41 protein-coding genes (1 of these 41 cut by a window edge) are annotated in these 53,888 nt (G+C 38.1%); 23 read left to right on the top strand and 18 right to left on the bottom strand.

Features of this window, described 5'->3' with window-relative positions:
- Positions 1-567: 567 nt before the first annotated feature.
- From J2Z23_RS13975 to J2Z23_RS13955, 5 genes are all read left to right on the top strand, one after another.
- Positions 568-1,422: a 5'-methylthioadenosine/S-adenosylhomocysteine nucleosidase gene (locus tag J2Z23_RS13975; protein ID WP_057984729.1), complete on the top strand. Its 855-nt coding sequence runs from the start codon at positions 568-570 to the stop codon at positions 1,420-1,422.
- A 768-nt stretch (positions 1,423-2,190) separates the two neighbouring features.
- Positions 2,191-3,417 carry a hypothetical protein gene (locus J2Z23_RS13970; RefSeq protein WP_209974284.1) on the top strand — a complete coding sequence of 409 codons (1,227 nt, stop codon included), beginning with the start codon at positions 2,191-2,193 and terminating at the stop codon, positions 3,415-3,417.
- Positions 3,393-4,805, top strand: coding sequence for a hypothetical protein (locus J2Z23_RS13965; RefSeq protein WP_057984736.1), 1,413 nt, complete (start codon positions 3,393-3,395; stop codon positions 4,803-4,805). Before J2Z23_RS13970 ends, J2Z23_RS13965 begins: the two co-directional genes overlap by 25 nt.
- Positions 4,747-5,436, top strand: a complete 690-nt coding sequence (locus tag J2Z23_RS13960; protein WP_057984738.1) for a hypothetical protein — start codon at positions 4,747-4,749, stop codon at positions 5,434-5,436. The genes J2Z23_RS13965 and J2Z23_RS13960 overlap by 59 nt, the downstream gene beginning before the upstream one ends.
- On the top strand, positions 5,433-8,648 hold the full coding sequence (locus J2Z23_RS13955; protein WP_057984740.1) for a coiled-coil domain-containing protein: 3,216 nt from the start codon (positions 5,433-5,435) through the stop codon (positions 8,646-8,648). The genes J2Z23_RS13960 and J2Z23_RS13955 overlap by 4 nt, the downstream gene beginning before the upstream one ends.
- An 821-nt stretch (positions 8,649-9,469) precedes the next feature.
- On the opposite strand, the gene J2Z23_RS13950 is transcribed toward J2Z23_RS13955, so the two are convergent.
- On the bottom strand, positions 9,470-10,444 hold the full coding sequence (locus J2Z23_RS13950; protein ID WP_057984742.1) for an Abi family protein: 975 nt from the start codon (positions 10,442-10,444) through the stop codon (positions 9,470-9,472).
- 715 nt (positions 10,445-11,159) lie between these two features.
- Here J2Z23_RS13950 and J2Z23_RS22730 point away from each other — a divergent pair.
- The 4 genes from J2Z23_RS22730 (at position 11,160) to J2Z23_RS13930 (ending at position 17,799) form a co-directional block, all read left to right on the top strand.
- Positions 11,160-11,945, top strand: a complete 786-nt coding sequence (locus J2Z23_RS22730; protein ID WP_338018432.1) for a carbohydrate-binding protein — start codon at positions 11,160-11,162, stop codon at positions 11,943-11,945.
- A gap of 5 nt (positions 11,946-11,950) precedes the next feature.
- Positions 11,951-15,010 (top strand): pectate lyase, encoded by a 3,060-nt coding sequence (gene pelA, locus J2Z23_RS13940; RefSeq protein WP_209974280.1) that lies wholly within the window; start codon positions 11,951-11,953, stop codon positions 15,008-15,010.
- 701 nt (positions 15,011-15,711) lie between these two features.
- Entirely contained in the window at positions 15,712-16,776 is a 1,065-nt protein-coding gene (locus J2Z23_RS13935) for a hypothetical protein (protein ID WP_057984744.1), read from the top strand.
- Between the two features lie 456 nt (positions 16,777-17,232).
- Positions 17,233-17,799, top strand: a complete 567-nt coding sequence (locus tag J2Z23_RS13930) for an NADPH-dependent FMN reductase (RefSeq protein WP_083492373.1) — start codon at positions 17,233-17,235, stop codon at positions 17,797-17,799.
- A 343-nt stretch (positions 17,800-18,142) separates the two neighbouring features.
- On the opposite strand, the gene J2Z23_RS13925 is transcribed toward J2Z23_RS13930, so the two are convergent.
- On the bottom strand, positions 18,143-19,123 hold the full coding sequence (locus J2Z23_RS13925) for a LacI family DNA-binding transcriptional regulator (protein WP_057984746.1): 981 nt from the start codon (positions 19,121-19,123) through the stop codon (positions 18,143-18,145).
- Positions 19,124-19,695: 572 nt separating this feature from the next.
- On the opposite strand from J2Z23_RS13925, the gene J2Z23_RS13920 reads away from it, so the two are divergent.
- The 6 genes from J2Z23_RS13920 to J2Z23_RS13895 all read left to right on the top strand — a co-directional run bounded on the left by J2Z23_RS13920 (position 19,696) and on the right by J2Z23_RS13895 (position 27,237).
- Positions 19,696-20,946, top strand: coding sequence for a sugar ABC transporter substrate-binding protein (locus tag J2Z23_RS13920; RefSeq protein ID WP_057984748.1), 1,251 nt, complete (start codon positions 19,696-19,698; stop codon positions 20,944-20,946).
- A 65-nt stretch (positions 20,947-21,011) separates the two neighbouring features.
- Positions 21,012-21,899, top strand: coding sequence for a carbohydrate ABC transporter permease (locus J2Z23_RS13915; RefSeq protein WP_057984750.1), 888 nt, complete (start codon positions 21,012-21,014; stop codon positions 21,897-21,899).
- 10 nt (positions 21,900-21,909) lie between these two features.
- On the top strand, positions 21,910-22,731 hold the full coding sequence (locus J2Z23_RS13910) for a carbohydrate ABC transporter permease (protein ID WP_209974278.1): 822 nt from the start codon (positions 21,910-21,912) through the stop codon (positions 22,729-22,731).
- 78 nt (positions 22,732-22,809) lie between these two features.
- The gene (locus tag J2Z23_RS13905; protein WP_057984754.1) at positions 22,810-23,943 is read left to right on the top strand and encodes a Gfo/Idh/MocA family protein; all 1,134 of its coding nucleotides are present in this window, start codon (positions 22,810-22,812) and stop codon (positions 23,941-23,943) included.
- 31 nt (positions 23,944-23,974) lie between these two features.
- Entirely contained in the window at positions 23,975-24,799 is an 825-nt protein-coding gene (locus tag J2Z23_RS13900; RefSeq protein WP_057984756.1) for a sugar phosphate isomerase/epimerase family protein, read from the top strand.
- Positions 24,800-25,089: 290 nt separating this feature from the next.
- A complete protein-coding gene (locus tag J2Z23_RS13895) occupies positions 25,090-27,237 on the top strand; it encodes a glycoside hydrolase family 3 N-terminal domain-containing protein (protein ID WP_057984758.1) in 2,148 nt (715 codons plus the stop codon).
- A 210-nt stretch (positions 27,238-27,447) separates the two neighbouring features.
- Here J2Z23_RS13895 and J2Z23_RS13890 read toward each other — a convergent pair whose 3' ends face one another.
- The 6 genes from J2Z23_RS13890 to J2Z23_RS13865 all read right to left on the bottom strand — a co-directional run bounded on the left by J2Z23_RS13890 (position 27,448) and on the right by J2Z23_RS13865 (position 33,520).
- Positions 27,448-28,776 carry a GntT/GntP/DsdX family permease gene (locus J2Z23_RS13890; protein WP_057984760.1) on the bottom strand — a complete coding sequence of 443 codons (1,329 nt, stop codon included), beginning with the start codon at positions 28,774-28,776 and terminating at the stop codon, positions 27,448-27,450.
- A 71-nt stretch (positions 28,777-28,847) separates the two neighbouring features.
- Complete coding sequence (locus tag J2Z23_RS13885) at positions 28,848-29,558, bottom strand: GntR family transcriptional regulator (protein ID WP_209974275.1); 711 nt, start codon at positions 29,556-29,558, stop codon at positions 28,848-28,850.
- A 16-nt stretch (positions 29,559-29,574) separates the two neighbouring features.
- Positions 29,575-30,588: a sugar kinase gene (locus J2Z23_RS13880; protein ID WP_057984763.1), complete on the bottom strand. Its 1,014-nt coding sequence runs from the start codon at positions 30,586-30,588 to the stop codon at positions 29,575-29,577.
- Positions 30,581-31,336 carry a 2-dehydro-3-deoxy-phosphogluconate aldolase gene (dagF, locus tag J2Z23_RS13875; RefSeq protein ID WP_128738698.1) on the bottom strand — a complete coding sequence of 252 codons (756 nt, stop codon included), beginning with the start codon at positions 31,334-31,336 and terminating at the stop codon, positions 30,581-30,583. The genes J2Z23_RS13880 and dagF overlap by 8 nt, the downstream gene beginning before the upstream one ends.
- Positions 31,333-32,439, bottom strand: a complete 1,107-nt coding sequence (locus tag J2Z23_RS13870; protein WP_057984767.1) for a DgaE family pyridoxal phosphate-dependent ammonia lyase — start codon at positions 32,437-32,439, stop codon at positions 31,333-31,335. The genes dagF and J2Z23_RS13870 overlap by 4 nt, the downstream gene beginning before the upstream one ends.
- A complete protein-coding gene (locus J2Z23_RS13865; protein WP_209974273.1) occupies positions 32,417-33,520 on the bottom strand; it encodes an amidohydrolase/deacetylase family metallohydrolase in 1,104 nt (367 codons plus the stop codon). The genes J2Z23_RS13870 and J2Z23_RS13865 overlap by 23 nt, the downstream gene beginning before the upstream one ends.
- 768 nt (positions 33,521-34,288) lie before the next feature.
- On the opposite strand from J2Z23_RS13865, the gene J2Z23_RS13860 reads away from it, so the two are divergent.
- The 3 genes from J2Z23_RS13860 to J2Z23_RS13850 all read left to right on the top strand — a co-directional run bounded on the left by J2Z23_RS13860 (position 34,289) and on the right by J2Z23_RS13850 (position 39,968).
- Complete coding sequence (locus J2Z23_RS13860; RefSeq protein ID WP_057984771.1) at positions 34,289-36,205, top strand: PTS mannitol transporter subunit IICBA; 1,917 nt, start codon at positions 34,289-34,291, stop codon at positions 36,203-36,205.
- Positions 36,206-36,710: 505 nt separating this feature from the next.
- Positions 36,711-38,807: a BglG family transcription antiterminator gene (locus tag J2Z23_RS13855; RefSeq protein ID WP_209974271.1), complete on the top strand. Its 2,097-nt coding sequence runs from the start codon at positions 36,711-36,713 to the stop codon at positions 38,805-38,807.
- Positions 38,808-38,822: 15 nt separating this feature from the next.
- Positions 38,823-39,968, top strand: a complete 1,146-nt coding sequence (locus tag J2Z23_RS13850; RefSeq protein WP_057984775.1) for a mannitol-1-phosphate 5-dehydrogenase — start codon at positions 38,823-38,825, stop codon at positions 39,966-39,968.
- A 188-nt stretch (positions 39,969-40,156) separates the two neighbouring features.
- On the opposite strand, the gene J2Z23_RS13845 is transcribed toward J2Z23_RS13850, so the two are convergent.
- The 5 genes from J2Z23_RS13845 to J2Z23_RS13825 are packed head-to-tail and all read right to left on the bottom strand — an operon-like array spanning position 40,157 to position 45,908.
- Positions 40,157-41,332: an ABC transporter ATP-binding protein gene (locus tag J2Z23_RS13845; protein ID WP_057984777.1), complete on the bottom strand. Its 1,176-nt coding sequence runs from the start codon at positions 41,330-41,332 to the stop codon at positions 40,157-40,159.
- The gene (locus J2Z23_RS13840) at positions 41,333-43,096 is read right to left on the bottom strand and encodes an ABC transporter permease (protein WP_057984779.1); all 1,764 of its coding nucleotides are present in this window, start codon (positions 43,094-43,096) and stop codon (positions 41,333-41,335) included.
- A gap of 3 nt (positions 43,097-43,099) precedes the next feature.
- The gene (locus tag J2Z23_RS13835) at positions 43,100-43,990 is read right to left on the bottom strand and encodes a sugar phosphate isomerase/epimerase family protein (protein WP_057984781.1); all 891 of its coding nucleotides are present in this window, start codon (positions 43,988-43,990) and stop codon (positions 43,100-43,102) included.
- A gap of 14 nt (positions 43,991-44,004) precedes the next feature.
- Entirely contained in the window at positions 44,005-45,165 is a 1,161-nt protein-coding gene (locus J2Z23_RS13830) for an ABC transporter substrate-binding protein (RefSeq protein WP_057984783.1), read from the bottom strand.
- The gene (locus J2Z23_RS13825; protein WP_338018431.1) at positions 45,165-45,908 is read right to left on the bottom strand and encodes an HAD-IIB family hydrolase; all 744 of its coding nucleotides are present in this window, start codon (positions 45,906-45,908) and stop codon (positions 45,165-45,167) included. The genes J2Z23_RS13830 and J2Z23_RS13825 overlap by 1 nt, the downstream gene beginning before the upstream one ends.
- Between J2Z23_RS13825 and J2Z23_RS22330 the strand changes: the two genes are divergently transcribed.
- Positions 45,841-46,041: a hypothetical protein gene (locus tag J2Z23_RS22330; RefSeq protein WP_238482763.1), complete on the top strand. Its 201-nt coding sequence runs from the start codon at positions 45,841-45,843 to the stop codon at positions 46,039-46,041. The two genes, J2Z23_RS13825 and J2Z23_RS22330, sit on opposite strands and share 68 nt — an antisense overlap.
- Before the next feature lie 114 nt (positions 46,042-46,155).
- Positions 46,156-46,887: a GntR family transcriptional regulator gene (locus J2Z23_RS13820; protein WP_165602836.1), complete on the top strand. Its 732-nt coding sequence runs from the start codon at positions 46,156-46,158 to the stop codon at positions 46,885-46,887.
- 177 nt (positions 46,888-47,064) lie between these two features.
- Here the strand turns inward: J2Z23_RS13820 and J2Z23_RS13815 are convergent, their stop codons facing one another.
- The 4 genes from J2Z23_RS13815 to J2Z23_RS13800 all read right to left on the bottom strand — a co-directional run bounded on the left by J2Z23_RS13815 (position 47,065) and on the right by J2Z23_RS13800 (position 49,653).
- Positions 47,065-47,244 carry an anti-repressor SinI family protein gene (locus J2Z23_RS13815; protein WP_057984789.1) on the bottom strand — a complete coding sequence of 60 codons (180 nt, stop codon included), beginning with the start codon at positions 47,242-47,244 and terminating at the stop codon, positions 47,065-47,067.
- Positions 47,245-47,268: 24 nt separating this feature from the next.
- Positions 47,269-47,859, bottom strand: a complete 591-nt coding sequence (locus J2Z23_RS13810) for a TetR/AcrR family transcriptional regulator (protein WP_057984791.1) — start codon at positions 47,857-47,859, stop codon at positions 47,269-47,271.
- A 297-nt stretch (positions 47,860-48,156) separates the two neighbouring features.
- A complete protein-coding gene (locus tag J2Z23_RS13805; protein WP_057984814.1) occupies positions 48,157-48,618 on the bottom strand; it encodes a hypothetical protein in 462 nt (153 codons plus the stop codon).
- Between the two features lie 24 nt (positions 48,619-48,642).
- A complete protein-coding gene (locus tag J2Z23_RS13800; RefSeq protein ID WP_057984792.1) occupies positions 48,643-49,653 on the bottom strand; it encodes a DUF3231 family protein in 1,011 nt (336 codons plus the stop codon).
- Between the two features lie 413 nt (positions 49,654-50,066).
- On the opposite strand from J2Z23_RS13800, the gene J2Z23_RS13795 reads away from it, so the two are divergent.
- Positions 50,067-50,420 carry a hypothetical protein gene (locus tag J2Z23_RS13795; RefSeq protein ID WP_057984795.1) on the top strand — a complete coding sequence of 118 codons (354 nt, stop codon included), beginning with the start codon at positions 50,067-50,069 and terminating at the stop codon, positions 50,418-50,420.
- A 133-nt stretch (positions 50,421-50,553) separates the two neighbouring features.
- Here J2Z23_RS13795 and J2Z23_RS13790 read toward each other — a convergent pair whose 3' ends face one another.
- On the bottom strand, positions 50,554-51,792 hold the full coding sequence (locus J2Z23_RS13790; protein WP_209974269.1) for an ROK family transcriptional regulator: 1,239 nt from the start codon (positions 51,790-51,792) through the stop codon (positions 50,554-50,556).
- A 538-nt stretch (positions 51,793-52,330) separates the two neighbouring features.
- Here J2Z23_RS13790 and J2Z23_RS13785 point away from each other — a divergent pair.
- Both J2Z23_RS13785 and J2Z23_RS13780 read left to right on the top strand, forming a co-directional pair.
- On the top strand, positions 52,331-53,116 hold the full coding sequence (locus tag J2Z23_RS13785; RefSeq protein ID WP_057984799.1) for an SDR family NAD(P)-dependent oxidoreductase: 786 nt from the start codon (positions 52,331-52,333) through the stop codon (positions 53,114-53,116).
- A gap of 244 nt (positions 53,117-53,360) precedes the next feature.
- Positions 53,361-53,888 carry the start of a glycoside hydrolase family 2 protein gene (locus tag J2Z23_RS13780; RefSeq protein WP_209974266.1) on the top strand. Its footprint extends 2,301 nt past the window's final position, so only the first 528 of its 2,829 coding nucleotides appear in the window; its start codon is at positions 53,361-53,363; its stop codon lies off the right edge, out of view.

Genomic DNA, 53,888 nt, shown 5'->3' with positions numbered 1-53,888 from the left:
ACTGACTTTTCTCTCCAAAATTATGGAAGGATGGGTCGGTTTTATTTGTTGGGCAGTAAAAAAATCAAAAAATCGGCAGATTTTCAGTGCCCTCCGTAGGAAGCAAAAGGGTGGTTTTCAACAAAGTAAGTAATTTTTGACAACCACCACCCTAACGGTAGAGGTTGTGAGAGAAGTGTTCAAAGCACTTCTCTTTATTAGTATATTCTAATTATATAACAAATAAACCAAAAAATAAAGTAAGGCCTGTTTCTTTCTATTAGTGATATTATGTTCAAAAATTCCTTTTCTTGAAAATGAAGGAAAAGGAGTGGGTGGCTTTTTTTATATTTGCTCCTCTCATTCGCTGAAGTTTCTGATAATAGATGCTAAAAGCCATATAATTTCTTCGAGTCTAAGAATCTCTTACAATTCAGTATCTTTTGGATCTGACACTGATTCTATTACTTTTTCCAAACACATAGATCGTCCTATTGTGCTTTTCTTAAATATCTCCTATACTAAAACTGAACATTAAATACATAAACTTATTTAATGTTCGTATTTCACTTCGTTAGGGGGATCATAATGATAAAAAGTATGAAAGTATTTGCAATTTTAGCTATTTCTATGTTGATGCTAATGGGCTGTACATCGGCACAAGGAACATCAAGCGAAACAAATGAACAACCTGAAAAGAAGGAACCGATCGCTGTACAAGGGGCGATGGATGTGGAAGTTTCTGCATTGCTTGATGCAATGGGTGACTATAAAGAAGAAAAATATGGCAATTATTCATTTTATGTTGGGGAAATTGAAGAGATTCCTGTTGTTGTGTCAAGAACAGAGGTAGGTATGGTCAATGCCGCAGCATCCACTACACTTTTGATTGAGAAATATCAGCCAAAAGCGATTATTAACCAAGGAACAGCTGGTGGACATGATCCAAATATACATGTATTTGATACAGTTATTGGTACAGAGGTGATGAATATTGGCAGCTTCCGTTCTGAACATCTTGACGAAGGACAAGGGATGAAGCCAGAAAAATGGATTCATATGACAACGGACATAAGGGAAGCAGATGGAGAAACGAAAGAGTATGCGGCCCTTCCAAGTGATGAAAAGCTAGTGGAAGCTGCTTTAAGTGTAGCAGATCAATATGAATATGGTGAGGTCGTAGAAGGAAAAATCGGTAGTGGTGACTGGTGGAATAGAGAGATTGACCGAATTCAGTGGTTTCACGAAAACTTCGGAACAAGTGCCGAAGAAATGGAGGCTTTTGCCGTCGCTCAAGTCGCTCATGTACAAGATATACCTTTCTTATCGATACGTACCATCTCAAACTCTGAAGTCACAGATGATAATATTGAGGACTTAGAAAAGGCTGGACAATATGGCGCCGAGTTTTCGGTTGAAGTTGTCAAGGCAATCGGGAAATAATAGAACAAAAAGGCGGATCTGTCTTAGGGACGGATCCGCTTTTATCTTCTCTGGCATGGTTTCTGATCAGATCTACACTAATTTTTATTACTAAGCAGACATTTTTCCCCACACCTCTTCAGCTATTTCAAAAGTATGCTTCATTTTATTCCATATTTTTTCATCTGTTTGTTATTTGTTCTCTCTTCGGTACTTGAAAATCTACATTGTGGACTTAGGGCTAAAATTGATCTGAGAAGATGAATTGACTTGCTTCTTATATACGTTGGATAGTGAGATTTGATATAGAATTTTTAAAATAGAATCGCTTAATCAGAACTGATGAAATTGTCCTTGATTTTAAAGTCCTGATGATTTGCTGACCTGAGGAGACTTCTAAAATAACTTAAAGGATTCAATTTCGAATAGGGGACCAGAGTGACTAAACGGACTTAATCCTATGGAATACAGAGGGTCACTACTTAGGTCAGCCTTATTAATCGGCTGCCTATTCGCGGTAACTTTACCACATACGCATACAAAGCCTATAGTAAAAGACGGATAAGATAAAAACACAAATTCGGTATACAAGCCAGTTCTTCTTATATTCAAAACTACAATCAGTGCAACGGTCCGTTTGATGGTACTCAAAAAACTATTAAAATATAGCCAGCTTACCACATGTTTTTATATGGGTTTGATACGCCTACACATTTTTAAAAATGATATACTAAAGAAAGAATAAATGTGAGGGAAGTCCTAGTTCTCATGAAATGAATTAATATTAGTTTGCTGAAGGTGAGTCTATTGCACACAAAAGAATTTATCCAAAAATATATATGTAAGTCTGGGGAAACGATTGAACAGCTTAGTCAAAATGAATGGCAAATCCAAAAGTGGACGGCGCGGACTTTTAAAACAATGGGGAATGTTCTGGCGGAGGAACAGTACGATCAATCGCCAGTAGAGGAAATAAAAGGTTTAAAGCTAAAACCCCATTCTCGTAGAAATTCATTACCCTTATCAGAGAAGATAATACAAGAAGGGTTGTATAAAGGATGGATTATTCAAGAAATCCGCTTTAAGAAAGATGGTAGGACACCAGCAGATTCGGTGTATCGAATGGGGCCTGGATTATTTATATATGAAAGGCTGAGGTCAGAGAAAGTTGATTTAGAGGATAGAGAACTCAAACAAATTTTATTAAAAGAATTGGAAAACTCAAAGGGCACCTTACCAAATGATTTTCTAAATAAGATTAGTGAATTTACGATGGAAACAATAGATTCTGAGTCATGGGGCAAAGAGAGAGTTCGGAAGTTTTACCACTTTTTAATCGCTTACCTCCGTTTAAGAAGAAGGAAATCTCGGATGGAATTTAAAGAAATTGGGGCCACTTATTATAAAAAAGTGGGCGGCTCAAAAGCTTTTGATTCATATCAGGATGTTTTCATCGATCGCTTGGAAAAATGGCTGAATGCACCAGCATATGAATTAGGTATTATTAGCTTTGGTTCGATTGTACCCGTATTCTTTACAGGAAATTTGCATGGCCGTAGCTCTCGTTATTCTTTGGGAACTGTTCATGCTACGACAGATATTGCGATCGCAGGTGAGTTATTTCATACAAATGCAAAGAATTTGTGGCTTGTTGAAAATCGGGCTGTATTAACAAGAATGGCTGTCGAGGTTGATTTTCTGGAAACATCTCAATCATTTGTACTTGGTGTTGATGGTCAGATTCGAGGCGCGCATCGAAAAATGATTAAACAGTTATGTCTCAACTCTTCCATCGAAAAAGCCTTTATATGGGTGGATTATGACAAAGCAGGCCAAATCATTGCAAGGGATATCGCTCATTTGGCGGAGGAGACACCTTATCTAATAGTCGGAAATCTAGGTCATTTGTTTTCCTCCCACGAAGAATATGTAAAATCGTTGAGCGAGACTCAACCAGCAGAACAAGAGATGACGCTAGGAGGGCCAGAAGAATGGAGAAAATGGATCGAGAAGTAATTTCTATTTTTAAATCGGATCACGAATTACCCCAGATGTCGAGAGCTATGAGGGACATTATCTCTTTAGCTGGTGTCATGAAAGATCTCTCTTCAGAGTCAGCCTTTGCTTCTCCGTTAGAGATGTTACGTTTTTTAAGAATCATCGAATTAATCCATGAGGAAGCATATGGTCTAAGTGATCCAATTGATAGTGCAGAAACACTCTATTATCGTTACCAAGCACGGTATAAAGATGGGGAGCTACCCACAAAAGCAAGAGTCAATCAGATTGTGACAATTTTGGCAAAGAATAATTGGATAAGCAAACAGACGCATCAGATCAAAATGATGAGTGTAGGCAAGCGGATGATGGATGCTTTAACAAGGTTAGCCAATGATTCCCTGGCCTATTATTTGGAGGATGAAATTGGGCGCTCCTTGTTTCAAGCGCGGCGAGACGCGGAAATTAGTGAAGCATATGACGATAAAGGAATTTCCGGTGGGAATAGGATCGCCAGTTTAATTCATAATGTGCAAGGCGCCATTGATATGTTGAAGGAACGAGAGTTGGAGCTTCTTGCTGACCGTAATGCTTTGCCGCAACTTCAATTAATTCATACACTCATGGAGGAACTGGAAGGAAAACTGCAAGAAAGAATTAACCAATTTCAAACCATCGAAGACAGTCTCGTTCTCAGTAATTTGATGCAAAAAGGAGCAGGGGTGCTAGCTGAGGGGACAAGCTTATCGATTGGCTTGATTAATAAATATTTGCAATTTATGAATGTTCAACAGACACCACTTCAAACGGAAATTTCTCCAGAAAAAGTTCGTGTTTTTATTGAGAAAATGTTTAATCCTCCTCCTGAATCAGAAATCCCAAATGCGCACCAGCTTTTTAGTTTTATGGAGCAAGCCCAGTATGAAGGGGAAGAAAGAGACGGTATTTGGATGCCAGTTAAATATGCAACGCCACTGTCCTATTTAGACATTGAAAAGGGAATTGACTTTTTGGAAAACTATGAGCCTGTTGTGGCAGATCTTGAAGAAGTAAAAACCCTCGAATTTCACGAGGAAAATATCGAGGTAGATTCGGTGACAGAATTAGTCGAGGAAGCGAGTTGGCTGCTCACAAAGGCAAGTATTGATACAGAAAAAATTGAGAACTATTTACAACAGAAAAAAGAAGCAGATATAGAAGAGACGATTATTGAGACGAGTTCTCCATCATGGGGTGATGCGATTCGCCAACTCTTAGCTATAGCAGCTCTTGAAGCTAATAAAAACATTGAATTTCGACCGAAACAGGAAGTGAAGCAATATGAGAAAGAATGGGAGTGGATCGAAGATGAAGACAGAAAATCCGGCATTCGAAGAAGAGATCATGCAACATCAAAATTTAAATAGTTTTCATACATTACGAAGTGTATTAACAGATCGAGAAGAGCAGACATTTATGTCGATATTGTTTTCATCAAGTGCCACGATTCGGGCTAATAATTTTGGTCTCTCTCGTAAAGAAGTGGAAAAGTTATTAGGTGTCACGCGTAATGACCAATACTTCTTTTCCTTTTTGTCACGAGTGAATCAAGCTGTTGGGCGTTATTATCGACTTATATATGATGAACAACGAGATCAAGTTGTTGTTCTACTGCGCGTACCAGCTTGGTCTGCTCGCCATACCCTATCGGAAGAAGCTCTTGCGGTTTTGCTCTATATGTTTTATCAACAGGAAGTGCTGAAGCACGAATATACCCTTTTATCACAATTGCTAGAAGCGTTCGGACATGAAATGTTAAAAGGGGGCCGGCGGATTCAGCTTGCCTTAGATTCGTTAAGAAAAATAGGAGCGATCGAACATGATCCGGCAACAGAAAGAAAAGATTCCTATTGTTTAACAGCGATTGGTGTTCATATGTTTTCAGATTCCTTTTTACGTAGAGTGGTTGAATTCAGTCATTCTAATCAATTGTCTAAAGAAGACGTGATGAAATTTTTCAGTCGTTATAATCTTTACGAACAGGAGGGAATGATGTGATTCCCTGGCGATTACAATTTTCTGGGATCCGTGATTACGGGGTAGAGGAAATGAATTTAGAAAATGAACATGACCATGTGATCATTACGGGGCCAAACGGGACAGGTAAATCCACGATTTCCTTCTGTATGGGAGCCGTTTTGCGTTCAAGCAAAGTGGATATTGATGGATTGAAATCGCAAAACCTTCCAGTAGATCAAACATGGCATGCCCAAATTCGTTTTCTTTTTAAAAATGTAGGATATTCTCGAATTGATGCCCCTTTATATATTGAATTTCGTTTATATTGTGAACAACTTCCGAAACAGCCGATCAAGCTTCGTTATGAAATTCATGATGGGGATGAAATAGACCAATTAGAACTACGGCAAACGTATCGTTCCGGAGATGTAAATAAAAACAATTATTCTGCCTATAAACGAGAACTGCAGTTTAAATACAAAATTCATCCCGACTTGTACTATTTAATTTGGTATCAGCAAGAGGTCAATCAATTTGCTGAGATGGTGCCAGAGGAGCGGTTCCGGATATTTAGTGAAATGCATGGAATCCAAAAAATTCAGAAAGACTGGGAAACAAGTTTGGAAGTTGTGAAGGAAGCTCAGGAATCATTAGCGGTCACGACGAATCAACAAAAAGCATATGAATTTAATTTGTCGGTGGCGAGAAGTGCAAAAGATCGGTATGAAGCGAATAAGAAACGGTTGCACGAAAATGGTTATCTGTATGCCTGTATGACCTATCAGCTTCAAATCGGGGCTGAACAGGATCAAGTGAAAATGGAAAAGTATATAGAAGAACGTGAATTGGAGTTGGATTCATTAATTCATCAGCAAATTGAAAATGAAGAGAGAATTGCTCTAGAGAAGGATAAGAGAAAAGACCTAATCCAGGAACAAAATCAGAAACAAGCGAGTCGAAAACAGCAACTCGAGAATTTACGGATGAATGAAGATAGGCAAGCGGAAGTGGATACTGAAGTGAACCTACTTCAAAATGAACTAAGCGAGCTAAGGGAAGCCTATCAGAAACTATCTTATTCTGAAGAAGAAACGAAAGAAAAATGGCTACAAGCAACTGAACAAGCCGAACAGTTAAGGGGAAGAGACAAGAGTTTAAGGGAAAAGATTACAAGTATGAATGATGAAATGGAATCTACTCGTCAAAAGCAGGCAGATCTAAAATCGGCTATTAAACAATGGGAGGAAAATAGTCGATCTGCACATGATCTACTAACGCGTTATACCTCAAGTTATAAGTTAACCGAAGAGATCGCCTTACTCGACGATTCCATACAAACGAAAAAGGAACAGTTGGAAGAAAAGAATAAACAACTGCGTACTTCCAAAAAAGAGTTAGAAATGTTAGAACGAAATCAGATTGAGTCACCGCGCCAGCGTGAAGCGATTCGCGAGTTGAAAAAACAGGGAATTCAAGCTTATTCCTTCAGGTATTTTATCAGTATGATAGATCATGTAGACCTTAAAAAGGAAACCCTATTTGATACGATTAAATATACGGTCTTTTATGATGGTTCAACCTGTCAGCCTGTTAATGATCTGTATCATGTGTCCTTAAAAAAGATCATTCCGGATCGATCCCTTACTGAATTACCGCAATGGGGATTACGGATGCGTGAGGGTCTCTCAACGGAAGATCAAAATAAAGCAGCCCGAGTACTATGGTGGATTGAACGATTTTTTAGCAAGGAGACTCCACGTATTGAACATGGCTGGCTCGTGGATCAACAAGGGATGAGAGGGGCACAGGAACAGGATTCCTATATTTTAAGTAAAAAGGCTTTGGAAAATCGCAAACAGAATCTTGAACAGCAAATTGATTTTTTGCAAAAAGAGCTGGAACTTTTGAAGGAGAAAGTAACGAAGGAAAATGAAACATATCAGATTTGGAACGCAGATGTTCAGAAGATAAAAGAAGCAGAAGCGTTTTTATCCACAAAAGCAGAGCAAGACTACCGAATCAAACAATTAGAACAATACAGGATTTTGTATCAGCAGCTACTAGAAGATAAAACAAGATTGGAGGAAGAGTCACAAAACACTTGGAAGGAAAGTCATCGGTTGTCGGAAGAGGTTAAAAAACTCGAAACGGACTTACAGGTATATGAGAAATTCAGTCAGCAAACGGAGAGAATTGAGCGACTGCAAAAACTAGAACAGTCTTTGAAAGAACTTAAGAATGAAATAAAAGGTCTCCGCAGCTCTATAACGACATTGAATAATGAGCTAGATGATGTGCAACAACATCTCAGAACCAACCAGCGGACTATCGATGAGTTGGAAGATGAAGGGACTCAAAATAAACGGTCCATAAAACTAATTTCTAATCAAAAACAGGAAAAAGAAGAAGAAAGAATTGCTATGAGCAAGGTTGCTGTAGGTTATAAAGAGGAGTTAGAGGAGCTTCGACAGCTTATTCCTGATCTTGTAGAAAAGGCTGCTACAAATAAGCAAGCTGATGAATCTAAATTTGAACTTCAAAATCGACAAAACCAAGCGAAAGTAGAATTTTTTACTGCAAAAAATGAAAAAGATATTGATCCCAATGCAGTGGAAAACTTTTACACGTTAGAAAAGGAAGTTCTTCGTAAAAAGGATGAATTGCTTGCTGCTAAAAATCTTTTGGAAGAAAATGAGGAACGTGCCATCCAGAATGAAAAACGATTAGAAACAGCCATTACAATGCAAGTTCAACGGATCCACCTTCTTTTTGAACAGTATATGGGCTTATTTCAGTTTGAAGGTCAGATTAAATATGAGAAAACCTTGGATAAGAAAGGCCGTCCAGTCTTTAAATTGTTTATCTACGTTCGGAAAGAAGGGCATCGGGGAAAGGTTTGGGATGTAAGTTGGAAGGCTAGAGGAGGACGCGTCGGAAAAGGTGTTTCCGGTGGGGAGGAATCTCTAAGTTCTCTATTATTCGCTCTTTCTCTATTGCAAAACTTGGAAAACCGCGCTAGTTTTATCGTAATGGATGAATTCGATAGTGCTTTGGATGAAAACCGTAAAGCCAAAGTCTTTGAACTGTATGCGGAAGAACTCCAGCGAAAATTAATTATATTATCTCCTAAAGGGCATGAAGATGAGTATTATAATCGATTTTCTAAAGCTTTTATTGTCTCACATGATCCTACTGAATTGAGAAGTAAAGTAAAGGGAATCAAACTAAATTCTGCGAAAAATTTAGTTTAGAATAGTTCTAACAACACAAGCATTCATAACATCCGACAGAAGGTGAAATACGGGGACGTAACTACTTCTCTATAGAGAGACTGAGAACCGTCCCCCTTGAACGAAGCTCGAAGCGGCTGGAAGAATGTTCCATTCACTATCAAACTAAATATGTTCACCTACTTGAAGATCATTATCAACAAAAAACATTTGAATATTTAATGATCAATTTAATTCCAACCTAGACGATGGTCATATCAACGGGTTGTTTAGAAGTTAGTTGAGCTAAAAGATAAGTGACTTTCTATTTTTCATTATAACAAAGATAATCGAACAGAAGCACAGATTTCAAGATATTACCAAGAAGCAATGAATGCTCAAGTTTCCACATTGCTTTATGCAATGGATAAGACTATAAAGAAGAGAAAAATTCAGTTATTCATTTTATGTTGGGGAGATTGAAAAAATTTCTGTTGTTGTGTCAAGAACAGAGGTGGACATGATCCGAATATACATGTGTTTGATATAGGTATTAGTACAGAGGTTATGAATATTGGAAGCGGATGGAGAAACGAACAAGTGACGGCGTCCTATGCTAGCACAAGGCTTTAAGTTAATTATATGTCATTTGTCACATGTAGGTTTTGATGGTATCCTGAATTGTAGTTCCCGTGTATAAATGGGTATTTAGGTTTTTTGGGAGTGTAGCTGGGTGATTTGTTTTTAGACCAATTTAAAAGAGGACCAGACGCATCCAGTCCCCTTAAGTGTAAGCCGAAGCTGTACACCGCTATTAATTATATAGTATGATACTATAGTTTATTCTATTCGTAAAGTACCATTTAAAGATAATTTATTAAATTATTTACCTTATTTCTGAAGTCAGAGCCCATTATAGAGGTGTGAACCGGTATGGGTATTGTACTTCTGAGTTTTTCGGACTCAGTATAAAACATTCTGACAATTTGTTTTAACTCAATCTTTGTAACACCGAGCTGTTTAAGTAGAAAAATTAAGATAATAAAATAATCAACGATGGTGTCAAAAGTAATATTAGTAATTTTAGTTTCGCTTTGTAAGTATTCTTTTAAACGTGCCGGAGGATTCATCTTTTTGAATCTGCAATCAAAGACTACAGAGTTATGAGCCACAGCGTTTCGAAGCTCTTTTATAAGGAAAATGATATCTTCCACAATTCGCCCATTCTGATTATGATTAGTAGTATGCATATTTAAATCCCTAGCAATGGCTATTCTCGTGTCTTGATTTAAACATTGTAGGAAGAATCCAAATTCACCGAGATTAATCACCTCAAATATAGCCCAAAGTGGAATTGGTTTATTGTTATGGAAAAAGTGTGAAATTACGGCTTTTTGTTCAGAATAATTGTAACTAATCTGTTGATTAATTTTATTACGTAAATCAAGTCGCTTCTTCATTTTGTCCCTATACTTGCTATTACCTGTGTTTTCTTTCTTATAATCATTTAAAAGATGTGAAAACACGAAATCAAAATCCGCAGGTCCTATACCAATTAATGTATTAAGTGTGTAGTTCTTAAGAGCTGTTTCAATGAACATTATTCTTGGGTATAATATGGTTTTCAAGTTTGTGTCGAACTCATATACCCCGACAACCTCATTAAAGTTGGTATAGGCAATTTGGTGACTAGCTCGTCCGATAAAACGATACCCTTTGTATCCATGATAATATCCAATATTTAATAAATCTCTTTTCTGTTTGCTTCCGCTAATTTCAATACCGTGTTTATCCCTGAGGTGACGCATCAATCCATTGGTTGTTTTCCCTTTTACCAAAGTAAATCTCTCCCATTTATGACTATTATCCTAATTATAAAGAATTACTAATAAAAAACAATCAGATCTGCAAATATAATTGAAAGACTAGTATTATAATTTATAATATTTCTGTGATTTTACGTTGGATTAATATCCTATAAACTATTGGAAGAGTAGGAAAGTGTATTTCTTGAGTTCTTATCTGCAATTCGATTTAATTTTTCTCTTCCGAAATCAACCTAGATTTTGGAAAAAATATCGTGTTTTAAAATTAAGTGTTTTCCCCTTTTTATGCTGCAAAACAGGTACATATGAGCTTAACTAAGGAGAAGGAAGATATTATTGTCACAATGATGAGAGTGCATATTTTTATTAGTAAAAATACCGAGATTATGATAAACACGTTTCGAGTTTTGTGAATAAATCGACAAAAGATATTGATCTTACAATATTTAGAGGGATTAAACAGACTGATTTAGGTTCAGGAGAGTCTAAAATTTGTTATTGGATAAGTATGGTAAATATGATAAAATCCAAAATGAAAACGTTGTCATTGAGGAGGCGAGTGGAAAGTTATCATAGTTAATAATCCGAAAATCGAGAGGGGAAATGGGATATGAAAGGTAAACGGTTCAGAATAGTAACTGTCATATTCATGTTGATTTTTTCTATTATACTCCCGGTTATGGCACCTACGTCTGTGAAAGCTGAGTAAGAGAATGAAAACGTTGTTATTGAAGCGGGTACCTTAGTTGAAGAAGAGAAGGAAGCTAATTCAAATGAAGATGGTATAGGAGGAATTTATGAAGCTGAATATGCCGAATTAGAAGGTGCAATCGTAGATAATAAGCATATTGGTTTTACTGGAACAGGGTTCGTTGATTACGTTCCTAATAGGCCAGGAGGCTGGATTGAATGGACAGTGGATGTTCCAATAAAGGGGATATATAATCTGGATTTTCGTTACGCACATGGTGGTACTGATTTACGACCAGCTGAAATAAAGGTTAATGGCGAAACAGTTGAATCAGAGCTACCTTTTGACCCAACAGAAGCTTTTACCGAATGGAAATATACTTCTACAAAAGCGTCATTAAAAGCAGGGGAAAATAAAATAAGTGCAACCGGGATCGCTCCAAGTGGTGGCGCCAATATTGATCATTTAAAAGTATTGATGGAAGTCGACGAAATTTATGAAGCGGAAGAAGCTAAACTGGAAGAGGGAACCGTTATTATTGATGATAAGCATGCTGGGTTTAACGGCACAGGGTTTATCGATTTTAAGCCTAATCAGCCTGGTAGTTGGATAGAGTGGACGATTGATATACCAATAGAAGGAGAATATTCCTTAGACTTCCGTTATGCACATGGAGGAACAGATAAACGTCCCGCCGAAATAAAAATAAATGATGAGGTGGTAGCGCCTGAGTTAGCTTTTGATCCAACCGGAGACTTTACAGCATGGCAATATACATCGCTTAAAGCCAAGTTAACGGTTGGTAAAATCGAATTCGCTTAACAGGAGTGGCAACAAATGGCGGCGCAAACATTGATCATCTTCGTGTTCATAATAAGTCTGGAACTTCCGAGGAGGAAGCTGGAAACATAGACTATTCTGAAATGGAAGAGATCGTTTCTGGGATGCAATTAAAGAAACTAAAAGAAATAGGGATGATCGTTGAAAAGCAAGCAAATGATGACCAACCGATTACAAGAATCGAATTCATGTCATTAATGAATGATGCCTTTGGCTTTATCAAAACGGAAAAATTTAAAAATCTTAGCAATGAAACAGCTATATGGGAGATTTCCCTAGATGAGTGGGATGCTTATGTGCTTGAGGCAGCAAAACAAGCTGGATACACAGATATTCTTGTGGATAATGGACAAATAAAACCCCATCAACAAATAACAAAAGGTGAGGCTGAGCAAATTATTGCCTACTTAGAAGGAGAGTCTACTAGCTCTTCAGCTTCCACGGGATTGACGTGGGGAGAGGCTAAGAAACTGATTGATCCATTGAAAACCAAGCATATGTCTGATGCGGTTCAAATTGTAGATGTGCATGCAATTGCCGCCAATCTGTTAGCCATTACACTAAATGGTCATTTTGAGGAATTCGATTTTGCTGATATTGAGGTCATTGTGCCGACAAGTAGCTGGGAAGGACTATCACCAGGATTTAAAAGATTGAGAGCCGATAAAGCTGCAAGAGGAATGAATAAGTTTGGGCAGACAGTTTTAATTGTTCACAGTTTAGATGAGTGGGATGAGGATGGCGAATATGAACAAGAGGTCGATAACATGAGATTCTCTGGAGATCTAGATGCTGCTATACAAGAGGCAGACAATTTGCTAACTTGGCAAATGGAGCATGGTGGCTGGACAAAGAATTGGCCTCACATATACACACGACCATGGGATGGAGAGGAACCTCGTTCTGAATGGATAAAGGATGGTGTGGAGTTAGGAACAATTGATAATGATGCGACGATTTCAGAGATTTTATTTTTAGCGCAAATTTTTCAAGAAACGCAGGATCTAAGATATAAAGAAAGTATTATGAAGGGGATAGACTTTTTATTTAAAATGCAATATCCAACTGGTGGATTTGCACAAGTATATCCTGAACGAGGGAATTACTCTGATTATGTCACATTTAATGATGAAGCGATAATTAATGTTTTGGAGCTAATGGATCAAATAGTGAAAGAAAGTTATCCATTTGATTCCGATCTTATTGATGAAGTATATCGTACAAAAGTGAAGGAATCGATTGATTTAGCCGTTGATTATATCTTAAAATCGCAAATTGAGGTGGATGGGAAATTGTTGGCCTGGTGTGCCCAACATGACCCTGTCACCTATGAACCAAGGGAGGCACGTGCTTATGAACATCCATCCATTTCTGGTTCAGAATCAATCGGCGTTATTCGCTACTTGATGTCCAGACCCCAAACGGAGGAGATTAATCAAGCTGTGTTAGGGGCATTGGAATGGCTAGATGAAGTTAAATTAGAAAACACTCGTTATATAAGTGGTGACCCGGATAATCAGTACTTTGTTGAAGAGGCTAATTCCACCGCATGGTATCGATTTTATCAAATTGGCACCAATAAACCGATTTTCTCTGGCCGAGATGGGATTATAAGGCATGATATTATGGAAATTGAAGAGGAACGTAGAAATGGATATGCATGGGGAGGAAGTTGGGGGACAAAGTTGTTAGATGTTGCTAAGCAAACTGGCTATTTTACGAATAAAGTATTTGTACAGGTTAGTGAAACGAATTCTATTGATTCATTTGGGAGAACGCTTGTCCAAGGGGATATTAAGAAGTTAAAAGGACAGATCAAACAGATGGAAAACCTTGATGAAAAACTTATTGTCGCTCAAGATGGCAGTGGGGATTATGACACCGTACAGGCAGCCATTGATGCAATTCCGGAAAATAACACAAAACCTGTGACGCTCTATGTGAAAAATGGAATATATAAAGAAGTCGTGAAAGTGCCCAAAAACAAGCCTTATATTACCATGGTCGGTGAAAGCACGGAGGATACAATGATCACGTATGACAATTATGCGGGCAAAGACAATGGCCAAGGTGGAACTATCGGGACAAGTGGAAGTGCAAGTGTCTTTCTGCAAGCAGACGATTTTCGAGCAGAAAATCTTACCTTTGAAAATGCATTTGACGAATCAGCAGATGTCGATGGAAAACAAGCGGTTGCTGTGAATGCTAGTGGGGATCGGATGTATTTTAAAAATATCCGATTTCTTGGAAATCAAGACACATTATTAACCCACTCAGGTACACAATATTATAACCAGGTATATGTAGAAGGAGATGTTGATTTCATTTTCGGAGCCGCAAGAGTGGTGTTCGAGGATTCTATCATTCACTCTTTGGACCGTGGATCTAAAACAAACAATGGCTATATTACGGCTGCTAGTACATTGCTGTCAGATGAGTTTGGCATGTTATTCTTAAATAGTAAATTTACTAGTGATGCAGCTCCTGGAACGGTCTACCTAGGGAGACCATGGCCAGCAGGTGGAAACCCCGAGGCAATGGGTAGTGTTGTGATAATGAAAAGCGAACTAGGGGAGCATATTCACAAGGATGGTTGGACATCTATGAGCGGGTTAGAACCTGAGAATGCGCGATTATTTGAATATCAAAACTACGGACTAGGTGCCATTGTGAATGAATCGCGGCGACAATTAATGGATGAAGAAGCGGCTAAATGGACAGTAGAAAATGTATTAAAAGGCTGGGATCCAAGGGAAAAAGATCCGGGAGACGGAGATCCACCGAATAGTTTAGCCGATATGCTCATATCCATTCAGCGTTATGAAGAGGAAGGGGACTTTGCCAATGCTAAGGCAGCTCGCGCTTTACACATTCATTTGACAGCCGTACAACGCTATGAGGAAAAAGGGGAAGTAGAAAAAGTCGTCAAACACCTCAATGGCTTCAAACAATTGCTCCAACATCAAATAGATGAGCAATTGATTTCCGCAAATGCTTATCACAATCTCAAAGCCGATACGGATATACTGATCAAACAATATCAATAGATTTTTAGCGACAGGTATCAGCTTCTAGGACTATTGGAATAAAAGAATAATAGTATACCACGATAGTAAAAAGCGGATCTGTTCTTGGGACAAATCCGCTTTGTTTTTTTAAAAGAGCACCAACTCATTTTAAGTGTAAGTCAAAGCTTTGCACCGTGATGATACTACTCGACTTGGATCTCCGCAAAAGTGGATTCATTCATCCCAAATCATCATAACTTGACAGAGTATGGTAAAATTAATTTATCGAAAAGAAATTTTTTGATAAGGAAATTAATTCGCCTCTTCCTGAGGGGTTTACAAGAAAAATTGAATAGTCTAATCTAAACCTAGCTCTTAGAGTTAGGTTTTTTTGACGTCAAAACCAATTTAATCGAATAGATTCGAAAGTAACAAGAGAAAAAGCTACTGATGAAAGTAGTCTAAGCAAATGAAACATTTCGATAAACTGATCTCTAGAATCGTTGTTGTTTATTTATCGCATTTAAATACCTATTTAACTTTTCGCATGGGGGTGGCTAATATCAGATTGTCACTTTCTAAATCCAAAAACTTGGTGGATCTCACGCATTAAAGGAATGGACATGTTTGATTAAATTCTAAAAAAGTGGTTGAGAATATAGATCTAATTAACTATACTATTAATGGTAAATATTACCTATGAATTTGTTCGTAAAATATAAACTTGGGGGACTTAGGAAATGTTGTTAAAGAAAAAATGGTTGGCAATGTTGGCGGTCATGACTGCTATATTACTTTTAGGCGCTTGTGGAGGAAAGAATGCAGGGGGTGGAGATCCTCTGGTTGGTGGTAGTGGTCCACAAGATGGTTCACCAGATGATTTGATGCCGATAAGTGAAGGGTTTGAAAAATACCCTGTCTGGGTTGAAGTATATGAAGATCCTGTTCGAGATACAGAAATTCAAAATATATACGTTTTTAAAAAGGGTGAAGTCACAACGTATAACTTGAATGAAGGAGATATAGGAAAAAGTGGAGTGGTAATCGAAGATATTCTGGGTATGTCTGATGATGAACTCATAAAATTTGCCAGCAAAACATCCAATAAGCAATATGACGATTATGAAAAGGAAATGAAAGATAGAAAATTTTTTAACGTGGAATCGTTCAATGAAACAAAGGAAAGCCTTTATATTGGACTTGAAGATTACTATGGAGAGGACTACAGGGGAGCCTATGATGCGTATCTTAAAGACCAAAAAACGATGATGGAAGACATAAATTTCAGCATCGAAGGAGAATGGTCCACCCAAGCGAATAAATATACGCTTGATGTAAAAATAGATGACTTAGGACAATCTACCGAAGGATTGGATCTGATCATACCAAATGCCATTTCCAAATTAGATACTGGTTTTATTAGCACTACTTTTGGTGATTATCTTGATTATTTATATTTTAATACAGATGCCATTTTTATGGAGACGGGCAATGAAGAGAGAGCTAAAACACTGGAACAAAATTACATCGAGCCCCTTAAAAATGAGGGACGTTTTGTAGAAAAGGATGGCTTTGAGTTAATGCATCCGCAAAACTTTGTCCCTAATCCGTTTGTGTGGAAAAAAGAAGAAAAGATACTCTCTTTTGACTCAGCAACCATGAATCGAAAGATTTTCGAGACAACCTTCTCAGGGATAAAAAAGGGGAATGGCGGTTTATTCACTCGTACTGATGATTCATTTGTTGGTTTTAGATTGGACAGCCCTGATTCCAAAAAGAAAAATGTAACTATTGAAGGGAAATAAAAAGAAGGAAATGGGGAAATGTTCCCGCAAAGTTAAAGTTTTTTATTATGCAACTATTTAGCTGGTTTTTGTTCTGATTTGTAAGGGACTTTAACCAGCCATTTTTTAATCCATTTATAGAAATAAATAATTTTAAAATCTTTGATTGTCCGTTATAAAAACAATGCGTTTGTTTCTCTCTCCTTAAAAAAAGAATTTTGCGTAATTCTACTTCACCAAATACTTTATATGAATTTCCTCGTTATTTCATTTTCATTAGCCTTTTTATACATCAATAGCCGCTCATATCAAAAGCGAAAATTTACGTTTTAAGGGATTACAATCTATTCATAGAATCCACAGTATCATTTTGTATACTAGAGCACTTATAAGTGCGTACTTCTCATTCTTTATCATCTGTGTATAATGGAAGGGGAAGTAAATTGATAAATCATAAATGCAGAGGTGTTTAACATAATGGCAATTAAAGTGAAGGCAATTATTGGTAGTACAAGTTCAACTTCATATAACTTGAAACTAGTTGAATATATGAGAAATCGTTATGCAGATAGATTGGACATTGTACCTGTCCTTATCAATGACCTTGAAATGTTTTCAATTGATATTGAAAACCAACCGCCTGCAAATGTGCAAGCATTCAAAGATGATGTAAAAGATTCAGATGCTGTGTTATTTGCAGTTCCTGAATATAACTTCTCGATCCCAGGTGCATTGAAAAATGCAATCGATTGGCTATCACGTGGTGGCCGTCTTGAACTTCAAAATAAACCTGGATTCATCGTAGGCGCATCTATGGGTGTATTCGGAAGTATTCGTGCTCAATTGCACTTAAGAGAAATCTTATCTAACCCAGCATTAGCGCCGGCACTATTGCCAGGTAATGAGGTATATGTTGGTTCCGTTCATGAAAAAATAAACGAAGTTGGTGAACTTACTGATCAGGCGACAATTGACTTCTTGGATGCAGTTGTGAACAACTTTATCGCGTTTTACGAAAAAACAAAGGGTACAGTGAACGCTTAAGTTTCAAGGAATATCTTTTCAAATATGTCTATTCAGGCTGTCGAGAATTCTCGACAGCCTTATTAAATAGTTATACGCAAAAAGGCATAAAATGGTTTTTCTCTAGAAGGGGAAGAGAAGTAGATGCAAACCCCGAACTGGTAATGTCTATTACGAAATAAATGCCCTAGCAGTTTTTGAAAAGCTGCTAGGGCATTTATTGAGCATGTTTTTATAGAATTTCATTCGGTATGCTTTAATTAGAAAATACTAAAAAAGTTTTTCTCCTTATGCTACTAATCAAATTTCTGATCGCAATTTAAGAAATTCGCAAAAAGTTCTACTGCGGATGCTTCCTTAAATTTCAAAGATAATCCTGCAATCTTTCTTCTACGGAATTTCCTTCAATCAATTTTACACTAATGAGATCTTCATTTACAGGCTTTTCATTGATCATGTTTAATAATTGCTCCGCTGCTACTTTCCCCCAATGTTGTCGTGAATAACCAATGGTCGTTAATGTCGGTTGGATGTATTGGGATAGTTCGATGTTATCAAAACCAATAATATGAATATGTTCGCCAATACGCAAATCCGTCTTGAGTAGATCATGATACATGCCAATGGCCATTTCATCATTAAAACAAAATACAGCGACAGGTTCTCTATATTCCTGAACAATTTGTTGTGCGGCTCGTTTCCCGCTTTCCTTATCAAAGTCCCCACTAATCTCAGTATAATCGACATGTAAATGATGGCTTACTACTTGTCTAGCAGATTGGAGACGCTTTCTATTGTCGAAGTTATTTTCAGGTCCTTTGACAATATATAGTTTTTGATGACCTTTTTGGATCAAATATTCAATCGCTAGTTTTGCGCCATTTTGGTTATCAAGTAGGACTGGCTGGATGTTTGGATGGTCTAGCTCACGATCCAAGACGACCATTTTATGACCTCGACTGGCATATTCCATTATTTTCTCGCTCGGAAAGGAAATGTCTAAGATGACCGCACCATCGAACATGCGCTCAGGGATAAAACGATGCGATTTTATTCCACTGCATACAACCAATTCATAATCATGAGCGTTTAACGCTTCCCGCATACCTTGGAGAATTTGACCGAATATTGGTGCCGTATAATCATTAATAAACGCCCCAATTACTTTCGTTTCCTTCTTTTTTAAATTTCGCCCTGCAGCATTGGGGATATAATTGAGATCATTGGCGATTTCTAAAATTCTGGAGCGCGTCTTTTCAGAGACTCTCGTATTTCCGTTTAAAGCATAGGATACCGTCGAAATCGAAACCCCCGCTTTTTGGGCAATATCTTTAATGTTCACCATGAAATTGATTCTCCTTACGTGCTAAAGCAATCTTTATTTAAATTATAAACAAAATCTTTATATTTTGACATTTATTATGCGCATCCTTTGTAGAAACGTTTCACTTAGTGGAATCTGAATTTAATCAGTGTACAAGTTGATTATACATTAGGATCATGAGAATTCCTAGATGTTTTGTAGAAACGTTTCAACAATTAAGGATTGTCTCTAAAGTGTATTTGACTTAAGTGTTGATTTATCAAGATTTTTAAAAAGTATTTGAAATCGCTTTCGATGTGTTTTATAATCTTTTGTGGAAACGTTTCAGCAAACTTTTTAAAAGGGAGGCTCAATTGGACTAAGAGAGAAAGCGCTATATTCGCCTAGATTTATTGAAGGGGAAGAAGTCTGTTGGTTCATTGTCTCTATGAATCTATTGTTTCATCCAAACTGTGGATTCATCTGTTTCATGCCTTTAACAGCATGATTGCCGTAATTTTTTACTGATTATTTCGTCTATTGGAGCCGCGGGAAGATCTTTAAGTAGATGATTACAAAATATTAAAATATGCGAAAAAAGAGGTGTTGTAAAGATGAAAAAGATGAATATCAAGCTTTTTACGATTATGTTGCTATGTGCAGTTCTTGTTCTTAGTGCGTGTGGGGGAAATTCTAATAAATCTTCCGGTGATAAATCGGATAGTAAATCGAGTAAAACTTTAAATGTATGGCAAATGGGTAACTCTGATTGGACAAAGATAGTTGGACCATATGAAGAGGAAACAGGAGTAAAAGTCAAAATCCAAGGGATCCCATGGGATAAGGGGCATGATAAATTATTGACTGCTGTTGCTTCCGGAAAAGGACCAGATATCATCCTTATGGGTACAACTTGGATGCAGGAATTTGTGGATGCGAATACGTTCGTAGATTTGACAGATTATCTAGATGAATATCCTAATCTAGCATCAGATGACTTTTTTGATGGTGCGCTAGAAACAAGTGTATTTGATGGAAAAACATATGGTATTCCCTGGCATGTTGATACCCGCTTGCTTTTTTACCGCAAAGACTTATTGGGAGATGTTGGTTACCCCGACGGTCCAGAAACATGGGATGACTTAGAGGATGCTGCGAAACAACTTGCAGCGCGTGGGAAAGGGAATTATGCTGTCGACTTAACTTTAACTGATGCTAATTTAGTCTATTCTTTCGCCTGGCAACATGGCTGGGATTATGAGCCTGATTTAGGGGCAGACAATTTTACAAAACCAGAATTTAAACAAACGATAGAACGCTATAAGACATTCTATGATAATAAATATTCGCAAGTTGAAAAAGGTAAGGAATTGGCTCAGGCTTTCAGTGATGGTACGAAGCCGATGTTCTTTAGTGGACCATGGGATATTAAAACAATTGAAGATGGAGCCCCTGATATCAAAGGGGATTGGGATGTCCGCTTAATGCCAGATGGCGGTACGAATCGTTCGATGATTGGTGGTTCACAAATAACGATCTTTAAAAGCTCAGATAATGTGGAACAAGCGCTTGATTTTATCAACTGGATGTCAGAGCCAGAAACACAGCTTTCATGGTATAAAGTGAAAAATGAGCTTCCTTCTAGGAAAGAGGCTTGGGAAGATCCTCTTTTAGCTGATGATCCGATGATCTCTACCTTTGGTGAACAACTGGAATCTGTTCAGGCTCCACCTACGATTCATGGGGGCGAGAAAGTTGGACAGGAAATCCAGAAAATGCTCGAGAAAGTAGCTCGGGGTGGAGAAGATATTGATAAGGCACTGAATGATTTGCATCAAAAAGTTGCAAAGATTCTCAAGGATTAAGAGGAATCTAGGGCGGACTCATTAGCGTGACGCCCTAGATCAAAATCATTCCTAGGGGGGACGAGATGAATAAACTAAAGATGAAAATGACTCCTTTCTTTTTCATTATGCCGGCTGTCCTATTATTGATCGTTTTTTCTTTTTTCCCGATTATTGTTGCGGCGGGGATAAGTTTTACTGATATGGATTTACTTGGGCTCGCCGATTGGTCGCAAATTAATTTTACAGGTTTAGAAAACTATATCGAGCTTTTTAAAGATGAGGAATTCTTACAAGCTATTTATAATACTTTCTTTTACGTAATCATTGGGGTGCCCTTGGCAGTTGGGAGTTCGTTCATTATTGCCTTTCTCTTAAACCTTGTAAGTAATTGGTTATCATCGGTTTTTCGGGTGATATTTTACATGCCGTCTGTTACAAATATTGTCGCTGTTGCCGTCATCTGGGGCTTCCTCTATAACAATGAATACGGTTTATTTAACTATATTCTTTCCCTATTTGATATTGGCGCGGTTCCATGGCTAGAAAGCAGCAAAATTGCAAAACTATCACTTATTTTGCTGGCGGTATGGAAAAGTAATGGCGTCAGCATGCTGATCTTTTTAGCGGCATTACAGTCGATCCCGAAAATGTATTACGAAGCTGCTGAAATTGATGGAGCGAATAGATGGCAAAAGTTAACGAAGATTACGATTCCTTCCGTAAGTTTTGCCACCTTTTTTGTTGTCGTGACTACGATGATTGGTTGGTTCCAATTTTTTGAAGAACCATTTGTTATGACAGAAGGAGGGCCGCTTAATAGCACGAATTCTATGGCATTATTCATCTACCAGGAAGGGTTTCAATATAATGAATTTGGATACGGTGCGGCTGGATCATTCGTCCTTTTTGCGATCATTATCGTGGTAACGATTATTCAATTTAAAATTAGAAAAATAGACCAAAAAGGGTGAGGTGACAATTATGCAGGTAAAGAATAAGTGGGAGAGGTCATTGGTCATAGTAGTTCTTTTGATTGGTAGTATCTTAGTTGCGTTGCCGTTTGTTTGGATGATGCTCAGTTCCTTTAAAAATGATAGTGAAGTGCTTAGAATTCCGCCAACGATAATTCCAGAGCACCCAACAATCCAAACCTTTATCGAACTCTTCCAAAATCTTAATTTTGATGTTTATTTATTGAACACATTAATCATTGTTGTTTGGTCCATGTTCGGTTTGTTATTGAATACGATGGCAGGATATGGATTTGGAAAATTTCAGTTCCGTGGGAAAGAAACGTGGTTTATCATCGTGCTCATCACCATGATGTTACCAGGACAGATCACGATGATTCCAACTTATTTAATTTTGAATGAAATGGGATTAACGAACACGATGACCGGGATTGTGTTACCAGGTTTGATCGCCGCGTTTAATATTTTTCTAATTCGGCAGTTTATGACGACCATACCAGATGATTTGATTGAAGCCGCGCGACTGGATGGAGCTGGGGAATTTTATATTTTCTTAAGATTGATTATCCCTTTGTCCAAGCCCATTCTTGCGGTGCAAGTAATTTTAACCTTTATTGGCGCATGGAACAGCTTCCTCTGGCCATTGATTATCGCTAATGATGAATCTTTATATACTTTATCCGTTGGTCTATCTCTCCTACAAGATCAGCATACAACGAATTATGGTTTACAGATGGCAGGTTCAGCAGTAATGGTTATTCCGATTTTAATTGTTTTTACTATTTTCCAAAAACATCTTATCGAAGGATTTAATGTATCAGGAATAAAATAACAAATAATTTCTATAGATGGGTGCTATTGTGAGACAAGTTTGTATAAATTTTATAAAAGTTAAGAATGGGGGAGAGAGATGAGGCGAATCAAAATAGGTGTTATTGGCTGTGGGATGATTAGTGAAGTGTATTTACAAAATTGTACGCAAGTTTTTCATCATGTCTTAGAGGTCGTAGCGGTTGCAGATCTTGTTCCTGAGCTTGCTGCTAAACGTGCCAAGGAATTTAATGTTCCGACATCGTGTTCTGTTGAAGAATTATTGGCAAATCCTGAAATTGAAATTGTTCTAAATCTAACAGCTCCTGTAGCTCATACAATTGTTAATGAGCAGATACTTAATGCTGGAAAACATGTCTATACAGAAAAACCATTCGCCCTTACTCGGGAAGATGCAGACAAGATTCTAAATCTTGCAGAAACAAAAGGTTTGCTTGTAGGGTGTGCACCAGATACATTCCTTGGAGCCAGTATGCAAACGTGTATTAAGTTAATTGAAGATGGTGAGATAGGGACTCCGTTTGCTGCGAATGCTTCGATTATTTTAGGTACACCAGCTAACGGAAATCATCCCAATGTGCAAAACTTCCTTAAACTCGGTGGTGATCCCATCATGGATATGGGGCCGTATTATTTAACGGCATTAGTGGCGATGCTAGGTCCGATCAAAAGGGTAACAGGCTCTGCTCAAAAGCTATATGAAGAAGTGACGATTACAAACGAAGATTCTCCGCGATTCGGAGAGACGTTCCCTGTTGAGGCCCCTACGAATGTTGCTGCTACATTAGATTTCGATAATGGTGTTGTGGCAAATTTACAGGCAACGAAAGAGAGCTTTGGCTATAAACCGAAAGTGGAGATATTTGGAACTAAAGGGAATCTAGTTGTGCCAGATCCAAACTTCTTTGGCCCATTCCCAGAATTTCCAGTAGTTGTAGACGTCGAGATTCAATATCCAAATTTTGAAACGAAAACAATCCCACTGACGCATGGCTTTAGTGAAAATAGTCGGGGGATTGGTGTCGCTGATATGGCTTACGCACTACAATCAGGGAGAAAACATCGTGCGAGTGGCCAATTGGCAAAACATATTTTAGATGTTTCGTTAGGTATTTTTGAAGCATCGGAAAAGGAAAAACATATTCATATTGCTTCTACCGTTAATCGCCCAGCCGCTTTGCCAGTCGGGCTAAAAGATAATCAACTAGACTAGTCAATTGGATTTTCATGAAAGGGATGATGAGATGAAGAAGTTTCCTATAGGTGTTCAACCATACACGATTCGTGAAGCATTGACCAAAGATTATAGAGGGGCGATCACAAAGGTGGCGGAGATCGGCTATAAAGGAATTGAGCTAGGGCCCCCACCAGATGGAATTACCATTTCCCAGCAAAAGGAATTATTGACTGGTTTAGGACTTAAAGTTGTTGGGTGTCATGTTGGATTTAATTCATTGGAGATAGAAGTGGATAAAACAGTCGATTATCTAAACGAAATGAATGCCGAAAAATATGCCACTATTTCTGCGTTCTTTACCTCAAAAGAGGATGTCTTAGAAAAGGCGAAGCAAATGAATAAAATAGGGGAACAATTCCGTAAGCATGGAGTAACTTTTCTCTATCACAATCATCATTGGGAGTTTTGCAAAGCAGATGGTGAATATGTATTAGATATTCTATTACGTGAGACTGACCCTGAACTTGTCCAATTTGAACCTGATACGTATTGGATTCGAAGAGGTGGAGTGGATCCTGTAAGTTATATCAGTAAATGGAATAATCGTGTTCCCCTCCTTCATATTAAAGATATGAAACTGGGTGGAGAGAAAGTGTCTGGTGGCATGGGAGAAGGATTTATCGACCAATCTGAATTATTTAATTCGGGAATGAAAGAACCTTTTGCGGAAATTGGGGAAGGTATGCTCGATTTCAAAGCGATCGCCAATGTTGCAGAACAAATAGGTACGAAATGGTTAATTGTTGAGCAGGATGCAAGTGATCGGGATCCATTTGAAAGTCTAAAAATGAGCTATGATAATCTAGGCAAATTGGGATTAATAGAATCATAGACAATAACGGTGTAAAGTAATTTCTCATTAACTTATAATTTGCCCATTCATAAACAGGATTTCCTTTCTGACAGGTTAGTTGGAAGAAAAGGAGTTAACAGGGAAAGTGCTACCACTACTAATTAGGCATTCCATATGGCGCCAATGAAAACTTGGAAGAGGGCTAATTCAGATTCCCAAAAAATGAGTGCTTTTAGATCGTAGAAATGAACGTTTTAGAGGTTATAAATATATATCCTATTCACTCTCAAACATACATTATTGGACATAAATGCTAGGAGAGATAATCGATGGAACAGCAGAAGTTAGAGAAGCTTTTATCAAAGATGACGTTAGATGAAAAGATCGGTCAGCTTATGCAATTTGCTGGTCATTTCTATGCAACAAATAATAATAAGGATCCTGTGACAGGACCTGATGATTTGCAGGTTAGTTCCAAGTCTATCAATTACAGTGGATCTGTCTTAGGGAGTGCGGGGGCAGAGAGAAACAAAGAGATCCAGGAGCGTTATTTAGCGCAAAGTCGAATGAAAATCCCACTACTTTTTATGGCAGATGTCATTAATGGTTTCCGTACGATATTTCCGATCCCATTGGGGTTAGGAGCCTCATGGGATCCAATGCTTGTGGAGCGGGCTCAAACAATTAGCGCTAAAGAGGCTTCAAGTGCAGGAATTCATGTCACTTTTGCGCCGATGGTTGATTTGGTGCGGGATCCTCGATGGGGACGTGTGATGGAGTCGCCAGGAGAGGATTCTTTTCTAAATCAAGAGTTTGCCAAAGCCAGTGTGCGTGGATTTCAAGGGGAGAACCTACAAGCTGATGGGGAGAGAGTGGCAGCTTGTGTGAAACATTTTGTTGGATATGGGGCAGTGGAAGGTGGGCGTGATTATAATAAGGTCGATTTATCTGAACGCGAATTAAGGGAAAATTATCTCCCCGCTTTCCAAGCTGCTTTGGAAGCTGGATGTGAGTTAGTTATGACAGCTTTTAATACAATTGATTCCATTCCGGCTTCTGGCAATCAAAAATTGATGAGAGAAATTTTGCGAAAAGAATTTGATTTTGATGGTGTACTCATTTCTGATTACGGAGCTGTGGAGGAACTTATCCCTCATGGAGTTGCAGCAGATCAGAAAGAGGCTGCCCGAAAAGCAATGTATGCTGGTGTCGATATTGAAATGATGAGCTTATGCTATGAAAATAGCTTAAAAGAGCTTATTGGCGAAGGGAAAGTTTCCGTAGATCTGCTTGATGAAGCGGTGTTCCGAATCCTTAACCTAAAGAACAAATTAGGACTTTTTGAAAATCCCTATAGAGGTGCCAGTATTCAGAAGCAGAACAAGTATTTATTTTGTCCGGAACATAAAGAAGTAGCTCAAGAGGCGGCGGAAAAAAGTTGTGTGTTATTAAAAAATAATGATGTCCTACCTCTTCGAGGCGGCAAGATTGCCTTGATAGGACCGTATGCCGATAATCCAGATATTCTTGGAGAATGGTCTATCTTTGGTAAAAAAGAAGAAGCTGTCACTTTAAAAGCTGGAATAGCGAAGCATACCTCCGATTATACATATGCTTTAGGCTGTCCTATGTATGATAGGCAAGAAACAGCACTTACTGAAGCTGTAAATGTAGCAAAAGAATCGACTCATATTATCCTTGCCCTTGGAGAAGGAAGTGACCGAAGTGGTGAGGGGAGGAGTCGATCTAGTATTACATTGCCTGAAAATCAACTCGAACTATTAAGGGAATTAAAACAGATTGGAAAACCGATTACCGTTGTATTGTTTAATGGACGTCCGCTTGATTTGACGGAAGTAGCGGAATTAGCGGATGGAATCCTAGAAGCGTGGCATCCTGGATCTGTGGGTGGGACAGCAATAGCCAATCTATTATTTGGAAAGGTCAATCCTTCTGGAAAATTAACCATGTCTTTTCCACGGACAACGGGGCAAATACCTGTGTATTATAATGCGTATAATACAGGTCGTCCCCTACCTGAAGGGAGTACAGAGCGTTTTTACTCAAGATATATTGACACTCCAAATGAACCATTATATCCATTTGGATTTGGATTAAGTTATGCCGATTTTCAATATGAATCTCTACAACTATCAGCAAATGAGCTTAAACCTGGTGGATCAATTGATGTACAAGTACTCGTGAAAAACCAAAGCGATTATTCAGGGGAAGAAATTGTCCAATTGTATATTCGTGATCTAGTAGGGGAAGTTGTACGTCCGGTAAAAGAACTAAAAGCTTTTCAAAAGGTATTCATTCCAGCCGATGAAAGCAAGCTTGTTAGCTTCTCGATTACAGAAGAGATGCTTCGCTATCATCATGCAAATTTAGAATTTAAAAGTGATCCTGGAGAATTCAAAGTATTGGTTGGATCGAGTAGTACTGATCTGTTGAGTCAGTCATTTTATTTGAAGTAATATTATTCCATGTCCGAATGAAGGCTTTACTTGCAAGCGGCTGGAATAAAACTTGCCGCTAAATGACAAAGCCAAGTGAAGAAACTTGATTTTCGGAATCGAGAACCTGAAGGCTATTCAAGCTTTTTTCACTTTAAAACTATAACGCTAAAAAAGAAAATAGTGGATAAGATCACCCTTCGATGATCTTATCCACTATTTTAGTATGTTTTAAATAAAGATATCTAAAATTAGGACTAGGCCAAAGGCAACAAAGGCAAGGATTGTTTCCATTACTGTCCATGTTTTAAATGTTTCCTTCACCGTTAAGCCCATGTATTCTTTAACAAGCCAGAAGCCAGCATCATTTACATGCGATAACATTAAAGAACCCGCTCCTGTGGCAATAACAAGTAATTCTAAATTCACACCTGTCATATTTGCCACAACTGGGGAGACAATTCCCGCTGCTGTTGTCAAGGCAACGGTTGCTGAACCAGTCGCAACTCGGATTAAGCCTGCAACTAAGAATGCAAGGACGATAGGTGATAAGGAAATTTGTTCAGACATTGTAGCGATGGCAGTACCGACACCACTGTCAATGAGAATTTGCTTAAATCCACCGCCGGCGCCGATGATAAGAATGATCGAAGCCAATGGCAACAGACACTCGTCTGTTAATTTCTTTATTAATGTTTTATCCATTCCCTGACGGAATCCTAAGAAATAGTAGGCTGCAAAACATGAAATTAATAAAGCGATAACAGGACTTCCGATAAACAAGAGGATTCTCTCAAGAAGCTCTGGTAATGGAAGATATGGTGCTAGTACAGTGAAAGCCATTAAGATAACAGGCAATAAAATGATCATAAATGAAATTCCTGTGCTTGGTAATGCTTTGGCTGCCTTTGTTTCAACGCGAATGAGTTCCGGTTCATTAGCCGGGATCACCCGCTTATGAATCCATTTTGAGAATATAGGTCCGGCAATAACTGCTGTTGGAAAAGCAATGATTAAGGAGTAAAGCAGAACACGTCCCATATTTGCATCATAAATACCAATAGCTGTCATTGCACCAGGATGGGGTGGGACTAATCCGTGTACAATGGATAGACCAGCTAGAACTGGAATTCCGATTAATAAGATGTTTTGCTTAGTTGATTTGCGGATAGAAATAACTAAAGGAAGTAAAATAACTAAGCCAACTTCAAAGAATACAGGAATCCCGATAATAAACCCTGACAGGAGCATAGCCCATGGAAGCTTGTTTTTACCAAATCTTTTAATAAAGAAATCTGCTACCTGCATTCCCGCGCCAGAATCGGACATCATTTTTCCTAAAATGGTTCCCAATGCTAATATCCCGATAAGATGTCCGAGTACATCGCCAACACCTGTTTCATAAGCGCCAACAATCTCGTCCAATTGTAGTCCAGAAAACACCGCTAAAAATAAGCTAGCGACGGTTAAACTTATAAATGCATGCCATTTCCACCATGACACTCCTAAAATAACGATGACAATGGAGATTATTGTAATCCCGAGTAGATATAGATTCATGTTGATTTCTCCCCTTTAACGGAAACGTTTGCACGTTCGTGAGTAAATATCCTTGATGTAAAAATATTGCTTTATTCATAGGTGACAATATAGTTTTGTTTGATTGTGTTATAGTAACCTTCACTATATTCCAATACATTTCCCTCTTCATCACAGGAGTGGCGAATTCTTTTTAATATAACAGTATTTTCTTCTAATTTTAATGTTTCACTAATATGCTTAGGTGCCGATGAAACAGTAAATTCATCCCGAAATGTTTCCAGACGAATATTATTTTTCTCTAGAAAACGATACAGAGAATTGATCTGAGTATCTTTTAATTCCTCATCTGTGATCTCAAGTAATATATAATGTGTGAAGTAAATATATGGTTCATGATCCAATCGGTAAATTCGGTCAATTTGCAGGCAGTGTTCTCCAAACAAAGAATAGAGTCGTGTTTCCGGAGATAAAGTAATCTTTTTAATGCCGACAATTTCCTTGGTAATATTGTGACCTTCTTCTACTAAAATTTCGGTAAATCGCTTTCCTTTTGAAAGTATTGCATTAGAAACATTGGCAATCACTTTTGTTCCTTTACCACTTTTTTTCTCAAGAAAGCCTTCTTGTACAAGTTCTTTAATGGCATTTCTTACGGTAATTTTACTCACATTAAATTCTTTTTCTAATTGAGGTTCGGAGGGAATGTTTTTGTTAATCGCATAAACACCATGTAGGATACGATCCTTCAAAATCTCCTTGATTTGTAAATACAATGGTCCTTTTTTTCTATTAACATTCATTCCCGATCTCCTACCTTTATCTCTTTATATCTTCTATTTTTCCTGACATAGCTGACAAAATTTCTGCTTCTGTTGACATAGGGGTGTCCCCGACAATGGTACATGCCAACATACCTGCAGATGCTGCAAACTGAACTGTTTTTTTAGGTGAAAAGCTAGATAATTCACCATGCAGAATACCAGTGGTATAAGCATCTCCAGCTCCAATTCTATCATATACGGAAAAGGTAATGTTCTCTGAAAATACAAATGTCCTATCTTTATACATATACCCAAGTAAAGAATGGGTATTGTCTTTGTTCACTCCACGATGTGTTCCTGCAATTGTTTGAATGTTGTACTTTTCCGCTACTCTCGGAATGAGTTCTTGAAGCTGTTCTTCTCTTGTGACCTTCGCTGTTTCCATTCCTAAAATATACAGCGCATCTTTTTCATTCATCATGACGATATCAGCTAATGAAAGCATCTCCTCATAATGAGGCTTGGCCTTTGCATAGCCTCCGTCCCATAAGGAAGGGCGATAATTACAGTCAAAGCAAACAATCCCACCCTTTTCCTTTACCTTTTTGGCTAGAAGCTTCATGCTTTCACGAACTTTATCTGTCATCGCAAGTGTAATCCCGCAAAAGTGGATAACATCTGCATGTTCTGCAATCAAATCCACATTATAGTCGGAAATATCCGCCGTATTAAAGGTGCTCTCTAGGCGATTTGTATAGGTCACCCGACTTGAGCGCTGTCCAAAGCCGTTTTCGAGAAAATACATCCCAATATATTTTCCGTCTCTAGAAATGAAGTCTTTCCTAATTCCTAAGCGTTGCAGGAAAGAAATCGCTGCATCACCTAAAGGGTTATCCGGCAGCTTTGTCACAAGATATCCCTCATGCCCAAGCTTTGTCATTGCAGAAGCAACATTTACTCCCGTGCCTGAAAAGGAGTATTGTAAGGTGTTTGCTTGTGCCAGTAATTCGTAACCTGGCACTTGCAACCTCATCATTACTTCTCCAAATGCGATTATTTTTTTAGGCATATTGATCAACTAATTTTTTTGTGATCAATAGTAGCTTCCTTACATCTTCCTCATTTGTTTTCCCAGTTTCACTGTTAATAATGGAGGAATATACATGTGGAATAATTTTCGGCACTTTTGCTTCAAGAACAATTTCTAATATTTGGGAAAAGTTGTCTAAATCAATACCGCCAGTTGGTTCTAAAGCGAATCCTTCCTCACCACAAGCTTTGGCAACAGCACGAAATTCATCTTCATGTTTTAACCCTTTCATTGGGAAGTATTTCAATGCATTGCCGCCCATATCGCGAACGAGTGCGATAGCAGCTTTAACGGGAACAATCGCAGTCTCGCTAATTCCAGCGCTAATCGGACCGGTAGAGATATTCACATATCCCACTTTACCTGTTGGGGATACAAGGGAATTAATCCAACTCTCTTTTTCAGCTAAATTTGCTCGTGTTGCTCCCACTGCTGGGAAAACCTGATTAATATGAGAGCCAGGATAATATTTAGCAATTTCAGCAACAACTGCTGCCTGTTTATTATCACCAGCGCCTAATCCGATCGAAACAGCATCATCAATGGCAGCTCCATATTCTTTCATTGCTGTGACAGCTTTCTCTACTGTAGGATAGTCCTTTGAAAGCACTCCAACCAAAACATGTCCCTCAGCAGCTTCAAAGACTTCCTTTGCATTTTCAACACTATTAGCCAAAACATTTAAAGCAACTCTATTTTGATAAAATCGTTTTTCTATCGTCATTATTTTCTTCCTCCTAAAATGGCCTTTAGTTCCGTTTCAATGACATAGATGTCATCCCCTTGTAATGGACGAGGGTCAATATCAAAGAAGCCTTGGCGAATACCGTAATCACGAGTATAAATAGCAATCTCCCCATTTTGCAGCTTGTCATTTACCTCTTTCGCTGTTGTTCCTGTAACGGAAGGATCAATCTGAATTCGCGCTCTAAAAATTGCGCGTCCAGCTTCATCTTGAACAATGGTTACGTTCACACCGTCTATTGTTTCAAGCGATTTAAGCACTTGAAGGCTTGCTTTTTCTTCTTCGCTATGATCTTTTTTGACGAAATACTCATCCAATGCTTGTAATAACCCAAAGGTGCTTTCCTTTCCGACCTTCATGCTTCTCCCAATAAAATGTAATTGTAATTTGACCGCTTCGACATATTCTTTCTTTCCGGCCACAATTCCAGATGTTGGGCCTTCAATCGCTTTTGAGCCACTATAAATGGCTAAATCAGAGATCTGGACGTATTTTTTCAAATCCTCTTCGGCTGCTGCATCAACGATCAATGGAACATGATTGGCTTGTGCCACTTCCCAGGCCTCTTCAACTGAAATCATGTTTTTTTGCACTGCGTGATGAGATTTAACAAATAATATCGCAGCCGTATTTTCACCAATCGCATCAGCGATATGTTCAGCTTTCCCTTCATTGGCATAGCCAACCTCAACAAGCTTTCCACCACCAAGAGCAACCATCGTTTCTACCGGTGCACCATATTGGACGTTGTGACCTTTTAGCATAATGATTTCATTTTTTTGAATTGCCTCTTGGTGCAGTTTTTCACTTTTTCGGCGTTTTCCTTCGGTTACAATCGCTGCGACAGAAAGAGCAATTCCACTGGAAGCGGAGTTGACAACGACCGCTGCTTCAGAGTGGAGGAGCCCGGCAATATGTTCACCTGCTTTATCCACTAAATCGGCAATTTCCACATAATTCTGTCCACCGGTTTTCATCGCTTCCATCACAGTGTCTGTTGGAGCAGAAACACCTAAAATGCTCATTCTCCCACTTGCGTTAATCACTCTTTTTAAACCATATTTAGCATTCAATGTATTCTCCATTGATCACCACTCCTTTTACGACAATCTTTTGGTCTGCCTTGCGCTTTTCTCCTTCAGAATCTATTAAATCCATCGCCTCATCCTCTACTGAAAATAAGGTCAGATTTGCGATATCTCCTTTTGAAATCCGGCCAAGAGCAGGCTTTTTTAACCAGTTTGCAGCATGAACCGTTACTGCCTCAATAATCTCTTTTAATGAATAGCCTAAATATAAAAATTTAGTTAGGATACTTGCCATATTGTAAACAGGTCCATGCAAACGATTTTTTCGATAGATATCTGTACTAATTGTATTAAAGTGAATATCATATTCTTGCGCTTGTTCTGCGACCTTGAAAGAAAAGCTTGCATTCCCATGGCCTACATCTAAATGAACCCCACGATTGATTGCGTCAAGAAACTTAGGTAGTGGTTTTCCAGTTTCGTCAAATAAATTATTGGATTTCCCGTTTAAATAATGGGTAATAACGTCGCCATTCTTTAGTAAATCCAGTACATCATTTATATGTGGAGGACCTGATCCAATATGGACCATTAGCGGTAAATCTGTAACCTTGGAAAATTCACGTGCTATTTTTAACGGTTCTACGCCATTGCCACCAACTACACTTTTGCTGATCCTTGCCTTCAGACCGACAATAAATTCCTTGTTTTCTTCAACGGCTCTTTTTAATTCATTTTCATCTAGCAAGGAGAGGTCCGATAATTCATCAATTCGCTTTAACCCAATTCGTGAAATATTTAGGAAGGCGAATACATTCGTTTTCGACTCTTTCGAATTACGGGCTAAGTCGTGGATCCGATCAGCCCCTGTACTTCCAGCATCTATAATGGTCGTTACCCCGGTTTTATAACCAATCTCGTCAATATCGTCTCCATATGGGTCGAATTCTGGAAAAGCATGGACATGCATATCAATCCAACCACTGGAAACATAAGCATTATTTTTATAATCAATGATTGTTCCGCCAATACCGGTACCCGGAGGCCCAATATCAACAATTTTTTTATCTTCTACAACTATATCTACAGAGCTGCCATCTATCATTCTTACATTCTGTAGAACAAATCTAGCTGTCATTTAAAACCATCCCTTTTGATAAGTCTTAGTCAGTAAGCATTTGTTCACGCTTACCCAACTCATCGTAATCAAAGATTACCACTTATTTTTCGTTGAGTCAACATAACGTTATAATGTTTGGGAGTCGAAAGAGAAAATTGAGTTCAAATAAACTTCGATAATCGTGTTTGTATAGTTTGGAGTGGCTATTTGAACACTTTGTAGAAACAAAGGGATCGTGCTGTTCCCATACAGAGAACTCCATCCCTTAGAAAAAGTTCTCCATCTCCCAGCAGTCCCCCATTACTTTGTTGAAAAGCCCATAGTTTTGTTAAGAACCCCATTAAAAAGGAAACCTCCCCATTTCATATGAAGGGAACCCCATATCAGTTGAGAAGTTCCCCAATTCCCAGCAGTCCCCCATTACTTTGTTGAAAAGCCCATAGTTTTGTTAAGAACCCCATTAAAAAATAAAAATCCCCATATCTTATGAAGAGAACCCCATATCAGTTAAGAAGTTCCCCATTTCCTAAGTGAACAACCCGTTTTATATAGAAAAATAGTGATTTAAATGGTATAAAGAGAAAGTAACCCCTTTTCTTTGATTCCTTTTGTTTATTTCTAATAAATGGTTAATGAGACTGGAAATGATGAATCAGTTCATATTTTTTGAGTAAAACTAATTTTGTCACTTAGCGTGCGTCAAAGTTAGTTTTTAACTTTATTGATCCTCTTCTCTTTGTGAGCTACGATATTAATGAAATATATATATTGAAGGAGAGAGAGTAAATGGCTCAATCTAATATAAAAGTAGCTGTTCAGAAGCTAGGTAATTTCCTCAGCTCGATGGTTATGCCCAATATTTCGGCATTTATTGCTTGGGGTCTGATAACGGCTTTATTTATTCCTGATGGCTTGTGGCCAAATGAAAGCCTTGCCAAAATGGTTGATCCGATGGTGACGTATTTACTTCCCATCTTAATTGGATATACAGGTGGTAAGTTGGTTCATGATCAGCGTGGAGGGGTTGTTGGTGCGATTGCTACGATGGGGGTCATCGTAGGTGCAGATATACCAATGTTCCTCGGTGCCATGGTCATCGGTCCTCTTGGTGGATGGGTTATTAAGAAATTTGACCAACTGATTGAGGGGAAAGTACGTGCTGGATTTGAAATGCTCGTTAACAATTTCTCAGCGGGTATTCTCGGTGGAATCATTGCGATCTTTGCTTTCTTAGGTGTTGGTCCTGCTGTTACGGTCGTTACAGGCTGGCTTGTAGCAGGTGTTGATTGGTTGGTAGGAATGGGATTACTCCCATTAACTAGCATTCTAATTGAACCGGCTAAAGTGTTGTTCCTTAATAATGCTGTAAACCATGGTATTTTATCACCTATTGGAGTGGAACAAGCAAAAGAAACTGGAAAATCAATTCTGTTCCTCCTAGAAGCAAACCCTGGGCCAGGTCTTGGTGTCTTAATTGCCTATATGATCTTTGGTAAGGGAACGGCGAAGAAGTCTGCTCCGGGAGCAGGAATCATTCACTTCCTCGGGGGAATTCATGAAATTTATTTCCCTTATATCTTAATGCGTCCGATGCTTTTCTTGGCTGTTATTCTTAGTGGGATGAGTGGTGTATTTACTTTAGTTCTATTGAATGGAGGTTTATTCGCTCCATCTTCACCAGGTAGTATTATTGCGATCACTGCTGTCACGCCGCACCATTTCAGTGCTTATATTGCGAACTATGCAGCTGTGTTAGTCGCAACAGTCGTTTCTTTTGCTGTTTCAGCCTTTATACTAAAAACTGGAAAAGAACAAGAAGAAGATATCGAAGCGGCAAGTCAAAAAATGCAAGAAATGAAAGGGAAGAAAAGCAGTGTGGCAAGTGCTCTAACTGCGAAGCAAGAAACAGTCCCTCACGATGTATCGAAGATTATCTTCGCTTGTGATGCTGGAATGGGATCCAGTGCGATGGGAGCCTCCCTTTTACGCAAAAAAGTTAAAGAAGCGGGCTTGGATATTTCTGTAAGTAATGCGGCGATTAGCAATTTACCGGCTGATGCGCAAATTGTCATCACTCAAGAAGAATTAACTTCAAGAGCGCAGAATAAAGTGCCAAATGCTTATCACATTTCTGTTGATAATTTTCTATCAAGCCCAGAATATGATAAATTAATTCATACGTTAAAAGATGCTGAAAAGGCAGAGCCTAATGAAGCGATGGATGCGATAGAAGAGCAGGAAAATGTGAACGAGGAGTCAGAAACGGCTCAGGATGATGATGATTTGCTTCGTTCGGAAAATATTTTCTTGAATATGGCGTTTGCCAATAAGGAAGAAGCCATCCGTTTTGCTGGAAAGGTCCTCTTTGATGCAGGATATGTAAAAGAAAGCTATATTGATGCGATGGTTGAAAGAGATGAAATGACCTCAACTTATATGGGGAATGATGTTGCAATTCCACATGGTACCGAAGCAGCGAAAAAAGATGTCATCGCATCAGGCTTTACTGTTCTTCAAGTGCCGAATGGGGTAGATTTCGATGGTCAAAAGGCCCGTCTGATCTTTGGGATTGCCGGTAAGGATGGTACCCATCTAGAAATATTATCTGGAATTGCGCAAACATGTTCGGATATGGAAAATATAGAGAAAATGGTAAATGCTACAAGCGCTGAAGAAATTATTGCGATAATTGGGGAAAAATAAAAACATGTTACTTGATGAATAGAATGGTGCGAGGCCCGCGCTATTCTATTACACACCAGGCATTTGTAAAATCCTAGCTTGTGGATAAGTTCTAACAGGAAGGTTTGACGTCCAGCTCCAGCGCCCAGCAAACTTTCGGTGCCTTCCTACGATAAGTCAACATCGATTCACCCTTCGGGTTCATCGTGTTTCCTTTATCTCGTCAGGCCCCTAAAAAGTTTGTACGTCGCTAAACGGGCGCTTGTGCTTTTGTTTTTGTTAAGGAAACTATAAAAAATTGTCGCTTGTGGATAAGTTATAATTTTGAGTTTTGTCGTCTAGCTCCAGCGCCCAGCGACTAGCAAACTTTCAGCTTCTTCCTACGATAAGTCAACATCGGCTCATTCTTCGCCGTGTATCCTTTATCTCGTCAGAAGCTTAAAAAGTTTGTACGTCGCTAAACGGGCGCTTGCGCTTTTGTTCTTCATTCTTGTATGTTTCTATCACATAGAAATGAGAGGAAGCTATGTATATTACCTCGAGGGAAAAATCAATTATTGAACAGATCATTAAAATTTCTGGAAAACATACTGCTTTTTCGATTGCTACTTCCTTAAATGTAAGTAAAAGGACGATTCAACGTGATTTAAAATCAGTGGAAAGAATCGTTGAGCAATTTGGTCTGAAGCTGGCGCGTGATAGTCATCAAGGCCTTTCGATTGAAGGGAAAAATGAGCAAATATTTCGGTTGGTGCAATTTTTGACAACGATAGAACCCGTTGATCAGCCACAGAAGGAAAAAGTATTGCGACTTTTACTAGCATTACTTGAAGAAGATGTATATAAAACGCAGGTGTTGGCCAATGAAATTGGGATAAGTACAACAACATTGACGACATACCTAGATGAACTTTCACTATGGATTAGCCCATTTCAGCTTAGACTTTTGCGAAAAAGAGGGATAGGTGTTGAATTATCTGGGAGTGAAGTGAACAAACGTCGTGCATTGGCCAATTTTTTCCTCCAATACTTTAATGAAGAGCTGATTGAGTTTCTCTATTTGCTAGAAAGTGGAAATATGCAAGAAGAAAAAATTCTCCATTATTTTATTGCTCATTATTTGCGAGAAGTGATTTTCCTAATCAATTCAGCTATTCATAATGAATCTCTCCATCCAGCCGATCGTGGCTATCTAGAGCTAGTTCTACATACGACTATTACATTGCAACGGGCAGAGTCCCAATTTAAAATTGAGAAAAACTTTTGGTCATCCAATAGCGAGGTTGCTGCGGAAATAGACGTTATGCGTAGAATAAGTCAGCGGCTAGAAGGAAAATTTCATATCAGCATTTCTGAGAGTGATATTCAATATTTGGCCACTGTCCTTAAAGGGACAAAACTGTTGAGTGTACAAGGAGTCCCCTATGATAGTGTCGTGCTTGCACAGAAAATTAGTAATGTCATTCAATCCGTCTCAGACCAAATTCATCTCGATTTGACGAATGATTTTTCTCTGTTTCAGGGATTGATTGCCCATATGGAGCCGTCCTTATTCCGGATTAAGCAAAATATGGAAGCTTTTAATCCATTAAAAGAAGAAATTATGCGTAAATATCCGGTTCTATTTATGGCCGTTAAAAACAGTCTAGAGAAAGAATTTCAAGAGGTTAAAAACTTTCCGGATGATGAGATAGCTTTTATGGTTCTTCACTTCGGTTCAGCTTTAGTAATGAAGGAGGAGAAATTTTCCATAAAAGCACTTGTGATCTGTCCGACAGGAATTGGAACTTCGAAAATGTTGGCGAGTAGGGTTAAAAAGGAAATAACAGAGATTGACAGCATTGACATTCGATCCATCAAAGATATCACCACACAGGTTGACTTAAGTGCGTATGATTTAATCATTTCGACTGTCAGGCTTCCTTTTATGAATGTCGAATATATTCTAGTAAATCCTCTTTTAAGTGAGGAAAATATAAGTACGATTAAAACTTTTCTGCAAAAAAATTTAGAGAATCTTACTATCGGCAGGCGTTACCAAAAGATAACAAGAGCAGATATCTCACTGCTTCCTGGCGAACAGCCTGTTGGGTTGTCTGATTTACTAGAAGATTTGCAGGCCGTTCAGAAGAGTATAGAAGAAATAATCGATAACTTTCGTTTTTATCGAATGGAACATACAACCACAGAAGAGCAAGTATTAGAAAAAATGCTATTGAAAGCAGAAGCAGAAGATTTACTTTCAGATCCAGCCGCTGTTCTTCAAGCATTAAAAGAGCGGGAGAAAAAGGGCGGACTAGGGATCCCGGAAACCAATCTTGCTCTTTTCCATACAAGAGACAAACATGTTAAGCAATTGATTTTCCAAATTGCTCATTTACCAAATCCTTGTGTTGTAAAAGGGATGGATGGAAAAGATGTTGTGATGAAAAACTTACTTCTTATGCTTGTACCTCTTGAATTAAATCATCGAGAGCATGAGATTATTAGTCTCATCAGTACGAATATTATCGAGTCCAATGAAGCCCTCCTCGTTTTTACTTCCGCAAATGAGGAATTGATCTATAAAAGGTTGGAGACCATTTTAGTTCGATATCTTCAATCCAATTTTAAAAATAATTGATAAAGGAATGATTTGATGAAAAAGGTTGTGCACTTTGGAGCAGGAAATATTGGTAGAGGGTTTATCGGAGCATTATTTTCCCAATCAGGCTATCATGTAGTGTTTGTTGACATTGCTGAACAAATCATTAATCAACTAAATGAAGATAAACAATACAATGTCAAGCTTGCTATCGATGAAGAACAAACAATGAATATTCAGAATGTATCTGGGTTGAATAATATGAATCAAGAAAAGGAAGTCATTGATGCAATTAAGGAAGCAGCCTTTTTAACAACAGCGATTGGGCCTAATATTCTCCCCCGGATCGCTCCACTGATTGCCAAAGGCTTAGTCGCAAGAGTCAATGAAGATAAAGAAAAACTCTATGTCATTGCCTGTGAAAATCAAATTTCAGCGACTGATTTATTAAAAGGGTATATTATGGAACATCTTGACGAAACAGATCAAAATAAGGTTCTCGCGAATGTTGCCTTCCTAAATTCAGCGGTTGACCGAATTGTACCGATACAGCATAATCAAGGAAGTTTGGATGTGCTTGTAGAGCCTTACCATGAGTGGGTGGTGGAGGCAACAGAGGAAATTCCTCCTATTGAGGGAATGAAAATTGTTCCCGATTTGGCCCCCTTTATTGAAAGAAAATTGTTCACCGTTAATACAGGTCATGCAGTGATTGCGTATTTTGGTTATCTTGCTCATAAAGAAACCATTGACGAAACATTGGCAGACGAAGTTATATACAACCAAGTTAAAGCAACATTGAAAGAGACCGGTGCTTATTTAATCCATGAATACAATTTGAATCCTGATGAGCATCAACAATACATTGAAAAAATTATCAGTCGTTTTGAAAATGCCCATTTAAAAGATGGTGTGACAAGGGTCGGACGTTCTCCGCTTAGAAAGCTTGGTCCAGATGATCGGCTGATCCGTCCTGCTGTCCAAGCGCAAAAAGCAGGACTATCCTATACAAACCTAGCAAAAGCGATTGCGGCTGCCTTGCTTTTTGACCATCAGGAAGATGAAGAAGCTATGAAGCTACAAACTATGCTAGAAGAACAAGGTATAGTACGTGTCCTTCAAGAAGTATGTGGTCTTAATGAGGCAAATGAACTGGCTCAAGAAGTGATCCGCCATTATCATGATATGAAGCAAGCATAAAATTCAGCCATCCCCGAAGTGATGCAAATGGGTGGTTCTCAACAAGATTAACCATTATTAAGATTTGACAACCCCCCTGTGGGGAGAGGTTGCAGGAGAAGTGTTTTAGACCACTTCTCCTTTTTAGTATATTCTAAAAGACCAACATTTCCCTCTCCTTTAAGGTTGCAAATCCTGGGTATATCCTGTTAACTGAATGTGCCTATGGAAAAGGTCTTACTTAATTGCAAATCAATCTTTGTCCGCTCGATCTGCCCGGAGATCACAGGACGAAGTTGGACATCGATTTTTCCATTTGATCCAGGATCAAAGATATTTAATCGTTCGATATTGGTTTTGATCCATACGGTACTGCCAATTTCATATAATGCTTCTCCCATTTCTTTAATTGACAGTATTGTTTTGGTTTGCGGAACTTTCACCTGAATATATGTTTCAGAGCCAGCTGGTAGCACGGAATATACTTCTGCTTTGATCGCACCTGGCACAGATTCATGAACAATTTCGATATTTTCTGGGTTTGTTGCTAAGGTCACGGTTGGTAGCCCGATTTTTGTCTTATAAGAAAAGGAGCTGAGCGGACTACTTATTGTCATTTGTTCATCATTTACCTTTGCTTCGACACAATTAACGGTTGGGTTCCCGATAAATTGGGCAACACGTAAATCTTGTGGGTATTTATATAATTGTTGTGGTGTATCCACTTGTACTAATTTCCCTTCAAAAAAGACGGCAATTCTCGTTGACAGTGTTAATGCTTCAACTTGGTCATGGGTCACATAAACGATGGTCGTTTTTAATTCATGATGTAGTCTTTTTAGTTCACTACGCATTTCGATGCGTAATTTAGCATCAAGATTGGATAATGGTTCATCTAGAAGTAGGATTTTTGGTTCGGTTACGATTGCTCGAGCGATGGCTACCCGTTGCTGCTGACCACCAGATAATTCACCTGGTGAACGATCAGAGAGGTGGGCAATTTGCAGCCGCTCCAATGTTTCTTGGACTTTTTGTTTAATGGTTTCTTTTGGCATCTTTTTAATTTTTAAGCCAAATGCGACATTTTCAAATACAGTTAAATGCGGCCACAGTGCATAACTTTGAAATACAAGATTTAAATTGCGCTCAGCTGCCGGAAGAGATAAATGCTTTGAAACACAGACAATCTCTTTATCGTCGATTGTGATATCTCCTTCACTAGGATCCTCTAAACCTGCTAGAATACGCAAAAAAGTCGTTTTACCACAGCCAGAAGGACCAAGCAATGTCATAAATTCCCCATTATGAATGGTTAAATCAATCCCTTTTAAGGCATGGAATTTGCCAAAGTGTTTATGAATGTTTTTAATTTTTATCGTTCCCATTTATTTTCCGATTCCTTTCGTAATATCGGTTTTCCCAAAAACAGTGACAGCGACATAGACTAGAATGATCGACATGACAATGATGAATACAATCGCATTCGCTGTTTGTGTATATCCTTGCTCTTGTAAATCGAATGTATAGGTTGTTAATGTCATTGTCTTTGGTGTCACAAGCATGATGAGCAAGTCCAATTCTTTCATCGCACTAATAAATACTAAAATAAACCCACTTAATAACCCTTTCCGACTCAAAGGCAGAATAATTTTCCTGAATTTTGTTCGCCAAGACGCACCAAGGACACTGGCAGCTTCCTCGAGTTCATTGCCGATTTGAATCATCGAGCTTGTACCTGTTCTCGTTGTTAATGGCAATTCACTGACAACAGTGATTAATACGAGAATGGCCATCGTTCCGTAAAGGGATGGTAAGAATAAGCTCGGTTTTGAAAACATCGATAAGTAAATGGCTGAAAAGGCAATGCTAGGAATCAAAATTGGTAAAAATGAAAGCTGGTCCATCAACTTAAATGTCCACTTTTGTTTATTACGCGTAATAAGATAACCAATGACAAGCCCGATAAATGCCGCAATGGATGCTGCAAAAAATGAAATCATCACAGTATTTTTAAAGGCACTAAAGATCCGCTCGTTTTGTAATACACCTAGAATCCCGTTCCCAATTGCTGGATCAGATTGTCCAATCCAATAATGTAAAGTTAAGTTATCTAGACGATAAACGCCATCTTTCAATAAAAGTGTTTGGATCCCCAGTAATAATACTGGGAGAATGCTTAAACAAAAGATGAAAAGCCAAATGACGACATGCGTAAATAAACGCCATTTTCCGAGACGAATAAGTTTACGCTTGGAACCTTTCCCACCGATCGTCGTGTAATTGCGCCGACTGATTACTTTCTGATTGAAATAAATGACAACAATCGCACTAACAATCAGGACAAGACTGAGAATAAATCCATATACCTGTTGACCTGTGGAAATATTACTGTAAATCATCGTCGATAATGTATAGTATCTTACAGGTAAGCCAAGTAGGGCAGGAACACCAAAAGAACCAATCGACTTAGAAAAGATCAAAATAAAGGCAGAAACAATTGCTGGTAAAACAAGGGGGAAGGTTATTTTTCTAAGAACTTTCCAAGTATTGGCCCCGAGTATTGTGGCGCCTTCTTCAACATCTGAATTGATCGAGCTAAGTGCTGCTCCGACTAGGAGAAAGGCAAAAATATAATAATGGGTTGAAAGTGATAGAATGATCGGAACGGCTCCATATGACAGCCAATCAGGGGGACTTACATGAAAGATTGCTTGGATCAGTCCTGCGCGTCCACCAATTCGATCATTTTTAAAGATGATGAGCCAAACGAATGCATTGAACCAGGATGGTAGCATATAAGGCAAAATAAGTAGAAAGCTAATCACCTTTTTATATTTCAAATCAGTGCGAATCACAACCCACGCTAAAAGCGATCCTAGGATTAGTGAAAGGATAGAGACAAAAATTCCGATTTGAAATGTTTGGAGAATCGGACTATAGAGCAAAGCTTGACTAATATCACTAACAAACACAGATTTCCATCCCTCGAATGTAAAGCCATCCGTACCTTTTACATTCATAAATGTCGAGGCAATAATTTCTCCTAAAGGAAAAATAATCGTATAAGCGAGAAAGGCTAATATAATGATGGTTAATAAAAAGATTGGATTCTGGACTTTTTTTCGAATCAGTACTCCATACTTGCGCATAGCTTATCTCGTTCCTTTCCTACATGAAGCAATCGTACGTTGTAAATAATTGACCGTTTCTGCAATCAATTCCGGTGCATTATCTTCTTGTGGCCACCGTTCAAGTGATAGTTCTAAATTGTATATGCCTTTGTACCTGTTCTGTTCTAACAGTTGAACAAATGATTGAAGAGGGAGATTCTTTTCGTTCTGAATCGGAAAATGGGTTGTTCGCGCTAAATTGATTCCATGGATATGTGTATGAACGACGCGTTTACAAAATCTGTTCAATAAAGGATCCTCTTCAAAAATCGCTGGAGCATTTTCCTTACCATTAAGCAAGTTTGAAAAATAATGTCCCATATCCCAACAGATGCCCACATCTGGACGATTTAATGCTTCTACCATTTCAAGTACACCATTAAGTGTATTACCTGGATCTGTCACTTCTTTCACTCTATTATTTTCAAGGGCAAATTGAAGTTGGTATGTTCGAGAATTTAATTCATTCGCCCATCTATGCAATATTTGTGCTGTACGAGCAGCGTAATTCCCATTCCTTTCATCACCTTGACTTGCGTGGATCGGCATTGTTATTGGCTTATTCAAGTTTTCAAGTAAAGGAAGAAGTGGGGGATAGTCGGTATAGACTTGACTACCGACTATCGTATGACTCAGTTCCCCGTGAATGGTAATATTCAATCCTTTGCTTTGAATCATTGCAAGTGCCTCATGATAATCTTCATAACTAGCAGTTTGCTTATATATGCGCACTTCTATGCTCGAAACACCAAGTGATTGTAAATAATCAACATAAAGATCAAGGCTTGGAAAACCAGCGGTGTAAACTTGTTTTTGTTCAGCCGGGATACTGCTCTGCAATGCTTCTTGCTGAATGGACATACCAATTTTCATTTATCTCGCTCCAATCATTGCATTTTCAAAAGAAAGTTATGCATTTCGTCTGCATGCTCGTAATAATATTGTTCATCCTCTTCCCATAAATTGAGCTCTGATAAGGGCGGGAGGGAAGTGTCTTGCTTAATATCATTTCGTACAGCAAATGTTCCTGGGTTGTTAAATGGTGCAAAGCCTTTACCTTGCCCATCTTCACCACCTGCCATATAGCGGATGAATAGCTTGGTCGCTGCGATATTCTCTACATTGCTTGTCACAAAGACACGAGATGTTCCAGGAACAGACAGTTTTGGTTGCAATTCTGGGTTAATCCCAAGAGCAGCATCCTTTTGGACGACATCACGCAATTTTACCGTAGAAGCAATGGCGACAACGGAGTGATCAGCACCTGATTCTGCAACAGCGTCAACAGTATCACCCATCGAACTCATAAGAATGGCGTCATTATCTAATAAACGTTTGATAAATTCATAACCAGCATTTTCTGTGCCATTTAACTCTAAAGGTTCACCGAATTTCTCTTCATACGCTTTTTCCATCTCATCCGCATGTTTGACCATTGTCATGAATACCCCTTGAATATCTGGGGCAGAAAGAGGATCTTTTAAAAGTACTTTGCTTTTCCATTTTTCTGTTGTTAAGTCCCACCAGTTGTCAATCGGTGCTTCAGTATGATGATCTGTATTATGGATAATCGTAATAGCTTCGGAAATGAACCCTAATCCTTCATATGACTTGTAAGGTTCGTCGATATGTTTCATAATTTCCTCTGGTTTATATTCTGATATATAGCCATTTTTCAATAAATCATTTGACCATGAGCCATTTGTTCCTTTACCTAAAATGATATCTGCGTTATGAACACCTGAATCATGTTCCCGTTGAATCTTTTCATAAATCTCCGGGTCACTTACTTTTGTGACAACTGCTTTCACTCCTGGGTATTCTTCTTCAAAGGCAACACCCACCTGTTCAGCTGCTGAAGTCGCACTATAGATCACAACTTCTCCTTCAGCTTTCGCTAATTCATACAAATCCTCTGTTGTTTCGTAGGAGTCAAAGCTTACTCCATTGTTCTCACTTCCTGCTGACTCCTCAGATTCTCCATAAGCATTCGCACAACCAAATAATGCAACGATAAAGAGCAAACTTATTACAAACAGTTTTTTCATTATGCCATCACCTTTGTTAATTGTAGTTTTTCAAGATAATCTGCTATTGCATCTTCCTGGTTTGTTTTTTCTAATACAAATGTTGATACACGTTTTAATTCTGGATGTGCATTCAGGACGGCAATCCCGATGTCCGCTTCGGAAACTAAGGGGATATCATTTAAGTTGTTGCCGAAAGTTATCACTTGTCTTGCGGGATCAAGATAATTATTTTTCAAAAATGTTAAGGCATTTCCCTTTGATGTATTAGTTGGTAGTAGTTCCAAGTATTCCGGCTCTGAGAATGTTGTGCAAATTGCAGGATATTCCGCATTTATTTGCTGTTCAATCGCTGTTAATAAAGCTTGGTTAGTATGGGCAATTATTATTTTTGTCACATATTCATTTTGCAGGGTTGGTATTTGCTCGAATACAGTCAGTTCTTCCTTTGCCTCGAATATTTGAATAAGTGGTCCTTTTTCATTTGTATAGATTTCTTCATTCATAAAATACATAATTTCTATGTTTTCTAGTTTTGCTAGTGTTGCCGCGATTGAATCGGTCAACGCAAATGACTGACGATAAAGAATCCGCTTTGTTCTGGGGCAAAAGATTTGTGCACCATTATGAGTAATAACCGGATATTGAATGTTCAACTGATCAATAAAGGAAGTGATGGATGTTTGCACACGACCAGTGGCAAATGTGAAAATCCCTCCATTTTCCTGGAATTCTTTAATGGCACGCTCGCTTTTGCGTGATATTCTTTGTTCATCATCGAGTAATGTGCCATCTAAATCCGTTACGATACATAAATTAGAAAAGTCATTTTTTGAACTAGTAATCTATTTTCACCTCCATGATGTCTATACCTCGATGGTAACAGGGGAATATTGAGGGAATGTTAACTTCGATGTAAACATTATGTAAATGTTAGGTTGACTCACGAAAATTAATTTTACAATATGATAAATTATAGTTAGGGAGAAAAAGATGTATAGAGGTGACGGAGTGAAACAGAAATCAGCTTACCAATTAATAAGTGATAAAATACTGGAAGATATTCAAAAAGGTATTTACCGACCTGGTGAAAGACTGCCAGCAGAATTGGAAATGGCGAAGCGTTTCGATGTAAGCCGTGAAACTTTTCGTTCAGCGATTCGTCTGTTAGAAAAACGTGGGGTAGTGGTTGTAAAACATGGAGTGGGCACATTTATAACGAAAATGTTACCTACGATTCCTAGTAGTTTAGAGATATTAACGAAAATTTCCGATTTAATTAAAATGGCTGGTCTGATTGAAGATGAAAGAAAGGATTTCTCAAAAACGATAGATTGTCCCCCTGATTGGGCCCAGAAATTGGCGATTCCAACTGGAACACCAATTTCTTTTCATCAAAGAATTCGCATCGCCAACAATGAACCAGTCGTTTTATCGCAAAATATTATGGCGAAGTCGTTAATTGGGGAAGCGTTTGAGAAAAAAGAATTATATGGTTCATTAACAGAGTTTCTTGAAAAGGAATGTAATATTACGATATTAACAAGTGATAGTGAACTGATCGTGCCACTCCATACAGACAAGCTCTGTCAAAAATTGCTTGTGTACCCAGAAACAACCGTCCTTTTAATGGAACAAATCCATTACAATGAACTCAATGAACCTGTTATGTATAGTAGAGATTATTTTAGAAATGATATCTTTCAATTTAAATTAAGAAGAACAAAAAGAGGAATTGAGTAGAATTTTACCTATAGGATCCCTATGCGAGAAGATTTAAATCTAAGCTATTAAAGTAAAGTGAGTATGGCTTCTACTTAAATAGCTTAGATTTTTTACTTTCACCTTATTCTCTTATTTTGCAAAAAAGTAAAAGCGGTTCGTATCCCTTTAAAACGTGAAATGCGAACCACTCAAGTTTTAGGGGGATTTAGAATTGGCTTTTTCAAGGTTACTGACATTCGCTTTTTTTAATTGAATAGTGTTATAAAGAAATGTTCTTACTTCATCTGGTTTTAATCCTATCTTTTTTGCTTGTAATATAAGAGACAACCATTCGTCATCGAGGTTCATATTCCCCAACTTTCTAATGGCATTCACCTCCCAATCTCTTTCTAAAATTAACTAGCTTTTCAATCCATATAATAAGAGCCGCACAATTTCATTGGCCAATTGTTCAGGCTTTGTCACGCCATTTAGTAATTTTGTTTTAGTAAGCCGTTCTATGATCCCTATTAAACTTTCAGCCACGGTATGCATATTGATATCTGCTCTGAAATAACCATTCTCTTGTTCGATTAGCAAGTTCTGCTCAATTTGGCGTGCCATTTGACTTTTTATTTCCTCTGATTCGTTGGCCAGGTAAAAACCAATCTTTGTTAAAGCGGGTTGTTCTTTAAAAAACGATAAAATATTAGTAATTCGCTCCGTTATTTCTCCCTCAAGTGTACTTTTTTCTAATCCTGATTCGAGAAGACTTTGTTGCACTAATGTCATTAGCTTTTGTTGAAATATAGCAACTAATTCTTGAAAAATTGCTTCCTTACTTTGAAAATACAAGTAAAAGGAGGGTTGTGTCACATTCGCTTTTTGCACAATCGCACTTATTTTTGTTTCATGATAACCATTTTTAGCAAACTCTTCTGCGGAAACTTGGAGCAAAAGGCTCCTGCGTTTTTCTCCATCTGCCCCTTTTTTTCTTCCTCTTTTCCCCATTTAAGCCACTCCATAAAATATATTACTTACGAGTATTATATTTCGGTAAATGTACTGCGTCAACCGAAAGTTTAGAAGATTAGTTATATTATGAATATGGGCAGGATTTAACGCTATAAATAACAGGTTGTTATGGGATATCGCCAAAGCACCCCAATTTTTAGGAAAAGTTGTCCTTTAATTTAGAAAGCTCCCATTAATAAGAAGAATTTCTAGTTTGTATAAGCCTCTCGGATCCGAGATACTAGAATCAAACTGATTTCCACCTGGCTGACTATATTCACAGGCACAAAAGTTTTATGAGAGCTTCTTTCTTAAAATTCTTTGTAAAATGTATCCCGCAAGTAAACCGGGAATAACGCTTAATAGCGGTAGCCAAAGAGGGCCAATCTTTTCCCCAAATAGCGTTATTTTGGATGAATAGATCATGCCGATAGTAACGAAGTAAACTGAAAATACAAATGGCAAAGAGGCAAATGGAGTCTTGCCTCCACCTGCATCTTTATAGGCATCCCACATAGCAAAAGAATACAAGCAAGCGTAAAACATGAGCCATTGATAATCAGCTTGTTGAATCGCCTTCTCATTTTCTCCCTGAAAACTTAGCAGAATAACTTCGTTTAAATGCCCTTTCACATTGACCAAAAATTCTAGAGAAAGTAGGGCGAGCCCTTTAATGTATTTCCCGTTTAAAAATTGACCAAATCCAGGTAGAACGATACTCCATAAAAGTACTTCGGTTGGATTTTTATTTGCCATATCATTGTATAAGGCCACCTTCAATTAATTGCCTTTTGCTAAATCTTTCCGATTTGGAACCATAGGAGGCTGTTCTAACCATTTATTTTTAATCATGATATTTGCTCCATCCTCGGAAAGCTTCTGTATCTCAAGCGATAATCTGTTATACATTACACCTAAATCAACTCTAGGACTTTGAGCAATACTTAAACCATAGAAGCCAATACTTAAAGAAATTAAAGATGTTGTATAATACATCATTAATTTATCAGAGAATGTATTGGTTGTACTCTTGGAAATATCTGTGTCCCATGTCATTGGTACAGGTAAATTGCTTTCCTTTAATTTTTCGCTAAATACTGTAATATGTTTTTTGGCAATATCTATACATCTGAGCATGAACTTTGTGACATCTTTTGCTTGGGCTACTTGGCTAAATCCCGTTAAAGTAGCTGTACCTAAAGCATTTCTTTGGATATTCGAATAAAGATTAGTCAATTCTGAACCAATTAAGGGTCTTTTTTCACCGAAAATGTCCCATAAGAAAGATTGCTTTTTAACAAAGTTTACTTCATCAAGATTAGGGAGATAGGGTGCTCTGATATACAACCCTTTTGATAACAATAAATCCTTTGACATCTCGTATAATTCCATTGTTTCTTGAAGCCGCTCTTTATAGTAGGTGGTAATATCTGACCTAACAGCGAGGGACAAACTTGCAGCATAGGCTCTAAGACCAATTGCTGCCATTTGATGGATAAAGGTTAGTATAAAACTATCCGCGTATAATCTTGGAGCGGTTAAATCAACATCTTCCTCTACTTTAAAACCATGAGGGATCTTATGCTTTTCTTCAGTAAGTATAGACTTGATTTTATGTACATGTGTTTGAGATAACTGCAAAGCATGTTTAATTATCGGTTTTATTTCGGTATCTTCCGCTTTTTCTAGAAAAAAACTGAGTGAACATACGGTTGCACTATCTTCCATGTATTGCATATAAAGCTGGGTGATTTCACCTGAAGTCAATCGTATTTGTTTTCCTTCTACCATAATGGACCCTCCAATTTAACGAATCTTCTTCCTAATTATTCTCTGTCATTAAATGTAATTTATGCGGAGAAGGAAATATATAATTTGGTGGTACTCGGAACAGGGAACGTTAGAAGGGAAGGAATGTAGTGTAAATAAAAGGGGAATTCCGGAATATCAACTATTAATAGCAGTTCTCGATATATGGTGAGGGCAGTTTCCAAAATAGATGGTCAAATCAAGTATCGCTCGAAATGAACAGGAAATGGAACAGATAGGAGGAAAAATAAAGAGGAGTTTTTTAACTTCAAAATAGTATGATGAATGATCCACCACTAAGTCTTTTTTAGGATAATTTAAGTATAGTTAAGGATAGAACAAGGGTACAGAATGATGAATGTAAAGTTCTCTTTAAAATAGGAGGAGTGATAGAAATGGGCGTTTCAATTTATTATACATGTGAAAGAAACACTCCTATGTCAGCTGAAGAACAACAAGTAAATGTGATTGTGGCCAAGTATAATGATCATTTTGAACTGAAAGAGAGCGGGGAAACTTTCTGTGTTTATGAAAGGGATGATTCGGAGCCAGCGATAATCTTCGAAGGCGCAACAAAGTTACCTTTCTCCGAAGATATTGAGGATATGTTGGCTGCTTTATACTACTGGTTATCATGTCTTACGGAAATTAGAAGAGTGATTGCTGGCGGGGAATGGCATGTCCATCTTGATGATCTAGACGCGATGTGGAATGAAGATGAGGGGTGGCAAATGCTGATGGTTGATTAGTTTTAAGAAAATTAACCTTGCTCCAATGCAAAGGAATTTATCTAAAAAAGAGCGTTATAGAAGGTATTCAATTTTCTATGACGCTCACGGAAAGTTATTAAAGTTTGGAAGTTGCCAATTGGGCTTAAGTAAGCTAATTGGATTTTAAACTCGACAATGGAAGCTCACCTTTAAACAGCTCGTTGATCCAGAGTGTGGCTGCTCCAAGAACACCAGCTTGTTGACCAAGTTTGGATTGGACTATTTCTAAATGGTCGATGTTCGTTAATAATGCGTGAGTGTGAAATGATTCTGTTAATGGCTGCATGACTGCATCTTGCCCGCGAAGTATTCCTCCCGTTAATATGACTTTCTCTGGATTAAATACATTCACCAATGTGGAAATGCCGATTCCTAAGTATCTTGAAGCCGTCTCCAATATGGATAAGGCGAGCTGATCATTTTGCTTGGCTGCTTCATAGAGATGGTTGAGAGTAATATGGTCGGGACTTTTGGCAATTTCAGTAATGAGACTTGGAAAGCCTTTTTTGATTTTGATTTTCACTTTTTCAATGATGGAAAGTTCACTTGAGATCGTTTCAAGACAGCCGTAATTACCGCAAGAGCAAAGTGAGCCATTGTCTTGAACGATTGTATGGCCAATTTGGCCCGCACCAAAATTGCTCCCATGAAATAATTGCCCATTAATCATGATGCCTGCGCCAATTCCGTAATCTACATTTAATGTAATAAAGGAATTTAAATTTTCTCCATCACCAAACCAGTATTCAGCAAGAGCTAGTGTATTACAATCATTGTCGATGATAACTGGTATATTTAGTTTCTCCTCTAGCATTTGCTTAACGGGTATATTTCTCCAATTTAAATGAGGTGGATAAATAGAAATCCCCTTGATAGGGTTAACGATTCCATGCATCCCTAAACCGATCCCATTAATATCGGAAAAACTCATCTTAGAATCTTTAAGAAGCTGTCTTACCAATATTGCAACATAATCCATTATATTGTTTGGTGAAGTGTCCTCTGGAAGGTTTTCCTCCGAAAATAATAATCTCTCACCTAACGTATTAAATAAACCTACTCTGATTGATTTGGAACGAATTGTTACTCCAATAACTTTGAAAGAATCTTTATTGATTTCATACATTACCGGAGAGCGGCCTCGTTTAATCGGTGACTCGCCGATATTTTTGATCAACTGGTAGTGTTCTAACTCATGGATAATCTCTGAAACACCTGGAATAGTTAACCCGGTGATCTTTGCTAATTCAGATTTGGAAGCATTTGCATGATCTTTTAAAATTTGCAGAACTAGTTTTTGATTCAGTTGTTTCATAAGACTTTTACTTATTTTTTTCGGTTTAGTCAGCATGATCTATAACTCCTCTTACTTATTTCGCGTTAATGGACAGTAATACTCCAACTTAAGGTTTTAGGAAAGACGGGGAAGTGAAGGTGTCGGATAAAGCCCGATTGGTTCAAAGAACAGCCGGTGGGAACAGAGGGATGCAGACCACCACTTGGGGAAACTGCTTACATGACCTGCGTCCTGCATACCAAAGCCTCCACTGATGGAGTTTACCTTTTATGTAAAGTAAGTTTATTATATCGAAGAGTTGATAACAACTAATTTATTAAACTTTTCATATATATGATGGGGGATTATTAATTTGACAGGGTTTTTTCTTCACCTTCAAAATTCATATTAAAATAAAGTTCTAAAAACTAACTAGAAAACATTGACTATATTAAAGTCACCTTACTATAATGAAAAGAATAGTATGATAACGCTATCAAACTGAAGGGGGAGGCATAGAGTCAAGGAAGTTACCTTTAGAAACGAGCAATGATGATGAAACGCTGGGAAAGGGAAAGTAATGCCCGAAAATCGTAAATAGGGGGGATATTTATTGAGTCGTCTCAATGACCAGGTCGCGATAGTGACCGGTGCAGGCAGTGGAATTGGCAAAGGGATAGCTAAACGATTTATGGAGGAGGGGGCTACTGTAGTCATAGCTACAGATCAATCTGAAGAAGGGATTAACACTGTGAAAGAGCTACAGAAAAATAATGGCAACGCGGTGTTTATTCAAACAGATGTGGCTATGGAGACGAGTATTCAAAATATGGTACAGGAAACAATATCACGTTTTGGGCAAATTGATGCGCTTGTCAATAACGCAGGGATTACTGTTTTTAAAACCTTAGAAGAAGCCACAATCGATGATTGGAACAACTTAATAAATATTGATTTAAGAGGGCCATTTTTATGCAGCAAATATGTAATGCCATACATGAAAAAGCAAAGTAAAGGATCGATCATCAATATTTCATCCAATCACGCATTTGCGACTCTTCCAGATTCGGAAATATACGCTGCTGCTAAAGGTGGGGTAAATGCAATGACTAAAAGTATGGCGCTTAGCTTAGGACAATATGGGATTAGGGTAAATTCGATTTGTCCCGGATTTACGAATACTCCGCATTATCAGAGATGGTTGGCTGAAAAGAGTGATAAGGAATTGATTCACCAAGAGGTATTGCAATTGCATCCATTACAAAAAATTTGCACCCCTGAAGATATTGGTGATATGGCCGTTTACCTAGCATCTGCAGAGTCTGCTATGGTAACGGGTGAAGCGATTGTAATGGATGGAGGCCTGTCTTCTAGGTTGTATCATTCGAAATTATGTTGAGTAAGAAATTCACTTTTTTGAACTGGTAATCAATACTATAGTGATGTTTGGTGAAGGAGTATGAGATAGAACTAAACAATCTACAAATTAGTTGACCAATTGAAAGAAATATCTGTCGATGTAAGCTTAACTATATTAAAAGTGCTATCAAAGGTATAGATGGAAGCGTTTTATTTGCATTTCTCTTTAATAATGAAATTTACATTCCAGATAAGAAGGAGTGAAGAACGTGCATTCACAAAAGATGAAGGAACAGAATTTCTCCGTGAGTTTGAGTGAAAATTGGCATTTTACTATAGATCCGAATGATCTTTTACAGCTTTATGAAATAGGAGCAGACTTGCCAGAAACTACAATTCATGCAACTGGTTCGTGGGAAGAGCAAGGTTTTGGTTCAAAGACAGACCATGAACCAATTGGTACGTGGAAAAAAGAAAGGGAATATGAAGGAGTAGCTTGGTATGTAAAGGATGTATTCGTGCCTGAAGAGGTATCTGATCAATATGTGTTCTTAGTGCTTAGAGGAGTCCGCTGGCATACGGAATTATGGATTGATGGAATGTTCGTTGGTAAAGGCGAAAGTCTTTCCAGTCATCATCGTTTTGATATTACATCCTGTATCCAAGCGGGGAAAAAACAACGATTTGTTATACGTGTTGATAACACGATGAAGTATTCACTCCATGAAAGTCATATTCATTCTTATCATACAAGTACAAATTGGGGTGGGATTACTGGTGGTATTGCTTTGGAGACTGAAAAGCCGTACACC

Origin of the sequence: Lederbergia galactosidilytica (assembly GCF_017873565.1) — a bacterium.
GTDB lineage: Bacteria > Bacillota > Bacilli > Bacillales > Bacillaceae_C > Lederbergia > Lederbergia galactosidilytica.
Note: the sequence above shows the minus strand (reverse complement) of the source record. Positions and strands in the feature narration are given on the sequence as shown.

Excerpts from the sequence above, each read along its gene's own strand:
- J2Z23_RS13855 (WP_209974271.1), top strand. The coding sequence starts at position 36,711 with ATGTATATTACCTCGAGGGAAAAATCAATTATTGAACAGATCATTAAA.
- J2Z23_RS13910 (WP_209974278.1), top strand. The coding sequence starts at position 21,910 with ATGCAGGTAAAGAATAAGTGGGAGAGGTCATTGGTCATAGTAGTTCTT.
- J2Z23_RS13975 (WP_057984729.1), top strand. The coding sequence starts at position 568 with ATGATAAAAAGTATGAAAGTATTTGCAATTTTAGCTATTTCTATGTTG.
- J2Z23_RS13790 (WP_209974269.1), bottom strand. The coding sequence starts at position 51,792 with ATGCTGACTAAACCGAAAAAAATAAGTAAAAGTCTTATGAAACAACTG.
- J2Z23_RS13930 (WP_083492373.1), top strand. The coding sequence starts at position 17,233 with ATGGCAATTAAAGTGAAGGCAATTATTGGTAGTACAAGTTCAACTTCA.
- J2Z23_RS13900 (WP_057984756.1), top strand. The coding sequence starts at position 23,975 with ATGAAGAAGTTTCCTATAGGTGTTCAACCATACACGATTCGTGAAGCA.
- J2Z23_RS13965 (WP_057984736.1), top strand. The coding sequence starts at position 3,393 with ATGGAGAAAATGGATCGAGAAGTAATTTCTATTTTTAAATCGGATCAC.
- J2Z23_RS13800 (WP_057984792.1), bottom strand. The coding sequence starts at position 49,653 with ATGGTAGAAGGAAAACAAATACGATTGACTTCAGGTGAAATCACCCAG.
- J2Z23_RS13830 (WP_057984783.1), bottom strand. The coding sequence starts at position 45,165 with ATGAAAAAACTGTTTGTAATAAGTTTGCTCTTTATCGTTGCATTATTT.
- J2Z23_RS13960 (WP_057984738.1), top strand. The coding sequence starts at position 4,747 with ATGAAGACAGAAAATCCGGCATTCGAAGAAGAGATCATGCAACATCAA.
- J2Z23_RS13870 (WP_057984767.1), bottom strand. The coding sequence starts at position 32,439 with ATGGAGAATACATTGAATGCTAAATATGGTTTAAAAAGAGTGATTAAC.
- J2Z23_RS13925 (WP_057984746.1), bottom strand. The coding sequence starts at position 19,123 with ATGGTGAACATTAAAGATATTGCCCAAAAAGCGGGGGTTTCGATTTCG.
- J2Z23_RS13885 (WP_209974275.1), bottom strand. The coding sequence starts at position 29,558 with ATGAATGTTAATAGAAAAAAAGGACCATTGTATTTACAAATCAAGGAG.
- J2Z23_RS13935 (WP_057984744.1), top strand. The coding sequence starts at position 15,712 with ATGTTGTTAAAGAAAAAATGGTTGGCAATGTTGGCGGTCATGACTGCT.
- J2Z23_RS13865 (WP_209974273.1), bottom strand. The coding sequence starts at position 33,520 with ATGACAGCTAGATTTGTTCTACAGAATGTAAGAATGATAGATGGCAGC.
- J2Z23_RS13895 (WP_057984758.1), top strand. The coding sequence starts at position 25,090 with ATGGAACAGCAGAAGTTAGAGAAGCTTTTATCAAAGATGACGTTAGAT.
- J2Z23_RS13880 (WP_057984763.1), bottom strand. The coding sequence starts at position 30,588 with ATGCCTAAAAAAATAATCGCATTTGGAGAAGTAATGATGAGGTTGCAA.
- J2Z23_RS13805 (WP_057984814.1), bottom strand. The coding sequence starts at position 48,618 with ATGGCAAATAAAAATCCAACCGAAGTACTTTTATGGAGTATCGTTCTA.
- J2Z23_RS13835 (WP_057984781.1), bottom strand. The coding sequence starts at position 43,990 with ATGAAAATTGGTATGTCCATTCAGCAAGAAGCATTGCAGAGCAGTATC.
- J2Z23_RS13795 (WP_057984795.1), top strand. The coding sequence starts at position 50,067 with ATGGGCGTTTCAATTTATTATACATGTGAAAGAAACACTCCTATGTCA.
- J2Z23_RS13840 (WP_057984779.1), bottom strand. The coding sequence starts at position 43,096 with ATGCGCAAGTATGGAGTACTGATTCGAAAAAAAGTCCAGAATCCAATC.
- J2Z23_RS13860 (WP_057984771.1), top strand. The coding sequence starts at position 34,289 with ATGGCTCAATCTAATATAAAAGTAGCTGTTCAGAAGCTAGGTAATTTC.
- J2Z23_RS13845 (WP_057984777.1), bottom strand. The coding sequence starts at position 41,332 with ATGGGAACGATAAAAATTAAAAACATTCATAAACACTTTGGCAAATTC.
- J2Z23_RS13915 (WP_057984750.1), top strand. The coding sequence starts at position 21,012 with ATGAATAAACTAAAGATGAAAATGACTCCTTTCTTTTTCATTATGCCG.
- J2Z23_RS13850 (WP_057984775.1), top strand. The coding sequence starts at position 38,823 with ATGAAAAAGGTTGTGCACTTTGGAGCAGGAAATATTGGTAGAGGGTTT.
- J2Z23_RS13890 (WP_057984760.1), bottom strand. The coding sequence starts at position 28,776 with ATGAATCTATATCTACTCGGGATTACAATAATCTCCATTGTCATCGTT.
- J2Z23_RS13810 (WP_057984791.1), bottom strand. The coding sequence starts at position 47,859 with ATGGGGAAAAGAGGAAGAAAAAAAGGGGCAGATGGAGAAAAACGCAGG.
- J2Z23_RS13920 (WP_057984748.1), top strand. The coding sequence starts at position 19,696 with ATGAAAAAGATGAATATCAAGCTTTTTACGATTATGTTGCTATGTGCA.
- J2Z23_RS13905 (WP_057984754.1), top strand. The coding sequence starts at position 22,810 with ATGAGGCGAATCAAAATAGGTGTTATTGGCTGTGGGATGATTAGTGAA.